The 56,114-nt window shown below is 73.0% G+C and carries 49 protein-coding genes and 1 tRNA gene (1 of these 50 running past the window's edge); 13 read left to right on the top strand and 37 right to left on the bottom strand.

All coding sequences use genetic code 11. The features are described 5' to 3' along the window. Positions 1-46: 46 nt before the first annotated feature. From CR165_RS17050 to CR165_RS17085, 9 genes are all read left to right on the top strand, one after another. Positions 47-123: transfer RNA gene (locus CR165_RS17050), tRNA-Met, on the top strand. Between the two features lie 210 nt (positions 124-333). Next, the gene (locus CR165_RS17055) at positions 334-1,641 is read left to right on the top strand and encodes a coiled-coil domain-containing protein (RefSeq protein ID WP_146201931.1); all 1,308 of its coding nucleotides are present in this window, start codon (positions 334-336) and stop codon (positions 1,639-1,641) included. 522 nt (positions 1,642-2,163) lie between these two features. Further along, positions 2,164-2,310, top strand: coding sequence for a hypothetical protein (locus tag CR165_RS25115; protein ID WP_181378213.1), 147 nt, complete (start codon positions 2,164-2,166; stop codon positions 2,308-2,310). Between the two features lie 167 nt (positions 2,311-2,477). Then, positions 2,478-3,635, top strand: coding sequence for a beta-glucosidase (locus tag CR165_RS17060; protein WP_109518154.1), 1,158 nt, complete (start codon positions 2,478-2,480; stop codon positions 3,633-3,635). After that, a complete protein-coding gene (locus tag CR165_RS17065) occupies positions 3,632-5,452 on the top strand; it encodes an ABC transporter ATP-binding protein (protein WP_109518155.1) in 1,821 nt (606 codons plus the stop codon). Before CR165_RS17060 ends, CR165_RS17065 begins: the two co-directional genes overlap by 4 nt. Before the next feature lie 86 nt (positions 5,453-5,538). Beyond that, positions 5,539-6,759: a glycosyltransferase family 1 protein gene (locus tag CR165_RS17070; RefSeq protein WP_219929777.1), complete on the top strand. Its 1,221-nt coding sequence runs from the start codon at positions 5,539-5,541 to the stop codon at positions 6,757-6,759. Then, a complete protein-coding gene (glf, locus tag CR165_RS17075; protein ID WP_109518156.1) occupies positions 6,752-7,897 on the top strand; it encodes a UDP-galactopyranose mutase in 1,146 nt (381 codons plus the stop codon). Before CR165_RS17070 ends, glf begins: the two co-directional genes overlap by 8 nt. Positions 7,898-7,908: 11 nt before the next feature. Next, positions 7,909-9,990: a sugar nucleotide-binding protein gene (locus CR165_RS17080; protein WP_109518157.1), complete on the top strand. Its 2,082-nt coding sequence runs from the start codon at positions 7,909-7,911 to the stop codon at positions 9,988-9,990. 91 nt (positions 9,991-10,081) lie between these two features. Next, entirely contained in the window at positions 10,082-10,600 is a 519-nt protein-coding gene (locus CR165_RS17085) for a ferritin-like domain-containing protein (RefSeq protein WP_109518158.1), read from the top strand. Between the two features lie 86 nt (positions 10,601-10,686). On the opposite strand, the gene CR165_RS17090 is transcribed toward CR165_RS17085, so the two are convergent. The 14 genes from CR165_RS17090 to CR165_RS17155 all read right to left on the bottom strand — a co-directional run bounded on the left by CR165_RS17090 (position 10,687) and on the right by CR165_RS17155 (position 23,905). Then, positions 10,687-11,013, bottom strand: a complete 327-nt coding sequence (locus tag CR165_RS17090; RefSeq protein ID WP_109518159.1) for a DUF3325 family protein — start codon at positions 11,011-11,013, stop codon at positions 10,687-10,689. After that, on the bottom strand, positions 11,010-12,590 hold the full coding sequence (locus CR165_RS17095; protein WP_181378214.1) for a PepSY-associated TM helix domain-containing protein: 1,581 nt from the start codon (positions 12,588-12,590) through the stop codon (positions 11,010-11,012). Before CR165_RS17095 ends, CR165_RS17090 begins: the two co-directional genes overlap by 4 nt. Continuing rightward, positions 12,587-12,925 carry a DUF3649 domain-containing protein gene (locus tag CR165_RS17100; protein WP_109518161.1) on the bottom strand — a complete coding sequence of 113 codons (339 nt, stop codon included), beginning with the start codon at positions 12,923-12,925 and terminating at the stop codon, positions 12,587-12,589. The genes CR165_RS17095 and CR165_RS17100 overlap by 4 nt, the downstream gene beginning before the upstream one ends. Before the next feature lie 7 nt (positions 12,926-12,932). Next, positions 12,933-15,212, bottom strand: a complete 2,280-nt coding sequence (locus tag CR165_RS17105) for a TonB-dependent siderophore receptor (protein ID WP_245906514.1) — start codon at positions 15,210-15,212, stop codon at positions 12,933-12,935. A gap of 220 nt (positions 15,213-15,432) precedes the next feature. Next, positions 15,433-16,014, bottom strand: a complete 582-nt coding sequence (locus CR165_RS17110) for a cytochrome b (RefSeq protein WP_245906516.1) — start codon at positions 16,012-16,014, stop codon at positions 15,433-15,435. 107 nt (positions 16,015-16,121) lie between these two features. Next, positions 16,122-16,859 carry an SDR family NAD(P)-dependent oxidoreductase gene (locus CR165_RS17115; RefSeq protein ID WP_109518163.1) on the bottom strand — a complete coding sequence of 246 codons (738 nt, stop codon included), beginning with the start codon at positions 16,857-16,859 and terminating at the stop codon, positions 16,122-16,124. An 82-nt stretch (positions 16,860-16,941) separates the two neighbouring features. Continuing rightward, on the bottom strand, positions 16,942-17,265 hold the full coding sequence (locus CR165_RS17120) for a DUF2218 domain-containing protein (protein WP_109518164.1): 324 nt from the start codon (positions 17,263-17,265) through the stop codon (positions 16,942-16,944). A 110-nt stretch (positions 17,266-17,375) separates the two neighbouring features. Then, complete coding sequence (locus CR165_RS17125) at positions 17,376-18,530, bottom strand: ABC transporter substrate-binding protein (RefSeq protein WP_109518165.1); 1,155 nt, start codon at positions 18,528-18,530, stop codon at positions 17,376-17,378. Next, positions 18,527-19,375 carry an alpha/beta hydrolase gene (locus CR165_RS17130; protein WP_109518166.1) on the bottom strand — a complete coding sequence of 283 codons (849 nt, stop codon included), beginning with the start codon at positions 19,373-19,375 and terminating at the stop codon, positions 18,527-18,529. The genes CR165_RS17125 and CR165_RS17130 overlap by 4 nt, the downstream gene beginning before the upstream one ends. After that, the gene (locus tag CR165_RS17135; protein WP_109518232.1) at positions 19,372-20,085 is read right to left on the bottom strand and encodes an ABC transporter ATP-binding protein; all 714 of its coding nucleotides are present in this window, start codon (positions 20,083-20,085) and stop codon (positions 19,372-19,374) included. Before CR165_RS17135 ends, CR165_RS17130 begins: the two co-directional genes overlap by 4 nt. Before the next feature lie 11 nt (positions 20,086-20,096). Then, on the bottom strand, positions 20,097-20,846 hold the full coding sequence (locus CR165_RS17140; RefSeq protein WP_109518167.1) for an ABC transporter ATP-binding protein: 750 nt from the start codon (positions 20,844-20,846) through the stop codon (positions 20,097-20,099). After that, on the bottom strand, positions 20,843-21,778 hold the full coding sequence (locus tag CR165_RS17145) for a branched-chain amino acid ABC transporter permease (RefSeq protein ID WP_109518168.1): 936 nt from the start codon (positions 21,776-21,778) through the stop codon (positions 20,843-20,845). Before CR165_RS17145 ends, CR165_RS17140 begins: the two co-directional genes overlap by 4 nt. After that, positions 21,775-22,644 (bottom strand): branched-chain amino acid ABC transporter permease, encoded by an 870-nt coding sequence (locus tag CR165_RS17150; protein ID WP_109518169.1) that lies wholly within the window; start codon positions 22,642-22,644, stop codon positions 21,775-21,777. The genes CR165_RS17145 and CR165_RS17150 overlap by 4 nt, the downstream gene beginning before the upstream one ends. A 22-nt stretch (positions 22,645-22,666) precedes the next feature. Beyond that, complete coding sequence (locus tag CR165_RS17155) at positions 22,667-23,905, bottom strand: ABC transporter substrate-binding protein (protein WP_245906518.1); 1,239 nt, start codon at positions 23,903-23,905, stop codon at positions 22,667-22,669. 180 nt (positions 23,906-24,085) lie between these two features. Between CR165_RS17155 and CR165_RS17160 the strand changes: the two genes are divergently transcribed. Then, complete coding sequence (locus CR165_RS17160; RefSeq protein ID WP_109518170.1) at positions 24,086-25,186, top strand: YncE family protein; 1,101 nt, start codon at positions 24,086-24,088, stop codon at positions 25,184-25,186. A gap of 80 nt (positions 25,187-25,266) precedes the next feature. Here the strand turns inward: CR165_RS17160 and CR165_RS17165 are convergent, their stop codons facing one another. The 7 genes from CR165_RS17165 to CR165_RS17195 form a co-directional block, all read right to left on the bottom strand. Then, positions 25,267-29,169, bottom strand: coding sequence for a non-ribosomal peptide synthetase (locus CR165_RS17165; RefSeq protein WP_109518171.1), 3,903 nt, complete (start codon positions 29,167-29,169; stop codon positions 25,267-25,269). Next, positions 29,162-29,425 (bottom strand): phosphopantetheine-binding protein, encoded by a 264-nt coding sequence (locus CR165_RS17170; RefSeq protein ID WP_109518172.1) that lies wholly within the window; start codon positions 29,423-29,425, stop codon positions 29,162-29,164. Before CR165_RS17170 ends, CR165_RS17165 begins: the two co-directional genes overlap by 8 nt. An 18-nt stretch (positions 29,426-29,443) precedes the next feature. Next, entirely contained in the window at positions 29,444-31,072 is a 1,629-nt protein-coding gene (locus CR165_RS17175; protein WP_181378215.1) for a (2,3-dihydroxybenzoyl)adenylate synthase, read from the bottom strand. A 110-nt stretch (positions 31,073-31,182) separates the two neighbouring features. Next, entirely contained in the window at positions 31,183-32,100 is a 918-nt protein-coding gene (locus CR165_RS17180; RefSeq protein ID WP_109518174.1) for an alpha/beta hydrolase, read from the bottom strand. Next, on the bottom strand, positions 32,097-33,287 hold the full coding sequence (locus CR165_RS17185; RefSeq protein WP_245906520.1) for an amidohydrolase: 1,191 nt from the start codon (positions 33,285-33,287) through the stop codon (positions 32,097-32,099). Before CR165_RS17185 ends, CR165_RS17180 begins: the two co-directional genes overlap by 4 nt. A 47-nt stretch (positions 33,288-33,334) precedes the next feature. After that, on the bottom strand, positions 33,335-34,561 hold the full coding sequence (locus CR165_RS17190) for an MFS transporter (protein WP_219929778.1): 1,227 nt from the start codon (positions 34,559-34,561) through the stop codon (positions 33,335-33,337). Between the two features lie 155 nt (positions 34,562-34,716). Then, complete coding sequence (locus tag CR165_RS17195; RefSeq protein ID WP_109518175.1) at positions 34,717-35,109, bottom strand: winged helix-turn-helix transcriptional regulator; 393 nt, start codon at positions 35,107-35,109, stop codon at positions 34,717-34,719. Positions 35,110-35,209: 100 nt separating this feature from the next. On the opposite strand from CR165_RS17195, the gene CR165_RS17200 reads away from it, so the two are divergent. Together CR165_RS17200 and CR165_RS17205 are read left to right on the top strand one after the other, a co-directional pair. Then, positions 35,210-36,229, top strand: coding sequence for a zinc-binding alcohol dehydrogenase family protein (locus CR165_RS17200; protein WP_109518176.1), 1,020 nt, complete (start codon positions 35,210-35,212; stop codon positions 36,227-36,229). A 257-nt stretch (positions 36,230-36,486) separates the two neighbouring features. Beyond that, a complete protein-coding gene (locus CR165_RS17205; protein WP_219929779.1) occupies positions 36,487-37,314 on the top strand; it encodes an alpha/beta fold hydrolase in 828 nt (275 codons plus the stop codon). Positions 37,315-37,464: 150 nt separating this feature from the next. Here CR165_RS17205 and CR165_RS17210 read toward each other — a convergent pair whose 3' ends face one another. The 15 genes from CR165_RS17210 to CR165_RS17280 all read right to left on the bottom strand — a co-directional run bounded on the left by CR165_RS17210 (position 37,465) and on the right by CR165_RS17280 (position 52,562). Continuing rightward, positions 37,465-37,872: a cytochrome C oxidase subunit IV family protein gene (locus tag CR165_RS17210; protein WP_109518178.1), complete on the bottom strand. Its 408-nt coding sequence runs from the start codon at positions 37,870-37,872 to the stop codon at positions 37,465-37,467. Further along, positions 37,869-38,498, bottom strand: a complete 630-nt coding sequence (locus tag CR165_RS17215) for a cytochrome c oxidase subunit 3 (protein WP_109518179.1) — start codon at positions 38,496-38,498, stop codon at positions 37,869-37,871. The genes CR165_RS17210 and CR165_RS17215 overlap by 4 nt, the downstream gene beginning before the upstream one ends. After that, a complete protein-coding gene (locus CR165_RS17220) occupies positions 38,495-40,186 on the bottom strand; it encodes a cytochrome c oxidase subunit I (protein ID WP_109518180.1) in 1,692 nt (563 codons plus the stop codon). The genes CR165_RS17215 and CR165_RS17220 overlap by 4 nt, the downstream gene beginning before the upstream one ends. Continuing rightward, positions 40,183-41,157, bottom strand: a complete 975-nt coding sequence (gene coxB, locus CR165_RS17225; protein ID WP_109518181.1) for a cytochrome c oxidase subunit II — start codon at positions 41,155-41,157, stop codon at positions 40,183-40,185. Before coxB ends, CR165_RS17220 begins: the two co-directional genes overlap by 4 nt. Then, complete coding sequence (locus CR165_RS17230) at positions 41,154-41,951, bottom strand: thioredoxin domain-containing protein (protein WP_146201932.1); 798 nt, start codon at positions 41,949-41,951, stop codon at positions 41,154-41,156. The genes coxB and CR165_RS17230 overlap by 4 nt, the downstream gene beginning before the upstream one ends. Next, complete coding sequence (locus CR165_RS17235; protein ID WP_109518183.1) at positions 41,948-42,322, bottom strand: hypothetical protein; 375 nt, start codon at positions 42,320-42,322, stop codon at positions 41,948-41,950. The genes CR165_RS17230 and CR165_RS17235 overlap by 4 nt, the downstream gene beginning before the upstream one ends. Further along, positions 42,319-43,377, bottom strand: a complete 1,059-nt coding sequence (locus CR165_RS17240; RefSeq protein ID WP_219929780.1) for a hypothetical protein — start codon at positions 43,375-43,377, stop codon at positions 42,319-42,321. Before CR165_RS17240 ends, CR165_RS17235 begins: the two co-directional genes overlap by 4 nt. Next, positions 43,374-43,868, bottom strand: coding sequence for a c-type cytochrome (locus tag CR165_RS17245; protein WP_245906522.1), 495 nt, complete (start codon positions 43,866-43,868; stop codon positions 43,374-43,376). The genes CR165_RS17240 and CR165_RS17245 overlap by 4 nt, the downstream gene beginning before the upstream one ends. Further along, positions 43,865-44,383 (bottom strand): DUF3341 domain-containing protein, encoded by a 519-nt coding sequence (locus CR165_RS17250; RefSeq protein WP_109518184.1) that lies wholly within the window; start codon positions 44,381-44,383, stop codon positions 43,865-43,867. Before CR165_RS17250 ends, CR165_RS17245 begins: the two co-directional genes overlap by 4 nt. Continuing rightward, positions 44,380-45,732 (bottom strand): NrfD/PsrC family molybdoenzyme membrane anchor subunit, encoded by a 1,353-nt coding sequence (gene nrfD, locus CR165_RS17255; protein ID WP_109518185.1) that lies wholly within the window; start codon positions 45,730-45,732, stop codon positions 44,380-44,382. Before nrfD ends, CR165_RS17250 begins: the two co-directional genes overlap by 4 nt. Continuing rightward, positions 45,729-48,545, bottom strand: coding sequence for a 4Fe-4S dicluster domain-containing protein (locus CR165_RS17260; protein ID WP_109518186.1), 2,817 nt, complete (start codon positions 48,543-48,545; stop codon positions 45,729-45,731). The genes nrfD and CR165_RS17260 overlap by 4 nt, the downstream gene beginning before the upstream one ends. Beyond that, entirely contained in the window at positions 48,533-49,186 is a 654-nt protein-coding gene (locus CR165_RS17265; RefSeq protein ID WP_109518187.1) for a cytochrome c3 family protein, read from the bottom strand. Before CR165_RS17265 ends, CR165_RS17260 begins: the two co-directional genes overlap by 13 nt. A 279-nt stretch (positions 49,187-49,465) precedes the next feature. Next, positions 49,466-50,425 (bottom strand): aliphatic sulfonate ABC transporter substrate-binding protein, encoded by a 960-nt coding sequence (locus CR165_RS17270; RefSeq protein ID WP_109518188.1) that lies wholly within the window; start codon positions 50,423-50,425, stop codon positions 49,466-49,468. Between the two features lie 136 nt (positions 50,426-50,561). Further along, a complete protein-coding gene (locus tag CR165_RS17275; protein WP_245906524.1) occupies positions 50,562-51,554 on the bottom strand; it encodes a tripartite tricarboxylate transporter substrate binding protein in 993 nt (330 codons plus the stop codon). A gap of 105 nt (positions 51,555-51,659) precedes the next feature. Continuing rightward, positions 51,660-52,562 carry a fumarylacetoacetate hydrolase family protein gene (locus CR165_RS17280; protein ID WP_109518189.1) on the bottom strand — a complete coding sequence of 301 codons (903 nt, stop codon included), beginning with the start codon at positions 52,560-52,562 and terminating at the stop codon, positions 51,660-51,662. 105 nt (positions 52,563-52,667) lie between these two features. Between CR165_RS17280 and CR165_RS17285 the strand changes: the two genes are divergently transcribed. After that, complete coding sequence (locus CR165_RS17285; protein ID WP_109518190.1) at positions 52,668-53,384, top strand: FadR/GntR family transcriptional regulator; 717 nt, start codon at positions 52,668-52,670, stop codon at positions 53,382-53,384. A 175-nt stretch (positions 53,385-53,559) separates the two neighbouring features. On the opposite strand, the gene CR165_RS17290 is transcribed toward CR165_RS17285, so the two are convergent. Further along, on the bottom strand, positions 53,560-56,114 hold the 3' portion of the coding sequence (locus CR165_RS17290) for an efflux RND transporter permease subunit (protein WP_109518191.1). 622 nt of this gene lie beyond the right edge of the window; the window shows 2,555 of its 3,177 coding nt (coding positions 623-3,177); its start codon lies off the right edge, out of view — the gene reads right to left on this strand; the stop codon is at positions 53,560-53,562.

Consider the following 56,114-nt stretch of genomic DNA (forward strand, 5'->3'; position numbering starts at 1 on the left):
GGGCCACCAAGCCGGAACTTAACAAACACACGGATACTCTCACCACCGCGGGGTGGAGCAGCCCGGTAGCTCGTCAGGCTCATAACCTGAAGGTCACAGGTTCAAATCCTGTCCCCGCATCCAAATCCTGATAAAAATCATGAGATTTCTGTTCGCTTCTCCTATCGGAGAAAGCGGGCGCAATCTTGTGCCCTTCCTCTCCCTTGGGAAGCTGTTTACCGTCAAACTTGAACAAGACGGTGAACGGGGCGGACCTGCCCTGCTTCCGGCGCCGCACGCAGGGAGATTGTATTGGGAATGATGGCTTACCGCCTCTCCAGACCCGTGGCGCCCATGCTGGCCCTCACCATGTCCATGACCTTGGCTGGTTGCGGCCTGACGATCGAGCGGGCGGCCGAAATCGAGCAGCGCCAGCAAGCCTTGGCCGCTGCGGAGGCACGGGCCGCAGCGCTGGACCAGCGCGTCGCGGAGATGGAAAAAACCCTCGCCGATCAGCGTCAGGCCCAGCAGGATCTTACCTCACTGACCGAGCAGCTGGCCCAGGCCCGCAGCGCCCGCAGCGCGGCGGAGCAGGCCCGTAGCGCGGCCGCCCGTCGGGCTGCCGCCATTCGCGCCGAGATTACGGCCGGCGAGCAGCGCCTCGGCACATTGTCGCGCGGCAGCGAAGGCGAGAATGAGCGGCTGCAGCGGTTGAGCACGGAGCGGAGCCAGGCTGAGGCAACTCTGGCGTCTCGCCAGCAGGCCTTGCGTGAAGCCGAAGCACAGCTTCAGCAGACGCGGCAGGCTGCCACGTCCGCCGAAGGAGAGCTGACCAGCCGCACGGCTGCGGTGGCCGAAGCCCGTGCGCGCCTTCAGGAAGCCACCCAGGCCACCGAGCAGGCCAATTCCCGGCTGCAGGGGCTGGAGCGCCGCTGGGCTGAACTGACGGGCCGCTCGCAGCAGGAAGAGGCCCGCCTGGCCACCCTGCGGCAGAATCTCACCAATGAAGAGGCTGCCCTGACGCGCCAGCGCGCGGAGGCTCAGCGGCTGCAGGACGAACTTGCCCGGCAGACAGCCGCGCGAGATGCGGCCACGGCTTCTGTCGCCAGCCTGAACAGCCGCCGCACCGAACTCGACAACGCCATCCGCAACGCCGAGACCCAGCTTACCGGCCTGCGCCAGCAGGCTTCCACCGAGCAGCGCCGGCTGGACGAGATTCGCAGCGCGGCCGAAGCAGCGGCTCGCACCAGCGCGGAGCATGATCGCCAGCGTGCCGAGGCGGAGCGCCAGTTGCGCGGTATCCAGAGCGAGCTGGAGACCGCGGAGGCAGCCTTGGCCGCCCGCAATTCCGCCGTGGCTGAAGCTGAAACCCGTCTGGCGCAGGCCCGTAGCGAGACAGACCGCAACAATGCCGCACTGCGCGGCCTGCAGGAGGAAGCCTCCCGCCTGACCGCCGCCAACGAGGCCTTGCGCCGCGAAGGCGGCGAGCTCGAACAGCGTCGCCAACGCCTGGCTGAGCAGGTGCAATCCGCCGAGCAGCGGCTGCGCAGCCTGGAAAGCACCGTCGAAACGGTCCAGCCGCGTCCCGTCTCTCCGCAGATCTCTCCCGCGCCTGCGCCGGAGACGCCCGCTCCGGCCGAGGTTCCTGCGGCACCCCGCTGACACGATATCCTGCCGGCCACACGCAGCCTGCGGCCGGCAGGCCGATGCTTCTCTTCTGTCCGCGCCGCACACAGTTCATGCCAGCTCAAGCTGTGGCGGCATGGCCGGCTGCACGAGATCGTGCGGGATTGTGGCGCCTCCTTCGCTCTCCCGTCTGCGACCATCATCGGAATGCGTGGTTTATCTCACGTCGGATTGGCCTTGCCCTGACCGGCAAGGCTGTCCGGTGCCGGAGGGTCCATGTTCCGCAGTGCGTTCGAGACCGCGACCAGGATTCCTGGAGCCTGCAGTGCCAGGGCCGGATCGGTTGCGGTCGCAGGGGTTCCTGGCAATCTGACCGGGCCCCTCCGGCGCGCCAGAGACCGGGTATGCCGTACCTCTGCCTTATCCGAGGAGAGCATCGGCACTTCGGCCGTCTCCCCGATCGCTTGAAGCAAGCGCGAGGATTTTTCCCGTTCCCCGGATTGTCTCACGTTGGCCTGTCCGGCCTTTCCACGCAGCACACACCAGCCCGGAGGCACCATGACCATGATGAATTCCGCACTCATTCCTCTGGCCGTGATCATTGTCGTCGCCGTTGTCCTTCTCGGCCTTAACCATGCCGAGTTCCGGGCGGTGTTCCGCCGCCGGCGAAATCCGCCGCAGGCGCAGAACGACAAGGCCAAGTAGCGTACAACCTTGCCTCTCAACGCGGAGGCTCATCGCAGAAAGGCTGGAACCTTTCAGCAGGGGCGCGGCTATGCCAACCGGTAGAGCGGCTTGGCGGCATGAGGCCTGGCCGGAGTCTCTTGGCTTGCCGAGCCGCCTGGGAATCCGAGCCGAGGTTGAACCGACGCATGGTCGCCGATGCCACGCCTGCCTTGTTCCGCAGCTTTTTTCTCGGCGGATTTGAATGTTCCACGCACCGCCGGCGCGACGGCCGAAGGCTGGATCTTCTCGCCGGGACCAGACACGACAGGCTGGCTGCCGCCGACTACCAGGCTCTGCGCGAGCACGGCATCGCCGCCGCGCGCGATGGTCTGAGATGGCACCTGATCGAACAGGCACCCGGCGAATACGATTGGTCCAGCGTCCTGCCGATGCTGCGAGCGGCAGAGACAGCCGGCGTGCAGGTGATCTGGGACCTTTGCCACTATGGCTGGCCGGATGATCTCGACATCTGGTCGCCCGCCTTTGTCGAGCGCTTCGCGGCCTTTGCCGCCGCCGCGGCTCGGCTGGTGCGGGAGGAAACGGTAGCGGCGCCCTTTTACTGCCCGATCAACGAAATCTCTTTCTGGTCCTGGGCCGGGGGGGAGATGGGGCGCATCAATCCCGGCGCGCGGAGACAGGGTGGTGCGCTGAAGCGCCAGCTGGTGCGGGCCGCCATCGCCGCCATCCGGGCCATCCGCGCAGAGGACCCCCGGGCCCGCTTCATCACCGCCGAGCCGCTGATCCATGTCGTGGCGGGCACCAAACGCGCGGCGCGCCATGCAGAGACCTACCGCCTCTTCCAGTTCGAGGCGGTTGATCTGCTGAGCGGCAGGGCAGAGCCGGAGCTGGGCGGCGCTGCCGACCTGATCGACATCATCGGCGTCAACTACTACCCCGACAACCAGTGGTACCATGGCGGCCCGACCGTGCCGCTTGGGCACCATGCCTACCGCCCGCTCTCCGACATGCTCGCCGAGGCGCATCGGCGCTATGGCCGGCCGCTGCTGATCGCCGAGACGGGCGCGGAAGGATCGGCGCGGGCAGCGTGGCTGCACTATGTCTGCGCCGAGGTTGAGGCCGCGCGGGCGGCGGGGGTGCCCGTCGGCGGGCTCTGCCTCTACCCGGTGCTGGACTATCCCGGCTGGGACAATGGGCGCATCTGCCAGGCCGGGCTGTTCTCCATGGCTGGTCCCGCGGGGGAGAGGGCCGTGTTCCCGCCCCTGGCGCAGGAGTTGCGGCGCCAGCAGGAGTCCATGGGCCGGAAGTCCGAACATTCGCCGTCGCCCGATCCGGTGTTTTCATGACGGGAGGCCCTGCGGACAAGATTCCCGAGGATGATGCCCGACGGCCGGCATACCTGCGTGCGCCCGGCGCCTTCATCCTGCGCTACCTGCGGGGCCGGCCGCTGCATTTCGCCGGATTGTTCATCATGGTCCTCGGCGCGGCATCCTGCGCCATCGGCCTGCAATACGTGACGAAGCTTCTGGTCGATGCCATGGCCGGCCCGCGCGAGGCCGTCGCCATCTGGACAACGGTGGCATTCTTCCTGGCGCTGATCGCCCTGGAGAGCATCCTGTGGCGGCTCAGCGGCTGGCTTGGCTGCCGCACCACCGTGGGCATCGGCGTCGATGTCCGCCTCGATCTGTTCGACTACCTGAACGGCCAGCCCATGCGCTACTTCGCCGAGAACCGGGCGGGTGCGCTGGGCCAACGCATCACAGCCACTGCCGGGAACTTCGGTGCGCTGGTCAACACCGTCGTCTGGCGGGTGCTGCCGCCCTGCGTGGATTTCGCCGGAGCGCTGCTGGTGTTCAGCCTGGTGGACTGGCGGATGGCGGTGGTGCTCGGCGGCTTCGTGGTTCTCATCACGGCCGGGCTGATCCTGTTCGGCGAGCGCGGGCGGCCCCTGCACCGCCGCTATGCCCAGAAGGGCGGCGAGGTGGCGGGCGAGCTGGTCGACGTCATCGGCAACATGTGGGCGGTGAAGGCGTTCTCGGCCCGGGCGCGGGAGCGTGCCCGGCTGGCCGCCGGCTTCACCGTCGAGGCGGAGGCGCAGCGTGCCTCCTGGATGTACACGGAATGGGCCCGGCTGCTGCACGACGTGGCGTTGCTGGCCATGGCGGGATCGATGCTGTCCTGGGCGGTGACGCTGTGGAGCGACGGCCGCATCACGCCGGGCGACGTGGTGCTGATCAGCACGCTGACCTTCCGCATCCTGCACGGCTCGCGCGAGATGGCGCTGTCGCTGGTCGACATGGCGCAGCAATTCGGCTTCATCGAGGACACCCTGCACGTCATCGCCCAGCCACAGACGGTGCGCGATGCTCCGCAGGCGCAGCCTTTGCGTGCGGGAGAGGGAAGGGTGGAGTTCCGCGATGTGCATTTCTCCTACGGAGATGCGCGCGAGGCGGTCGATGGCCTGACCCTCTCCATTCCCGCAGGCCAGAAGCTCGGCATCGTGGGCCCGTCGGGCGCCGGCAAATCCACCCTGATCCATCTGCTGCAACGTCTCTACGACGTGCAGCAGGGCGAGATCCTGATCGACGGGCAGGCCATCCGCGCGGTGACGCAGGACAGCCTGCGGGCAGCTCTGGCGGTGGTGCCGCAGGAGATCCTGCTTTTCCACCGCTCGGTGCGGGACAACATCCGCTTCGCGCGGCCTGACGCCAGCGAGGCCGAATTGCGGGCCGCCGCGCAAGCCGCCTGCTGCGATGGCTTCATCCGCCATCTTCCGCAGGGCTACGACACGCTTGTGGGGGAGCGGGGCGCGAAGCTGTCTGGCGGGCAGCGGCAGCGCATCGGCCTGGCGCGGGCCTTTCTGAAGCAGGCTCCCATCATCATCCTGGACGAGGCGACGTCGGCGCTCGACACGGAATCCGAGATCGAGGTCCAGCGCGCGCTGGTGCGGATGGGGCGGGCGCGGACCGTCATCTCCGTGGCGCACCGCCTTTCCACGCTGAGCAGCTTCGACCGCGTCATCGTCATCCAGGGCGGCCGCATCGTCGAGGACGGGGCACCGGTGCTGCTGCGCGCGCAGGGGGGGCTGTTCCAGCGCATGTGGCGGCTGCAGGCAGAGGGGCTGTCGCTGGAGGAGGTGGACTGCTTGTCGATAATTCCTTGAAAGAAATGAGGCCGGGGCAGGAACCGGGGCCATAGGAGCGGGTTGCGGAGTGGTTCCGTTCCGCCCTTGCCAAGAGAGCCCCCCGCATGACCGCTGAGAATTCCGCTCCCGCCAAGAATCCATGGTCTGGTGGCAAGGCTCGTCCCCTGCTGGTCTGCTTCTCGCATCTGCGCTGGAATTTCGTGCAGCAGCGGCCGCAGCATTTGCTCAACCGCGCGGTTGCCGACCATCTCGTCATCTACTTCGAGGAACCTGTCTGGGAAGAAGGGCTGGAGACGGCACGGCTGGATATCCACGCGCAGCCGAGTGGCGTGCGGGTGGCGGTGCCGGTGCTGCCGGCCGGCCTCGGCGGCGACCAGGCCATCGAAGCGCAGCGCGGAATGCTCGACGAAGTTCTGGACGCGCATGCGGGCCAGGAGACGATCTTCTGGTACTATACCCCGATGGCGCTGCAGTTTGCCGGGCACCGCGAGCCGGACCTTTGCGTCTATGACTGCATGGATGAGCTCTCCGCCTTCCGTGGCGCGCCTCCGGAACTCGTCGCGCTCGAAGCCCGGCTGTTCGATCTGGCCGATCTGGTGTTCGCCGGCGGGCAGAGCCTTTACGAGGCGAAGCGCTCCCGCCATCCGAGCGTGCAGGTGTTCCCCAGCAGCATCGACAAGGCGCATTTCATCCGGGCGCGGCAGCCGGGCCGGCAGGATCCTGCCGACCAGCGCGACATCCCGCATCCGCGGATCGGCTTCTTCGGCGTCATAGATGAAAGGATGGATACGGCACTGGTCGCGCGCGTGGCCGCGCTGCGGCCGGAGTGGCACTTCGTGATGCTGGGCCCCGTGGTGAAGATCGACCCGGCGAGCCTGCCGCGCCTGCCGAACCTGCACTGGCTGGGCAGCAAATCCTATCAGGAGCTGCCCGCCTACCTGGCCGGATGGGATGCGGGGCTGATGCCCTTCGCGCTGAACGAGACCACCCGCTACATCAGCCCCACCAAGACGCCGGAATTCCTGGCCGCCGGCATCCCTCTCGTCTCGACCGCGGTGCGCGACGTGCAGCGCCCCTATGGTGCGCTGGGCCTGGTCGGGATCGCTGCGGGCGAGGCCGCGACGGTGCAGGCGCTGGAAGCCGCCATGTCCAGGCCCCGTGGGCCCTGGCTGGCCTCTGTCGATCGCTATCTCGCGGATCTGTCCTGGGATGCGACCTGGGGTGCGATGCACCAGCTGATGCGGCAGCGCGCCGAGCGCTCCCTTCCCATGGCCGTCACCGCCTCCGACCCGGCGGCCGGCACGGGGAGGCGGGTCCATGTTTGACTGGCTCATCGTCGGCGCCGGCTTCGCCGGCAGCGTGCTGGCCGAGCGCCTTGCCTCGCAGCGTGGCGACAAGGTGCTGGTGATCGACAAGCGCAGCCACATTGCCGGCAACGCCTATGACCGCCATGACGCGGCCGGCATCCTGATGCACCAGTACGGCCCGCATATCTTCCATACCAACTCGCAGGCCGTCTTCGACCATCTCTCGGCCTTCACCGAGTGGCGCCCCTACGAGCACCGCGTGCTGGCGCATGTGGACGGGCAGCTCCTGCCGATCCCGATCAACCGCACCACCATCAACAGCCTCTACGGCAAATCCTTCACCACCGAGGCGGAGACCGAGGCCTTCCTGCAAACCCTCGCCGAGCCGGTGGACGAGATCCGCACCTCCGAGGATGTGGTCGTCAGCCGTGTCGGGCGCGAGCTCTACGAGAGATTCTTCCGTGGCTACACCCGCAAGCAGTGGGGGGTCGATCCGTCGGAGCTGGACAAATCCGTCACGGCGCGGGTGCCGACGCGGGTCAATGACGATGACCGCTATTTCGGCGATCGCTACCAGTTCATGCCGGCCGCCGGCTATACCCGCATGTTCGAGCGGATGCTGGACCACCCTCGCATCACCGTCATGCTGAGCACGAACTTCGCCGATGTGCGCAAGCACATTCCGCACCGTCGTCTGATCTTCACCGGCCCGGTCGATGAGTACTACGACTTCCGGTACGGCCGGCTGCCCTACCGCTCGCTGCGCTTCGAGCATGTGACGCTGGACAAGCCATGGCACCAACCCGTGGGCGTGGTGAACTACCCGCAGACCGAGGATTACACCCGTGTCACCGAATACAAGCACCTGACTGGCCAGGAGCATCCGAAAACCAGCCTGACCTACGAGCGCTCCGCCGCAGAGGGCGAGCCCTATTACCCCGTGCCGCGCCCTGAGAATGCGCTGCTGTACAAGCGGTACGAGGCGCTCGCCGATGCGGAGCGGGATGTCTGGTTCGTCGGCCGGCTCGCGACCTACCGCTACTACAACATGGACCAGGTTGTGGGTCAGGCGCTGTCCACCTTCCGCCGGATCGAGGAGGCGTTGCCTGTTCCGCCGGCGGGCCGTCAGGTCGGGATGGCGGCTGCGGCTCCCTGAGGACGCCCGGCATGCCCCTGGACGCCACGCCGGCCCGGCCTGTCGAGGTCTGGGGCGGCGTCGAGGCCAGCATCGTCCGCATCGGCGAGCGCTGGCGCGACCAGGCGGTGGAGACCGGCCACCGGGCGCGGCCGGAGGATCTGGAGCGCATCGCGGCGCTGGGTATCGGCACGCTCCGCTACCCGGTGCTGTGGGAGAGCGTGGCGCCACGCCATCCGGGGGAGCGGGACTGGTCCTGGCACGATGAGCGCCTCGGCCGCCTGCGGCGGCTGGGAATATCGGTCATCGCCGGGCTGCTCCACCACGGCAGCGGCCCGCGCTACACCAGCCTGCTCGATCCGCTCTTCCCCGAGAAGCTGGCCGCCCATGCGGAAGCCGTGGCCCTGCGCTACCCTTGGGTCCGGCACTTCACCCCGGTCAACGAGCCGCTGACCACCGCGCGCTTCAGCGGGCTCTACGGCCACTGGTACCCGCATCGTAGCGACGCGCCGGCCTTCCTCCGCGCCCTGGTCAATCAGTGCCGCGGCGTGGTGCTGGCCATGCAGGCCATCCGGCGCGTGACGCCGGAGGCCTCCCTGGTGCAGACGGAGGATCTCGGCCGCACCTTCGCCACGCCGCTGCTGCAGTACCAGGCGGCGTTCGAGAACGAGCGGCGCTGGCTTTCCTTCGACCTGCTCTGTGGCCGCGTCGGTCCACTGCACCGGCTGTACGCCTTCATGCGGGCGAACGGCATCGCCGCCGCCGAGCTGGACTGGCTGCGCGCGAATGCGCGGCCGCCCGACATTCTCGGCATGAACCACTACCTGACCAGCGACCGCTACCTCGATGAGCGCCCCGAGGCCTATCCGGCCTCGGCGCAGGGCGGCAATGGCCGGCACCGCTATGCCGATGTCGAGGCGGTGCGCGTCGACCTGCCGGCCAGCGCCCTGGAGCCGGCAGCGAGGCTGCGGGAGTTGTGGGACCGCTACCGCCGGCCTGTCGCCCTCACGGAGGTGCACCATGGCTGCACGCGCGAGGAGCAGCTTCGCTGGCTGGCGGAAGGCTGGGATGCCGCCGTGGCGCTGAAGCGGCAGGGGGCGGATGTGCGGGCGCTCACGGTCTGGGCGCTGCTGGGGGTGAGGGACTGGAACTCCCTGCTTCTGCGGCAGGATGGCTTCTACGAGCCGGGCGCCTTCGACATCCGCAGCACGCCGCCGCGCCCCACCGCGCTGGCGGCGGCCACCGCCGCGCTGGCCAGCGGCCGGCGCTTCCATCACCCGGTGCTGGACACGCCCGGATGGTGGCGGCGGCCCGGCCGGCACTACGTCACCCCCGCAGGCGGCGTTCCGGACACGCTGCGCGCGGCCCCCCCGGTGCTGATCACCGGTGGGGCGGGGCGAATGGCGCGGGTACTGGCGCGGCACTGCGCCATGCGCGGCCTGCCGGCCGTGGCGTTGCCGCGCGCCGCGCTGGATATCACCGATCCGGCCGCCGTGGAGGCCGCGCTGGCACGGCACCGGCCCTGGGCGGTGATCAACGCCGCCGGCCATGGCCCCGAGGCCCGCGCGGCGCGCCCTGGCGAGGCCATGGGGGCAGGCGTCGTCGCGGCCGCCTGTGCCGCGTCGCGCCTGCCTTTCCTGCTGATCTCTGCGGCGCAGGTCTTCGGCGGCAGTGGCCCGCGCGCCTTCACCGAGGAGGATACGCCCCTGCCATGCTGCCGCTTCGGCCACGACAAGGCGGCCGCCGAGGCGCTGGTCCTGGCGGCGCACCCCACCGCCCTCGTCATCCGTGCCGGCCGCCTCGTCGAGATCGGCGCCGCCGGCGGCGCGCCCGATACGCCGGCAGCGGCCGTCAGCCACATGCCCGATCTGGCACAGGCCATGCTCGACCTGCTGGTGGATGGCGAAAGCGGCATCTGGCACCTGACCCACCCTTCGCCGGAGCCATGCGCGGAGCCCGGGCCGGCACCGCCGGAGGGTGGCACCGTCTGCCTGGCCTCCTGCCGTGGTCATCTCATGCCGCCGCTTGGCGCTGCGCTGCGGGAAGCGCTCTGGCCCGCCGCCCGGCCGCCCGTCGGCGCGGGCGAGGTCTTCCTGAACGGCAGCTCAGCGTGAGGGCGGGCCCCGCGCCGGTTGGAACCGTCCTCCTCTGCCCAGGTTGAGTCGTCTCGGCCCGGCATCGCCGGGTGGAACAGGGAGACAGGATGTGAGCGACACGCAGCAGAAGGCGCAGGAAGTCTACATCGCTGGCCTGCGCAACCAGCACGGGGTGGAGAAGCAGGCGATCCAGCTGCTGGAACGGCAGGTGGGGCGGCTGGAGAACTACCCGGAGATGGAAGCGCGCATGCGCGCCCACATCGCGGAATCAGAGCAGCAGGCGCTGCGCATCGAGGAGATGCTCGCGAGCTTCAACACCAGCCATTCCACCGTGAAGGACACCGTGCTCCAGTTCATGGGGAACATGGCGGCGCTGGCGCATGCCCCCGCCTCCGACGAGGTGGTCAAGAACAGCTTCGCCAACTATGCGTTCGAGCACTACGAGATCGCTTCCTACAAGTCGCTGCTGACGCTGGCCGAGCTGGTGGGCCATCAGGCCGGGCTCAGCGCGCTGCGGCAGTCGCTGCAGGAGGAGGAAGCCATGGCGCAATGGATCGACGAGCATCTCGGCCCGACCACCTTGACCTATGTGCAGCGCGCCGCGCAGGGCTACACGGCGGGCGTCTGAGGCGCGGCGCCGCGGGCCGCCCTTGCCGGCGCAGGATTGCCCGCGCCGGCATGGCGCAGCCCGCGCCTGCCATCACGCGCCGGCCATCAAGCGCCGGCCAGGGTGGAGACGAGTCCCAGCACCAGGAAGCCCGCCGAGATGGCGGGCGCCGCGCGCGGCATGTAGCAGACCGACAGGACCAGCAGGTTGGCGGCCGTTGTCAGCAGGCCCAGCCAGAGCAGGGTTCCCATTCCCCATCCCTCCGCCAGGACCAGGGAAGCCAGGGCGGCTGCGAGCAGAAGGAAGCCGAGGCCGGACAGCAGCCTCCGCCGCCGGGGCGTGACGGCGCGCCGGCCCAGGATCTGCTCGTGATGCCGGGCCATCGCCAGGCACAGCGCGGTGAAGCCGGAATAGGCGAGGGCAAAGGCCATCATTGCGGAAGATCCGCCACGGGCCGCGCCGGGGCCTGACCGGCCGTCCGGCCGGACGGAGCCGGCGCCGGCCGGTGCCGCGCCACCTTCCAGCACAAGCCTGCCAGCATCACGCCGCATGCGAGCAGGCCCAGATCGAACCCCGCGCGCACCATGTCTCCGTCCTCCAGGGTCGCGAGGAGATGGCGCCCGGTCGAGACGGCGCTCAGCGCGGGCAGCAGCAGGAACCCGGCCGCCCCGGCGGCGAGCTGCTCTGCCCAGGCGCGGCGGCCCGGGCGGAACAGGGGGTGCAGCAGGCACAGGCCCCAGGCGATGAAGAAGACATGCACCTCCCACGCCGCGCGCTCCGCCATGCCGGACGGCAGCAGCCGGTTGGCCCAGAAGAAGGCGGCCATGGCGAATGGCAGGCCCGCTATGGCGGCGATGTTGAGGTGCTCGACCAGGCGCGTGCCGAACCCGATCCTGCCCTGCCGCGCCGCCTGCTGGCGTTGCTTCACGGCCCAGAGGATGCACCCGGTGGCCACCATCACGGTGCCGGCAAGGCCGGAGAGCAGAAAGAGCGCGCGCAGCAGGGGGCCGGCGAAGCGGCCGATATGCAGCCCGTACATCACGCCGCGCAGCTCGGCCGCGGGACGATCGGTGCCGCTGGCGTGAAGGAGAGCGCCGGTGGCACCGTCGAAGGTCAGGCTCTGCGCGTTGTTGGAGATCCGCGCGGAATCGGCGCGGACCAGCTGGATGGTGGCGCTGGAATCGCCCGGATTGGCCACGACGATGCGCCCGATCGCGCTGCCCGGCCAATGCCGCTGCGCCTCCTGCACGAGGGGGGCGATGGGCACGAGCGGCGCAGCGCTGCCGGTGCGCTGGCGCTGCGGCGGGTTGCCGAAGGCCTCCGCGTTGAAGGCCGCGCGCTGGTCACCCGGATAGGCGGTCCCGACGCCCCAGGGCATCACCATCATCATGAAGAGCACCAGCCCGGTGTAGGTGATCATGAGGTGGTAGGGCAGCGCCAGGACGGCGCAGACATTGTGCCCATCCAGCCAGGAGCGCTGGCCCTTGCCGGGGCGGAAGGTGAAGAAGTCGGCGAAGATGCGGCGGTGCGTGATGACGCCGCTGACGATGGCCACCAGCATGAACATGGTGCAGATGGAGACGATCCAGCGCCCCCACAGCACGCTCACGTAGTGAAGCTGGAAGTGGAAGCGGTAGAAGAACTCCCCGCCCAGCGTATCCCGCGCCGCCACGGGCCGGCCGGTGTCGGGGTCGAGGACCTCGCTGCGGAAGCCGCGCCCGCGTGCGGCCGGGTCGCGCCAGAAGACGCGGGTGGTGGTCTCCCGCGCATCCGGCAGGGTGATGAACCAGGCCGGCGAGGCGGGGGCGATTTCCTGCATGGCGGCCACCGCCACGGCGGCATTGTGCGGGCCGGGCCTGGACAGCGCCAGCTCCGGCCGCATCCAGTAGGAGATCTCCGGCCGCAGATACGCCGCCGTGCCGGTGAGGAAGACGGCGAAGAGCACCCAGCCGACCAGCAGGCCGGTCCAGGTGTGCAGCCAGGCCATGGACTGGCGGAAGCCATCCTTCACGGTAGGTGACCCTGCAGGAGGAAAAGGACCAGGGCGAGGGCCGCCGCCACGGCCGCGAGGCCCGCCCAGGCGCGCAGGACGCCCGGGGCGGCGAAGGCCCAGACGATGGCGGCGGCATAGACGGCGAAGCTGGCCATGGTCGCGGTCAGCACCGCCTCCGCCCGCGGCATGGGCAGGCCGAGGGAGAGCGCGGCGGTGAACAGCGCCGCGACGGCATAGCCGCCCCCCGCACCCGCCAGCACGCGCAGGGCGATGCCCATTGCCCGGCGCAGCGCCGCGCCCGGCGGAAGCCGGGTGCGGAACGCCCGGCCGGTCCCTGCGGGAAATCCCGGCATGGACCGGTCAGAACCGGTAGCGGACGGAGCCGGTGACGGTGCGGCCATAGCCATACCAGCAGCTGCTGTAGGCGAAGCAGCTGTTCACGTAGCGCGTGTCGGCCAGGTTGCTGACATTGACCGCCGCCTGCATCCCTTCGAGGTTCCGGCCGAGCTTGCCCAGGTCGTAGCGCAGCGCGGCGTCGAACAGCGTGGCGGCGTCGACCTTGAAGGTGTTGGCGTCGTTGCCCCAGGAGGAGCCGAGATACCGGACGCCACCACCGAGGCCGAGGCCCTCCAGCCGGCTTCCCTCCGGCAGGGTGTAGTCGAGCCAGGCGGAGGCCGTGTGGCGCGGCACGCCCCAGGGCGTCTTGCCTTCCAGCGCCACGGTGGAGCTGGCACGGGCGGGGACGAAGCCGTCATCCCCGCGCGCCGTGTTGTCGCTGCGGCTGAATTCCACATCCTGGTAGGCGTAGGCCGCCGTCAGGCTCAGCCCGGTCATCAGGCTCGCCTTGGCCTCCAGCTCGATGCCGCGGGAGGTCGTCTCGCCGGACTGGACGCTGAACTGCGGATTGGCCGGGTCGGTGGACAGCACGTTCTGCCGCACCAGGTCGAAGGCCGCCACACTCAGCAGGAGATTGGTGCCCGGCGGCTGGTAGCGCAGGCCAACCTCGTACTGCCGGCCGCGCGTGGGGTCGAAGGGGTTGAGGAAGCGGTCGGTGCCGCTCTGCGGCTCGAAGCTCTCGCTGTAGCTCACATAGGGCGCGAAGCCGCTGTCGAAGAGATACACGGCGCCGACACGGCCGGTGAAGGCATGGTCGGTCTGGCGCGAGCTGCTGGTGCGCAGGCCGGTCGCGACGGCGCTGTTCTCGGTGGTGGAGTCCGACCAGTCGAGGCGGCCGCCGAACAGCAGCACCAGCCGCCCCAGCTTCACCTGGTCCTGCAGATACGCGCCGAGCTGGTTCTGCCGCTGGCTGCTGTAGGTGCTGAAGCCGGGCCAGAAGGTGGCCTGGTTGGCATAGGCCGGGCTGAACAGGCTCTGCCGGGGCAGCCTCTGCCCCAGCGGCGTGGTGGAGAGGGCGGAGCCCGTATAGGTGTCGCTCAGCACGCGGTAGTAGTCGAGGCCGGCCAGCAGGGTGTGCTGCAGCGGGCCGGTGCCGAAGCTGAACTGCGCCTGGTTGTCGATCGTGAAGACGTCGAAATCGGCATCCGTGCCGTAGACCGAGCGGACCAGGCTCAGATAGTCCTGCGTGATGCCGGCGCCATAGACGCTCCGGTACTCGCCCTTGGTGTGCAGGTAGCGGAAGTTCTGGCGCAGCGTCAGCCAGTCGCTGGCACGATGCTCGGCCAGGTAGCCGGCCATGTAGTGCTCGCGGTTGGAGCGTTCCAGGTTCGGGTCGCCATCGTAGAAGCGGGTGCCGATGCGGCCGCGGGGGTTGTGGAGAACCGAGCCCCAGGCCGGCACGCTGCCGTAGGAGCCGGATTCCGGATCGCGCTGGTAATGCGCGAACAGGGTGATGCTGGTGTCCTTGCTCGGGCGCCAGGTGAGCGAGGGAGAGAAGAAGTAGCGGCGCTCCCGCGTTTCATCCAGCTCGCCATCGCCCTCGGCATAGGAGGCGATGAAGCGCCCGAGCCATTGCCCGTCCTCGTCCAGCTTCCCGCTGAAATCACCCGCCGCCCGGTAGCGGTCGCGCGTCCCCGCCTCCAGCAGCACCTCGCGGATGCGCTCCTCCGTCGGGCGCTTGGTGATGGCGTTGACGAGGCCGCCGGGCGGCGAGGCGCCGTAGAGCACCGAGGCCGGGCCGCGCAGCACCTCCAGGCGCTCCAGCCGGTAGGCATCGATGCTGGGATTGGCGTCGCGGCCGCCCGCCAGGCGCATCCCATCGAGGTAGGTCGCCGGCGAGTAGCCGCGCAGGGTCAGCTGGTCGAGCCGCACGGCGGTGGAGCCGCGCGTGTCGGTCACCGCGCCTGCGGTGTAGCGCAAGGCCTGGTTCAGGTTGCGCGCATTGCGCGCCTCGATGTCGTCCGCGGTGACGACGGAGATCGATTGCGGCGTCTCGATGATCGGCGTGTCGGCCTTGGTGCCCGAGGCGCTCACGCCCGCGACGAACCCCTGCACGGGGCTGTGCCCCCGCTCGATGCCTGCCTGCACATTCACCTCGGGCAGGACAATGCTGCCGGAGAAGGTGTCGGCCGCTGTTCCTTCCTGCGCCAGGGCCAGGGCGGCGGGCATGGCGATGGCTGCCGCGGTCAGGGCCATCAACGCGCCGGCGCGCCGCGCCGGGCCCGGCTGTTCACCTTCTGTCATGGAAAATCGCCCTTGCCGCCAACGTGCTAATGATAATCGTTCGCATAATCTTTCCGGGCTGTAACAGGCAAGGGTTCGGGTTACAATATTTCCGGTCCTGGGAGGCTGGCGCCTGCCGTGTGGCCGCCGCGCCACAGGGCCCGCGGGGCGATACTTCCTGAACCGGTCGGCAGGCAGCCCGCACCGGCGGGGGAGGAAAGGGCGCGGCGGCCCGCCCCGGTCAGCGCCGGCCGGCTTCCGTGCCGGCGGCCGGGAGAGAGGCCGCGCCGCCGCCCATGCGCGCCCAGGTGCCATCCCGCCAGACGCGGTGGTGCACCAGCACCATGACGACATGCCCGGCCACGGCCGCCAGCAGCATCCAGGCCAGCAGGCCGTGCGCGAGATCTGCCGGCGCCATCAGGGCATCGATCCTCTCCCGCCCGCCCGGCAGGAGCGGCAGGCCGAACGGCGCGAAGGCCCGGCCGGACCCGTAGTGGCGCAGCAGCGCCAAAGCCGGCACGGCCAGCATCAGCCCGTAGAGCGCCAGATGGCCAAGCCGGGCCGCCTGCCCGGCCAGGCCCGCCGCATGGCGCGGCCGCCGCCGCAGGTTGAGCAGGCTCCAGGCGCCACGGGCGAGCACCAGCACGAACAGCAGGCTGCCGACGCTGACATGGCTGCCGACCATGAAGGCCGTCACCGGGGAGCGGCCGACCGTGAGCCGCACCGCCATTCCGGCGAACTGCCAGAGGAAGAGCAGGGCCATGCCCCAGTGCAGCAGGCGGCTGACCAGGCCGTACCGCATCGGATCGTCACGCCATCGCACGGGCAGCAGGCTCCTGTTCCGCCATGAGGACGGGGGCTGCGAGCCGGCCGCCGCCCGTCCTGCCACGGGGCCGGCGGGCTGGTGGCAGGGCAGGGTGGCGGTGCGGCCTAGGTCTGGGTGCCGCCATTGACCTGCAGCATCTGCCCGTTGATGAAGGCTCCCGCCTCCGAGGCGAGGGTACGGGCGAGGGCCGCCACCTCGGCCGGGGTGCCGAGCCGGCCCGCCGGGATGCGCGCCAGCACCGCCGGCGGCCCTTTCGCCGTGTCCTCCCCATCCTTTGCGGTGGGGCCGGGCGAGATGGCGTTCACCGTGATCCCGTGCGGGCCGAACTCCTTGGCCAGCGCCTTGGTCAACCCCCACACCCCGTGCTTGGCGACGGAGACGGCGGCGTGCCCGTCATAGCCCTGGATGGCGTTCATGCCGGTGAAGCTGATGATGCGGCCCCAGCCGCGCGCCAGCATGCCGGGCAGGCATTCCCGCGCCAGCCAGCGCGCCGCCTCCATGTCGACGGAGAGGACCTGGCGCCAGGTCTCCTCCGTGGTGTCGAGGAAGGGGACGGCGGGGCGGATCGCCGCGTTGTTCACCAGCACATCGACCGGCCCGAGGCCCGCCGTGGCCTCCGCCACGATCCGCGCGCAATCCTCCGCGCGGCCGACATCGCCCATGACCACCAGCGCGGCCACGCCCAGCGCCCGGGCCTCCTGCGCCACGGCCTCGCAGGCTGCGCGGTCCGACGAGCCGTTGATGACAACGTCGAAGCCGTCCTGCGCCAGGCCCAGCGCCACGGCACGGCCGATGTTGCGGCCTGAGCCGGTGATGAGCGCGACCTTGCGTGTCTGGGCCATGGAACCGTTTCTCCCTCCGCGATGATGCGGCGGCGCGCAGTCTATGGGCCCCGCCCCGCCAGGGCCAGCCGCGGAGGGCCGGTCAGGCGGCATCCTGCCAGGCGAAGGCGAGCGGCGCCTCGCGGAAGGCGAAGCGGTCCAGATGCCGCTCCACGACGCCTTTCAGGCCCGCAAGCTGGCCCTCGGCGCTGGCGGCCAGGTGGCATTCCAGCCCGTCGGCGCGGGCGTGCAGCCGCAGCGTGGCGGCATCGGGCCAGTCCGCCCCCCGCGCATCGCGCGGGAACACGATCTTGCCCTCGTCGGCGGTGAACTCCACCGCGAGGTTGTGGCTCCAGTGCTTGCAGAGCTGCTGCAGGTAGCGGCTCGCATGGGCGGTGGGCACGGTGGCCCGGCTCTCGAAGCGCATCGGCTTTCTCCCAAGGATGGAGAGGGCTGCGGCCGCCCGGCGCCGTGGCGGGGCCGGGCTGGCGGGCATGGGGGGCTGGATCCCCGGTCGTTCCCCGGCCATGCGGGGCCTCAGGGCGAAGCCGGCGCCGCGCCGCGCAGGTCGGTCCAGTAGGTGCCCTGCATGGGGATGGCGAGGAACTCTGCGTTGAGCGCGGCCACCGTCGCCGCCGGGTCGAGATCGGCGCAGCGGGCGGGGTGGAACCAGCGGGCCAGCGCCTCCAGCATGACGATGTGGGCGGGCGTGTCGTTGAAGCCGTGCCAGATGGCATGCGCCCGGCCCGCCTGCACGGCGGGCAGGACGTCCAGCCTCTCGCGCTGAAGCACGGCGGCCAGCTCCCGCCGCGCCGGCGCCGCCTCCACCCCCGTGCCGAGCGGGATGCCGCCACGGCCGCCATACGGCCCGCCGGTCGCGACATACACCGCCGGGTCCTGGCTCAGAATGTATTCGAGGGAGAGCTGGCCGACATTCCCCGGCAGCGTGTCGGCGCCGATATTGTGCCCGCCGGCGAAGCGCACGATGGAATCGAACGCCCCCCGCCCTGGCGAGGCGCAGCAGGCCGTGCCCCCGGCATGGGCATGGACGAAGACGCGCGGCCGGTCCTCCCCGAGGCCGGCGAGGCGGGCCGAGATGCGCTCCATGCGCGCCATGTAGAAGCGGTCGAACGCCGCGGCGCGCTCCTCCAGCCCCAGCACCTGGCCCAGTATGGCCATGCTGCGCCGCGTGTCGCGCATCGGGTTGCTGAAGAAGTCGATGACGATGGCCGGGATGCCGGCGGCGGCGAGCCGGTCCAGCACGCTGTCCGACTCCGCGCGCAGCGCGCCGCCGCTGACGATCACCGCATCCGGCTGCGCGGCCAGGATGGCCTCCAGCGAGAGACTGGCATTCTGGCCCGCCCGCGCGACGACGGGGATGGCATCGGCGCGCGGGAAGCGGGCGCGCAGCACCGCGTAGTCCGGCGGGTTCATGGTGCGCAGGTCGTCGCCCCAGCCGACGAGGAGGGAGACCGGGTCGGGGTGGAGCAGCCCCACCGCCAGCACGTGCCGTGCCTGCGCCAGCACCAGCCGCCGCGCCGGGCGGGGCAGGGTGACGGTGCGGCCGCGCAGGTCCGTCACGCGGATGGGCGACTGGGCGCGCGCCCGGGCAGGCAACAGGGCGGGCAACAGGGCGGGCGCGGCCAGCAGGGGCAGGGCCAGGGCATTGCCGAGAAGGGTGCGGCGGTTCATGCGGGGTCTCCTTCCCGGGGGAGGGCGAAGCGGGGGGCGCGGATCAGGGCGTGCAGCCGGGCGGAGCCATGGTCCTCGCCCGGGAACTCGGCGAATTCCACGGCCAGCCCGGCGCCGCGCAGCAGCGCGGCCAGCTCGCGGGCATTGCCGATCATGCGGCGGGCGGCGCGGATGGCGCCGCGCGGGCCTTCGTCGCTTTCCTCCTGCCCGCCCACCGTCACCAGCAGGCGGGTGCCGGCCGCCGCGGCGGGCGGCCGCGCGGCGAAGCGCCGGGCGGCGTCCAGCATCGCCCCCTCGCCCCACCACAGGGAGGGGCTGGCGATGACGAGGCTGCGGAACAGACCGGGGCGCGCCAGCAGGGCGTGCAGCGCGAACAGCCCGCCCAGCGAATGGCCGAACAGCGAGATCTGCCCCATGTCCACCGGCTGGCGGCGGGCCAGGGCGGGCAGCAGCGCCGTCTCGATGAAGCCGAGGAACGCCGCCGCGCCGGAGGCGGCGGGGTCGGTGCCCGGCAGCGCCGGCGTGTAGTCGCGCTGGCGGGCGGCAGGCTCGTAGGCCGCGCCCCCGGGGTGGCCGAGGCCCAGGATCAGCGCCGGGGCGGGCCGGCCGGGTGTGTTGCGCCAGGTGAGGGCGCGGTAGGAATCCACCGCCGCGCCGAAGCCGGCATTGGCGTCCAGCACCAGCAGCACGGGGTAGCCGGCGGGTGGCGGCGGCGCCTCCGGCCAGGCGAGATAGGCACGGTGCCGCCGTGCCGGATCGGTCCCCGCCGGCATGTCCCACCAGGCGGTGCGCGGCAGCGTGACGGGCGCGTCCTCGGCCTCCGGGAGCGGCAAGGGCTGGCTCATAGGCCGAGATGCTCCTGGACGAAGGGGCGGTCGGCGAGCAGGGCGCCGGACGGGCCGTCGAAGACGATGCCGCGCCCGGCCAGCACCACGGCGCGCGGGCAGAGCCGCAGGGCGAGGGGGAGGTTCTGCTCGGCCAGCAGCACCGTCAGCCCCTCCGCCCGCAGCCGCCCGACATGGTGCAGGATGATCTCCTCGGCCATCAGCGGCGCCAGGCCCTCGCTCGGCTCGTCCAGCACCAGCAGCCTGGGCTGGGTGAGCAGGGCGCGGCCGATGGCCAGCATCTGCCGCTCGCCGCCGCTGAGGGCGCTGCTGGAGGTGGCGCGGCGTTCCGCCAGGCGTGGGAACAGGGCGAGGACGCGCTCCAGCGTCCAGGCGCCGCGCGCGCCGCGCAGCGTGGCGAGGCGGAGATTCTCCGCGACGGTCAAATTGGGGAACAGGCCGCGCCCCTGCGGCACCAGCGCCAGGCCGAGCCGGGCGATGCGGTGGGTGGGCCAGCCCGTCACGTCCTGCCCCATCACCCGCACCGTGCCGCCGAGGCGGGGGCCGAGGTTGAACAGCGCCTGGGCCAGGGTGCTCTTGCCGGCGCCGTTGCGGCCGAGCAGGGCCACCGCCTCGCCGGCGCGCAGCTCCAGCGAGAGGCCGCGCAGCACCTCCACCGCGCCGTGATGCGCGGACAGGCCGGAGAGGGCAAGCAGCGGGGGGCCGGGCATCGCGCCGTGCATCAATCCGCGAGGCTCCCGAGATAGGCGGCGCGCACCGCCGCATCCGCCCGCACCGCCTGTGGCGTGCCGGTGCGCAGCAGCCGGCCGAGATGCATGACCGCGATGCGGTCGCAATGGCCGAAGACGATGTCGATGTCATGCGCGATGAGCACGAGGGCGGTGCGGGAATCATGCCGCCGGACGATGCGCAGCAGCCGCTCCGCCTCGGCCTGGGAGAGCCCGGCGGTGGGCTCGTCGAGCAGCAGCAGGCGCGGCTCCAGGGCGAGCGCCATCAGCAGGTCGGCGATGCGCTGCTCGCCGTAGGAGAGGTCGGCCATGCGCTCGCCGCCGCCGCGCGGCAGGCCGCTCTCGGCCAGCAGGCGCTCCACCTTTGCATCCGCCTCCGCGTGGCAGGTCCGCGCGCCCAGCCAGCGCAGCCCATGCCCGGCGCGCTGCCGCGCCGCCATGGCGAGGTTCTCGCGCAGGCTGAGGGCGGGGAAGACCATCGCCTTCTGGAAGGTGCGGACCAGCCCGAGCGCGGCGCGCTTCTCCGGCGGCAGGCGGTCGACCGGCGCGCCGGCGAAGCGCACCGCGCCGCTGTCCGGCCGCAGGAAGCCGGTGACGACGTTGAACAGCGTGGTCTTGCCGGCGCCGTTGGGGCCGATCAGCCCGAGTGTCTCGCCCTCCTCCACCGCCAGGCTGATGTCGGACAGGGCGCGGAAGGCGCCGAAGCTCTTGCCGATGCCGGCGATCTCGAGCAGCGGGCTCATCCCCGCCTCCACCGCGCCGCGGCACCCGCGAGGCCGTGCGGCAGCAGCAGCACGATCAGCACGAAGATCACCCCGACGAAAAGCTGCCAGCGGTCGGTGTAGGCGCTGACATAGGTCTGCAGCGCCAGATAGACGGCGCTGCCCAGGAAGGCGCCCCAGAGCGAGCCGACGCCGCCGATCACCAGCATGATGATCATCGTGGCCGAGAGCGACCAGTGCACGCTCTGCGGCCCGACATAGAGGTTGAGGAACGGGTAGAGCGACCCCGCCGCGCCGGCGATGCCGCCCGCCGCCAGCATGGCGCGGAGGCGGATGCGCGCGGTGCTGTAGCCGAGCGCGCTCATCCGCAGCGGCTGCTCGCGCGCCCCCACCAGCGCGCGGCCGATCGGGGCGGCCACGAAGGAGCGGGCCAGGGCGTGTGCGGCCAAAGCGAGGCCGCCGGCCAGCAGGAACAGGGCGCGCGGCCCGTCCAGCCGCCAGGGGCCGAGGGAGAGCGGCGGCAGGCCGCGCAGCCCGTCCGCGCCGCCCGTCACCGCGCGCCAGTGGAAGGCCACCTCCCAGGCGATCTGGCCGAGCAGCAGGGTGAGGATCAGCAGGAAGAGGTGGCTGCTGCGCATGATCGCCACGCCCATCAGCGCGGCCAGGAGCAGCGCCGCGCCGGTGCCGGCGCCGAGCACCAGGAGGAGGTTGCCGCCGAGATGCAGCGCCGCGACCGCCGCCGCATAGGCCGCCGTGCCGAACAGCGCCGCGTGGCCGAGCGAGACCAGCCCGCCGGAGCCCACCAGCAGGTCCAGGCTCATCACCGCCGTGCCGAGCAGCAGGATCTCGGCGAGGAAGCGGAGATGGAACGGGCCGGCCAGGGCGGCGGGCAGCGCCAGCGCCAGCAGGGCGGCCGCCATCGGCGCCGCCCGGGAGAGGAGCGCGCGCCTCATACCTGGCGCAGCGGCGGCGCGACGAAGCCGTGCGGGCGCAGCAGCAGGAAGCCGGCCATGGCGGAGAAGGCCACCACATTGGCGAATTCCGGGAACCACACCTTGCTGAAGGTGAGCGCGAAGCCCACCACCAGCGCGCCGGCCACCGTGCCGCCGAAGCTGCCGAGCCCGCCCACCACCACGGTGATGAGGGCGAGGATCAGCACCTCCTCGTCGAGCCCCGGATAGGCCGCCAGCATGCCCGCCCCCAGCGCGCCGCTCAGCCCGCCCAAGCCGGCCGAGAGCACCAGCACGGCGGCGAAGAGGCGGCGCGTGTCGATGCCCAGCGTCTCGACGATGCCGCGGTCGGTGACCGCCGCGCGCAGCGCGGCGCCCCACAGGGTGCGGTCCAGCAGCAGCCAGAGCAGCAGGCCGAGCACCGCGCCCACGCCGATCAGGAACAGGCGGTAGAGGGGGAAGGGCATGTCGAACAGGAAGACGACGCCGCGCAGCGCCGCCGGCAATTCGGGCGTCAGGATCTGCGCGCCGAAGCCCCAGCGCATGAGGTCGGCCAGGATGACGGAGATGCCGTAGGTCAGCAGCACCTGCATCAGGTGCGGCCGGGCGTAGAAGCGGCGGAACGGGAAGCGCTCCAGCAGCGCGCCGGCCAGGGCGGCGGCCAGGAAGGCGGCGGGGAAGGCCAGCCACCAGGGCGCCCCCGAGGCGAGCCAGAGCACCGCCACGTAGCTGCCCAGCAGGTAGAAGGCGCCATGCGCGAGGTTGACGAAGTTCATCAGGCTCAGCACGACCGAGAGGCCGAGCCCCGTCAGCAGCAGCAGGGCCGAGAAGGACAGGGCGTTCAGGACCTGGACGATGGCGTAGCCCATCGGGGTGCTTCCTCCGCGGGCCTCAGGCGTCCGGGCCCGGGTCGCGCAGCTGCGGGTAGGTGTGCACGACGGTGTTGACCATCCGCCCATCCTCGCCCCGCCGCACCGCGTTGACATGGATGTCGAGGATCGCCTGGCCGTTGCGCGGGTCGAAGGGCATGGTGCCGAAGGCGGTCTCGACCGGCGCGCCGAACAGCGCGGCCCGCGCCGCTTCCCAGTCCGCGAGGGTGCCGCCCGTGCGCTCCAGCAGCGCCCGGATCACCTGGCCGCAGACATAGCCCGTGGTGCTGAACTCGCCGGGCAGGGGCTTGCCCGTCGCCATGTAGGCCCGGTTGAAGGCGGCGCTGGCCGGCGCGGTGGGCGACTGGTGGAAGGTGCTGAAGGCGCCGAGCGCGGCATCCCCCACGGCGGGCAGCACGTCCTCCTGGTCGAAGAAGGCACCGGGGCCGATCAGCGGCACCCGGCCGGCGAGGCGGTATTCCTGCCACTGGCGCAGGAAGCGCACGGCATCGCTGCCGGCGAAGAAGCCATACACCGCCTCCGGCCGCTCGGCGGCGATGGTGGTCAGCAGCGGGCCGAAATCGGCGCTGCCGAGCGGCGTCCAGAGCGTCCGGCCAGGGCGGCCGCCGAGCTGCCGGTAGGTCTCCACGAAGTCGCCGACATATTCGCGCCCGGCGGCGTAGTCGGAGGCGACGGTCAGCACCCGCGCGCCGCCCAGCTTCTCCCGCGCCCAGCGCGCGGCGGTACTGCCCAGCATCCAGTTCGTCTTGGTCGGGCGCACGATGTAGGGGCTGGCGGCCTTGCGGGCGAGGTCGTTGGCCGAGCCGAGCAGGAAGGTCGGCGTGCGCGCCTCCGTCACCACGTCGCGCAGCGCCAGCGCCACGCCGGAGCTGATGACGCCGCAGAGCAGGTCCACCCGGTCCTGGCCGATGAGCTTGCGGGCGCGGCGGGCGCCTTCCTCCGGCCGGGCCTGGTCGTCCTCCACCAGGAACTCCACCGGACGCCCGGCGAGGCGGTTGCCGGACTGCGCCAGGAGAAGCTGCATCCCGGCGCGCATGCTCTCGCCGAGCGCGGTGAAGGGGCCGGAGAGGGAGGTGATCATGCCGATCCGCAGCGGCTGCGCCTGGGCCAGTGCCGGCGCGGCGAGCGGCAGGCCCGCGAGCGCGGCGGCCAGCCCCCCCAGCACCTGGCGGCGGCCGGCGGCGGGGCGGGGCGCCAGGGTGGCAGGATGAAGCGCGTCCCGCGGATGCAGCATGCCCATGGTGGCCGGTCGTCTCCGGATGAAAATGCGAACAGTTCTCAACTGTTTCTCGCAGAGCCGTGCCCCTTTTACAAGGCCCGCCGGCGATCGGCCCTTCGCCGCGGCGATTGTCGCCTCTCCGGGTTGGTGTTAATGATAACCATTCGCAATTTGGCGCGATAGCCTCAGGAAAGGCCTGCAATGCCTCCCACCCATGCCAGCGCTCTCTCCGCCCCGCCGGTGCTCCGGCGCCGCCACGCGCTTGCCCTGCTCGGCGCGGCCACCTTCGCCCTGCGCGCCGCGCCGGCACGCGCCGCCGCCACGGTGGAGAAGACCGTGAAGCTGGCGCCCGGCCTGTACGAGCTGGCCGTCAGCACCACCACCGACCTTGTGCATGTGGCGAGCACCGGCCCGCGCGGCGCCGACAGTGCCCGCATCCTCGGCCTCGACCTGCGCACGCTGGAGGTGCGCTCCACCATCGAGCTGGGCGCCGACACGGTGTTCGGCCTCGGCGTGAACGACGCCACGGGCACGCTGTTCGGCACCGGCACGCGCAGCGGCCGGCTGGTCGCCATCGACCTGCGCAGCGGCCAGGTGAAGGCGCGGATCGGCGAGGGCGAGGGGGCGCATCTGCGCCACGTGGTGGTGGACGAGGCGCGCAACCGCGCCTTCGTCTCCATCTTCGGCTACCGCGACAAGCCGAGCGCCATCTGGGTGGTGGACACGGCGGCCAACACCGTCGCCCATGTCATCACCGAGGGGCTGGAGGGCGGCATCTCCGGTCTGGCCTACGATCCGGCGGGGGACCGCCTCTTCGCCGGCGCGCTGGGGCCGAACGAGGTGGTGGAGGTGAGCCTCGCCCGCCGCGCCGGGGTGCGCCGCTTCGCCTCGGGCGGCGAGGGGCTGATCAACGTGGAATACCACGCCGCCAGCGGCCGCCTGTTCTGCGCCAACCAGAAGAGCGGGCAGCTCACCGTGCTGGACGCCGCCTCGGAGACGCTGGTGAAGGCGCTGGAGACGGGCGCGGGCGCGCTCGGCATCACCCTCTCGCCCGATGGCGCGCTGGCCTATGTGGCCAATCGCGGCGCCGGCACGGTGAGCCTGGTGGAGACGAGCAGCCTGACCGTAAGGGCCAGCCTGGAGACCGGCACGCACCCGAACACCGTGGCGGTGGACCCTCGTTCGGGCCTCGCCTATGTCAGCAACAAGGCGAAGGCCGGGCCGCGCCCGGCGCCGGGACAGGCGCCCGTACCGCCGCCCGAGGACCCGCGCGGCGACACGGTCAGCCTGATCCGCGCCTGAGGGACTCTCGAGAGGGGCTCTGCCCCTCTCGAACTCTCCCCGCCAAAGGCCTGAGGCCTTTGGAAACCCGTTCGTCCGTTCTACGGGCCGAGGCGGCGGCGCAGCACGGGGGCGATCTGCGCCACGGCCGCGGCGCCGATCATCTCGCCATGCAGGGCGGGCACCTCCACCACCTCCACCGATGCGGCGTGCGGCGCCCACATCGCAGGGGAGAGGGCGCGGCCGGCATGGTCGCGCGCGGCGCGGAAATGCAGCAGCGTGCCGTCGAACCGGCCATGGCGGTGGCCGCGGACGAGGCGGTTGTTGCCCTCCATCACCCGCATCACGCCATCCAGCACCGCCTCGGGCAGGCGGCCGAGCGGCGTGCCGCCCTGGCGCAGGAAGGCCAGCACCGGCCCCCGCCGCATCGGCAACTCCGGGTGCCGCGCCGGGTCGTGCCCGGCGATGGCCAGCAGGGCGCGGAACAGGGCGCCGGGCTCCGGCTCCGGCTCGGCGCGCCAGGCCTCGGCGGGGTAGGAATCGAGCAGCGCCAGCGTGCCGACGGCACGGCCCAGCGCCCGCAGCCGCACCGCCATCGCCTGCGCGATGATGCCGCCGACCGACCAGCCCGCCAGATGCACCGGCCCGCCCGGATGGGTGGCGAGCAGCCGCGCCACGTAATCCTCCGCCAGCGCCTCCAGGCTGGCGGGCGGCGGGCTGGCGCTGTCCAGCGCCGGGGCCTGCAGGCCCAGCACCGGGATCTCCGGCCCCAGCGCACGGGCGAGGCGGCCATAGCACCAGGCGATGCCGCCCGCCGGATGCACCACGTGGAGCGGCGGCCGCTCCGCCTCGCCGCGCCCGAGGCGGATCAGCGGGCGCAGCCCGTCATCGCCGGGCGGCAGGGCATCGGCCTCCAGCAGCACGGCGAGGCGGGCGACCGTCGGGTGCTCGAACAGCGCGCCGAGGCCCGGGTCGCGGCCGAACTCCTCCTGCACCCGCAGCATCAGCTCCACCGCGAGCAGAGAATTGCCGCCGGCGGCGAAGAAATCCTCCTCTGCGCCGATCTCCGGCAGGCCCAGCGCCGCGGCGAAGAGGGCGGCGAGGCGGCGCTCGGTCTGGCCCTCCGGCGGGCGGCCCGGGGTGGCGGGCAGTTCGGGGGCGGGGAGGGCGGTGCGGTCCAGCTTGCCGCTGCTGTTCACCGGCAGGGCGGGCAGCGGCACCAGGGCGGCGGGCAGCATGTGGTCCGGCAGCCGGGCGGCCAGATGCGCGCGCAGCGCCGCCGGGTCGTAACCCTCGCCCGGCACGAGGTAGGCGACGAGGCGCCGGTCCCCCGCCCGGTCCTCCCGCGCGATGACGCGGGCCTGCGCCACCATCGGCGAGGTGCCGAGCGCCGCCTCGATCTCGCCCAGCTCGATGCGGAAGCCGCGCAGCTTCACCTGTCCGTCCGAGCGGCCGAGATAGAGGATGGCGCCATCATCCCGGAAACGGGCGAGGTCGCCCGTGCGGTACATCCGCGCGCCGGGGTGGAAGGGGTCGGGGATGAAGGCGCGCTCGGTCAGGTCCGGCCGGCCGAGATACTCCCGCGCCAACTGCACGCCGCCGATGAACAGGTGCCCGGTGACGCCGGCCGGCAGGGGCCGCAGCGCCTCGTCCAGCACGTACATCCGGGTGTTCCAGACGGGGTGGCCGATCGGCAGCGGGTTGCTCGTGTCGCCCGCCGAGGCGTCCCAGTAGGTCACGTCCACGGCCGCCTCGGTGGGGCCGTAGAGGTTGTGCAGCTCCGCGGTCAGCGTGGCGTGGAAGCGGTCGCGCAGCTCCGCCGTCAGCGCCTCGCCCGAGCAGAAGACGCGGTGCATTGCGAGGCCCCGCGCGGCGGGGTGGGCCAGGAAGGCGGCCAGCATCGAGGGCACGAAATGCGCGGCGGTGATGCCCTCGTCGCGAATCAGCGCGGCGATCGCCGCCGGGTCGCGCTGCGCGCCGGGGGGCGCCAGCACCAGCGTGCCGCCGCAGATCAGGGGGAGGAAGAACTCCCAGACCGAGACGTCGAAGGTGGCGGCGGTCTTCTGCAGAACGCGGTCGGCGGCGGTGAAGCCGTAGTGCTGCCGCATCCACTCCAGCCGGTTGACGATGGCGCGGTGCTCGATGACCACGCCCTTCGGCTCGCCGGTGGAGCCGGAGGTGTAGAGGGCATAGGCCGCATCCCCCGGCGCAGGGCCGGGCGGAGCCTCGCCCGATGCCGGCCAGGCGGCGGGGGGCAGCGTCTCCACCCCCTCCGCCAACGGCGTGGCGGCCAGGATCAGGGGCGGCCGGGCGGAGGCCAGGATGCGCGCCAGACGTTCGGGCGGATGCGCCGGGTCCAGCGGCAGGTAGGCGGCGCCGGCGCGCAGCGTACCCAGCAGGGCCACCACCAATTCCGGCGAGCGCTCCAGCGCCACGGCCACGCGGTCCCCCGCGCCGATGCCGCGCGCGGCGAGTTCGGCGGCCAGCGCCGCGCTGCGCCGGTCCAGCTCCCGATAGGAGAGGGAAGCGCCCTCGAAACGCAGCGCCGTCGCCTCCGGCGTGGCCGCCATGGCGCGGGCGATCAGCGCGACGAGGGTGGTGTCCGGCACCGGGTGGTCGGTGGCGTTCGCTGCGATGGTGAAGCGCCGTGCCTCCTCGGGCGTGGCGGTGGGCACGGCGTCCAGGCGCCCGGCCTCCAGCGCGGCGGCGATGAAATGCGCGGCACGGGTGGCGTGCGCGGCGGCCTCCGCGGCGGTGTAGAGGTCGGGGTTGGCCTCCACGTCCAGGCGCAGCGTGGCGGCGCCGGGGTCGGTGCGCAGGTCGAAGGTGATGTCGTCCACCGGGCCGGTGCCCAGCAGGCGCAGTTCGGCCGTGCACCCGGGAAAGGCGGGGATGCCGTGGAAGGGCTGGATGTTGATGATGGCGCCATGCAGCCGCCGCCCGGCGCCGATGCGGCCGAGATCGCGCCGCAGCTGCTCGCCACGGTAGCGGCCATGCCGGCGCAGCCGCGCGAGCTGGGCCAGGACCGGCTCCACCGCCTCGGCCAGCGGCGCCGCCTCGTCCAGCCGGATGCGCAGCGGCAGCACGTTCATCTGCGTGGAGGGCGCGCGGGCGGCCGCGCTGCCGAAGCGGTTCATGAAGGTGGCGCCGACCACCGTCTCCTCCTCCCCCGCGATGCGGCGGCAATAGGCGCCGAGCAGGGCGGTGAGCAGGTCGGGCCAGGCGGCCTCCTGCGCGGCGGCGAGGCGGCGCAGCGCCGCGCCCGTGGCGGCATCGATCGCGGCCTCGGCGCGGTGAGCGGAACGGGCGGTGCGCGCCGCGCCGGGGGTGAAGCCCACCGCCTCCGGCGCCCCCGCCATGGCCTGCCGCCAGTGGGCGGCGTCGGCGGCACGGCGAGGCGAGGCGCGGTAGGCGGCATCCGCCTCCACCGCGGCGGCGAAGGGGGCCAGCGGCGCGCCCGGATCGGTGCCGGCCACGCGCGCGGCGTAGAGCGCGGCGACGCGGTGCACCAGCAGCTCCGTGCCATAGCCATCCAGCACCAGGTGATGGGCGCGCTGGTACCAGAGGTGGTGCGTGGGCGAGAGGCAGTAGAGCCGCTCGGCCGCGAGGCCGCCGCGCGCCGGGTCCACGGGCATGTCCATGTCGCGCCGCATGGCGCCGCGCGCGGCGGCGAGCGGATCCGGCGCGGCGGAGAGGTCCACCACCTCCAGCCAGGGGCGCAGCGCCGGGTCGGGCTGCTGCACCACGCCGGTTGGCGTCTCGCGGATGCGCAAGGCCAGGCACCCGGCCTCCGCCACCATGCCGTCCACCGCCGCGCGGAAGGCGGCGCGGTCCAGCGGGCCGTGGAATTCCAGGTACTGCCCGGTGTTGAAGACCGGATTTCCGGGGTCGATCCGCTGCGCGAACCACAGCCCTTCCTGCGCCTCAGTCAGCGGCAGGGGGGGGCCGTCCGCCGCCGGGGGAAGGGTCAGCGGCGGCTCGGCGCAGCGGAGATCCTCAGCCATGGGCGGGCCGCGCCATCGTCCGCTCGGCCACCGCCCACCAGGCCTCCACCGTGAGCTTCTCGGCCAGCGCGCCGAAATCGAGCGACAGCCCGGCCTGTCCCCAGCGCGTCACCAGGTCGATGGCGCGGAGTGAGTCCAGGCCCAGGTCGGAGAGGTCCTCGTCATCGCCGAACTCATCGGGCGCCATGCGCAGGGCGCGGGCGATGTCGGCGCGCATCTGCGCCCGCGTCAGGGGCGGGGTGGCGGCTTCGGCCATGTCGTGCGGTCCTCTTCCTCAGTCGGCATTCTCTTGGGCCAGCAGCCGGGCGCGCAGGCGGGCCCGCAGCTCGCGGCGGCTGATCTTGCCGGCGGCCGTGGTCTCGAAGGCCTCCACCAGCACGATCTGGTCCGGCACCTTGAACTCGGCGATGCCGCGGCCGCGCATCCAGGCCTTCAGCGCCGGGGCGCGCGGCCGCTCCCCCTGCGGGATGACGAAGGCGCAGCTGCGCTCGCCGAGGAATTCGTCCGGCACGGAGACGACGGCGGCGTCGAACACGTTCGGATGGGCGAGGAGGTGGTCCTCGATCTCCTCGGCGGAGATCTTCTCGCCGGCGCGGTTGATGTGGTCGCCCGCGCGGCCCTGCACCACCAGGTAGCCGCCGGGCAGGCGGCGCACCACGTCGCCCGTGCGGTAGAAGCCGTCTGGCGTGAAGGAGCGGGCATTGGCCGCGTCGTCATTGTGGTAGGCGCGGATGGTGTAGGGGCCGCGCGCCAGCAGGTAGCCCGGCTCGCCCTCCGGCACCTCCTCGCCCAGGTCATCGACGATGCGCACCTCGTCATCCGGGCTGATCGGGCGGCCCTGCGTCTCCAGCACGATGGGGTCCGGGTCGTCGAGGCGGGTGTAGTTCACCAGCCCCTCGGCCATGCCGAAGACCTGCTGCAGCCGGGCGGGCAGGGCGTCCTGAACGCGGCGCGCCGCCTCGGGCGTCAGCTTGGCACCGCCCACCAGCAGCACCTCCAGGCTGGAGAGGTCGTGCCGCCCGCCGGCCGCGGCCTGCGCCCAGAGCAGCGCCAGCGGCGGCACAAGGCCGGTGATGGTCACGCGCTCCTGCGCGATGAGGGGGAAGGCGGTCTCGGGGCTCGGCGTCGGGCTCAGCACCACGCGGGCGCCGGCGTAGAGGGCGCCCATGTGGCCGGGCGAGCTCATCGGGAAGTTGTGCGCCGCCGGCAGGGCGACGAGGAACACGCTTTCCGCCGTGACGCCGCAGATCTCGTTGCTGGCGCGGAAGCTGTAGATGTAGTCGTCATGCGTGCGCGGGATGAGCTTGGACAGGCCCGTGGTGCCGCCCGAGATCTGCAGGAAGGCGACGCTCGCCGGGTCCGGGTCCGGCGGCAGCGCGGCGCGGTCGCCATCGAGGCTCTCGAAGGCGGTGAACTCCTCCGCCTCGCCGACGATGACGACATGCCGCAGCCCCGGCGCGGCTTCGCGCAGGGCACGGGCGAGGGGGCGGTGGTCGAAGCCGTCCGTGCCGCGCGCGGCGGCGATGTAGGCGCTGGCCTCGGATTTCGCGGCGAAATGCGCCAGTTCGGCGATGCGGTGCGCCGGCAGCGCATAGACCGGCACCAGCCCGGCCAGGAACAGGCCGAACACGGCCGGGAAGAACTCCGGGATGTTGCCGAGCTGGACCACCACCCGCTCGCCCGGCCGCAGCCCGAGGGCGAGGAAGCCGGCGGCGGCCGCCTCGGCGCGGGCGTGCAACTCCGCATAGGTCCAGCGCTGCCCGCCGCCGATCACCGCCAGCGCCTCCGGCCGCTCGGCGGCGCGCTGGCGCAGGAAGCCGGGGAAGGTCTCGCCCCGCCAGTGGCCGGCCGCGCGGTAGCGCGCCGCGAATTCGGGGGGCCATTCCTGTCGCAGTGGGATCAAGGCGGGGGTCCGTTCTCGGCGGCGCCGGCGGGCGGGGGCCGCCCGGCCAGCATTGATACTCATTCTCAATAGGCGCCCGAAGTGGCCGGGGCAAGCCGGCGCGGGGCCGTTCAGGGCGGGGCGCTGCCCTCCGGCATGCGGCCGGTGGCCAGCACCAGCGCATCGGCCACCGCCCCGGGCACCATGCTGCCATGCGTCTCGCCCTCCATGCGGCGGAAGCCGACGCGCAGCCCCGGGATGGCGGCCAGGGCGCGCGCCGTCTCCAGCCCGCCCGGCCCGTTGCCGATGGCGGCGCGGTAGGGCCCCGGCCGCGACACCCCGGCCACCGAGATCAGCACGTCCATCGGCCGCGCCAGCCGCCCGCCGGCGGCGCGCAGGCCGGCCAGGAAGGCTGTCTGCTCATCCAGCACGGAGCGGCGGTTCCACCAGATGGAGGGGTCCGCCAGCGCATAGGCGTTGAACAGCTGCGGCCGTGTGAACAGCGCGTGCAGCCCGAGCAGCCCGCCCAGCGAGTGGCCGAACAGCGTCTGCCGCGCCGGGTCCAGCGGCAGGCGGGCGGCCACCGCCGGGCGCAGCGCCGTCTCCAGGAAATCGAGGAACCGCTCCCGCCCGCCGGAGGGCGGCGGGTTGTCGCGGCGCGGACCGAAGGCCTCGGCGGGGGTGGGCGGCGTCAGGTCGAGGAAGCGCCGTTCGGGGTCGTGCCGCGGCCCGGTGGGGTGGTCGATGGCCAGCAGCGCCACGCCGGCGGCGCCCGCCGCCTCGCGCGCCTGCCAGGCCAGCGGGAAGGTGCCGTTGCCGTCCAGCAGCGTCAGCAGCGGGTAGCCCGCGGCGGGCGGCGGCGTGGCCGGGCGCGCGAGCTGGATGGACCAGGGCGGCCCTTCGCCCAGGCCCAGCGCGAACCGCTCCACCAGCGGGTGCCCCTCCGTTCCGGCCGGTTCCGGCGTCCGCTGCGCCCGCGCGGCGCGTGCCGGCAGCAGGGTGGGGAGGGCGAGGGCGGCGCCCAGCAGCACCCGGCGCGCGGGGTTCATGCGCCTTCCCCCAGCGCGTGCTGCACGAGGCTGACCCAGTAGGCGGCGCCGACCGGCAGCAGCGCGTCGTTGAAGTCGTAGCGGGGGGTGTGGACGTGGTGGAAGCTGCCATCCGCCGCCACGCCATTGCCCACCAGGATGAAGGCGCCGGGGCGGGCCTGGAGCATGTAGGCGAAATCCTCGCCGGCCGTGATCGGCGGATAGTCGGTGTCCACCTGCGCCGCGCCCGCCAGCGCGGCGGCGGCGCGGGCGGCCAGCGCCACCTCCGCCGCCGTGTTCACCAGCGCCGGGTAGTCGTGCCGGTAATCCACCTCGGCCGCGCAGCCATGCGCGGCGGCCAGCGCCTCGGCCAGTTCGCGCAGGCGGCGGCCCATGGTCTCGCGGATCTCGGGGCGGAAGGAGCGGCCGGTGCCGGAGAGGCGCGCCTCGGCGGGGATGACGTTCGGCGCCCGCGCGTCGCCGGCGGCGATGTGGCCGACGCTCAGCACCCCCGTCTCCCGCGCCGGCAGGTTGCGGCCGATGACGCCCTGCAAAGCGCCGATGAAGGCGGCCAGCGGCTGGGTCGGGTCGGTCGCGCGGTGCGGCACGGCGCCATGCCCGCCGCTGCCGCGGAAGGTGACGGACCAGCTGTCCACATTCGCCAGCATCGGCCCGGCGCGCAGGCCGAAGCGGCCCAGCGCCAGCCCCGGCTCGTTGTGCAGGCCGAACACGGCATCGGCGGGGAAGCGCTCGAACAGCCCTTCCTCCACCATGCGCCGCCCGCCGCCGAGGCCCTCCTCGGCGGGTTGGAAGATGAAGTGGACGGTGCCGGCGAAATCCGGGTTCCGCGCCAGCTCCTCCGCCGCGCCGAGCAGCATGGTGGTGTGCCCGTCATGCCCGCAGGCATGCATCACCCCGGGCGTGGCCGAGGCATAGGGCAGGCCGGTGGCTTCCTGGATCGGCAGGGCGTCCATGTCGGCGCGCAGCGCGATGCTGCGCGGCCCCGGCCGGCGCCCGCGCAGGGTGCCGACGACCCCGGTGCCCGCCAGCCCCTCCTCCACCGCGATGCCGCAGGCGCGCAGCCGGGCGGCGACGCGCGCCGCCGTGCGCCGTTCCTCGAAGCCCATCTCGGGGTGGCGGTGCAGGTCGTGGCGGAAGGCGGCGAGATCCTGCTGCCGGGCCGCGAGACGTTCGCTCAGGTGCTGCAAGGCGTGTGGCTCCGCTGGGCTGGGGGAGAGGGCCGGTGGATGGCGCGTCAGCGCGGGCCGGGCGCGGCCATGGTTGCGGCCGGCCGCGCCCACATGGAGAGCGAGACGGCCAGCAGCATCAGCGCCACCAGCAGGTAGGGCAGGCTGTGGCCGAGCATGTAGAGCAGGCTTCCGGCCACCGGCCCCAGCACCATGCCGAGGCCCTGCGCCGCGCCGGCCGCGCCGGCCGCGCCGCCCTGCTCCTGCGGCCCCACGGCGTTGGCGACCATCGCCGAGAAGGCGGGGAACACCCAGCCCATGCCGGCTGCCGCCACGAAGTAGCAGGCCCCCAGCATCCAGCCCTGGGTGACGAGCGCGACGCTGCCGAAGCCGGCCGCCGCGACCAGCGTGCCGAGGCCGATCATCCGCGCCGGGGCGATGCGGAGCCGCGTGGCCAGGGCCTGCGAAAGCACCAGGGCGAGGCCCACCAGCATCAGCGCCGTGCCCGCCGCCTCCGCCGCCGCGTCGGGCGCCAGGCCGAGGCGGTCCAGCGCGTAGAAGCCGATGGTGACCTGCGCGATGGCCACGCTGAACATGGCGGTGAAGCCGGTGAGGAGCGGGTGGCGCAGCCGCGCGTCCCACAGCGGCAGCGCCTTGCGCGGCGGGCGTGGCTGCGCGGGCTGCGCCGGCACCAGCCGCCACAGCACCAGCAGCGCCAGGGGCGGCAGGGCCGCCGTGAAGAGCAGCGGCACGCTCAGCCCGTACTGGGCCAGCAGCGCCGCCAGCGCCGGCCCGACCACCAGCCCCGCGCCGCTGCCGGTGCCGAGCAGGGCCATCGCCGCCGCCCGGCGCTCGGGCGGCACCCGGTCGGCGATCAGCGCGCCGCTGGCGGCGGGAATGGCCGCGTAGGTGCCGCCGACCAAGGCGCGGCCCAGGGCCAGCCCGAGGAAGGCCAGGCCCGCCGGCAGCTCCCAGCGCAGCGTCGCGTCGATCATCAGGCACAGCGCCCAGTAGGAGAGGGTGAAGCCCAGGGCGCCGGCCAGCAGCACCGGCCGGCGGCCGTGCCGGTCGCTGGCCAGGCCCCAAGGGCGCGCGCCCAGCATCCACATGACGCCCGAGGCGGAGACGGCCATGCCGGCCTGCCACGGCGCCAGCCCCGCCACCCGCGCGATGGGGCCGATGAGGGCGACGAAGGCCATCATCGCCATGCTGCCGGAGAAGGTGGTGGCCATCAGCGCCAGCAGGACCCTGTCCTTCTGCGGGGGCGGTGCACCGGCGGCATGGTCACGGGTCATGGTCAGTCCTTGGCGCGGTGCCGGGGCGGGGCCTGGGGAAGGCGGGCGGCCAGGCGTGGGCCTGCCGTGCCCCGCGCAGGCCCACGCCTGGCCGCAGATGTGATAATGCGACCAATTCGCGATTGGCAAGGGCTGCCCCGCCTGCCCGCCGCGGCTCAGGAGTGCCCCGCACTGGCGGCCCTCTCCGGCGCAGGCTTGGGTGCGCTGCCGCCGAACAGGCCGATATGCGCGTCGCCCCATCGCTTCAGGGCGCCGAGGACCGGCTCCAGCGTGCGGCCGAGTGGCGAGAGGTTGTATTCCACCTTGGGCGGCACCTGGGCATAGACGGTGCGGGTGACCAGCCCGTCCTGCTCCAGCTCGCGCAGCTGGTTGGTCAGCGTGCGCTGCGTGACGCCGGGCAGCCGCCGGCGCATCTCGTTGAAGCGCATCGTGCCTTCGAGCAGGTGGAACAGGATGACGCATTTCCACTTGCCGTCGATCAGGCTGACGGCCGCCTCCACCGGGCAGCCGGGGTTGCAGTCCAGCCGGGAATGGCGGGGCTTGGCCATGGGCGGTATCCATCTCGACACTAGGGGCAGTGCTTGTGCGTATCGACGTGAAGCGCCGGAACCTTACCTTCCGGCCGGAAGCATTGCGAGGAGCAGCCCCATGAAGGCCATCGCCTACCGGACCGCCGGCGCCATCGACCGCCCGGAGTCGTTGCAGGATATCGAGCTGCCGCGCCCCGAGCCGACGGGGCGGGACCTGCTGGTGCAGGTGCGGGCCGTGTCGGTGAACCCGGTGGACACCAAGGTCCGCCGCAGCGCCTCCGCCGAGCCCGGCCAGTGGAAGGTGCTGGGCTGGGACGCCGTCGGCACGGTGGTCGCCGCGGGTCCGGAGGCCAGCCTGTTCCGGCCTGGGGACGCCGTGGCCTATGCCGGCTCGATCATCCGCCCCGGCACCAACAGCGAGTTTCACCTGGTGGATGAGCGGATCGTCGGCCGCAAGCCCGCCAGCTTGTCCGACGCCGAGGCGGCGGCCCTGCCGCTGACCGCCCTCACCGCCTGGGAGGCGCTGTTCCACCGGCTGGAGGTGGCGCGCCCGGTGCCCGGCGCCGGCCACGCCATCCTGATCATCGGTGGGGCGGGCGGCGTCGGCTCCATCGCCGTGCAGCTGGCCCGCCGGCTGACGGACCTCACCGTCATCGCCACGGCCTCCCGCCCCGAGACCCAGGCCTGGGTGCGGGAGATGGGCGCGCACCATGTGCTGGACCACCGCCAGCCCCTGGCGGCGCAGGTGGCGGCGCTCGGCATCGGCGCGCCCGCCTTCGTCTTCTCGACCACGGAAACGCACCAGCACCTGGCCGAGATCGCCGAGCTGATCGCGCCGCAGGGCCGCTTCGCCCTGATCGACGACCCGGAGACGCTGGACGTGAACCGCTTCAAGCGGAAATCCGTCTCCATCCATTGGGAGCTGATGTTCACCCGCTCCCTGTTCCAGACCGCCGACATGGACGAGCAGGGCAAGCTGCTCAACGAGGTGGCGCGGCTGGTGGACGAGGGCACGCTGCGCACTACCCTGGCCGAGCATATGGGCCCCATCAACGCCGCCAACCTGAAGCGCGCGCACGCGCTGATCGAGAGCGGCAAGGCGCGCGGCAAGATCGTGCTGGAGGGCTTCGGCGGCTGAGGGGCGCCGCGCCGGAGCCGGGCCGCCTTCCACGGAAGGCGGCCCGGCGATGGGTCGGCAAGGGGGAGGCGGCGCGGGAGAGGTGGCATTGGCCAGCGGCCCAGGGAAGCGGCGGAATGCACAAGAATTTCCGTCCCGCATGCTCGATAGATGGCGCGCATGACGGCCACGCCACGGGACGCACCATCGCCGCAGCCTGCGGACTGTCACGGTGGCCAGCCGGGCACAGCGATCCGATCCACGCAGGAGCCAGAACGATGACCACCTTCACCACCGCGGACGGCACCGAGATCTTCTACAAGGACTGGGGGACCGGGCAGCCGGTCGTCTTCCACCATGGCTGGCCGCTGAGCAGCGACGACTGGGACGCGCAGATGCTGTTCTTCCTGGCGCAGGGCTACCGCGTCGTCGCGCATGACCGCCGGGGCCATGGCCGCTCCACCCAGACCGACAGCGGCAACGAGATGGACACCTACGCGGCCGATGTCGCCGCGCTGGCGGCGCATCTGGACCTGCGCGACGCCATCCATGTCGGGCACTCCACCGGCGGCGGCGAGGTGGCGCGCTACGTGGCGCGGCATGGCGGCGGCGGACGCGTGGCCAAGGCGGTGCTGATCGGCGCCGTGCCGCCGGTGATGGTCAGGAGCGAGAAGAACCCGGGCGGCCTGCCGCTCGAGGTGTTCGACGGCTTCCGCGCCGCCCTCGTCGCGAACCGGGCGCAGTTCTTCCGCGACATCCCGGCGGGCCCCTTCTACGGTTTCAACCGGCCTGACGCGAAGGTCTCGCCGGGCGTGGTCGACAATTGGTGGCGCCAGGGCATGATGGGCGGCGCCAAGGCGCATTACGACTGCATCAAGGCCTTCTCGGAAACCGACTTCACCGAGGACCTCCAGGCGATCGACGTGCCCGTGCTGGTCATGCATGGCGAGGACGACCAGATCGTGCCGATCGCGGATTCCGCCCTGCTTGCCATCCGGCTGCTGAAGCACGGCGCGCTCAAGACCTATCCCGGCCTGTCGCACGGCATGTGCACCACCCATGCCGATGTCATCAACGCCGACCTGCTGGCCTTCATGCGGGGCTGAACCGCACCCGGCCCCCGCCCCGGCGGAGGGCGGGGCGGGGGGCCGGCCAGGGCCTTTCCCGTTCGCACCGGCGCGCGGAAAAGGCTCTGGCTCATTGTTTTCACGAGCATTCTCACGCGATCAGGCGAAGCAGCCTGCTCGCGATCTGCTCTAGAAGCCGGAGCGGCCGCCCGCAGTCTCCGGCGGCTCCATCGTCCTGTCTTCCATGTGCTCCGGCTGGGTCAGCGGCGCGCGCGTGGCCTGGTCGGCGAAGACCAGCGCGGCCAGGAAGCCCACCCAGAGCAGCCAGGCCCCGCCCGCCAGCCGCAGCAGCGGATCGGGGCGGCGCAGATGCATGAAGAACAGGCCGATCAGCAGCATCTTGGCGGCGGCGATGCCGAGGCTCACGGCCATGTTCCACCGGCCCATCGGCAGGTAGGCCAGGGCGCAGCTGGCCAGGGCCAGCCCCACCAGAACGAGCCACACCGGCAGGCTGCGCGCCAGGATGGCCCCGGCGCTGCGCGGTGTGGCTTCCCCCAGGGAGCGCTTGCTCGACCGCCTGCTCGAGCGCCCGCTCATGCCGCGCGCCCGTCGAGATAGAGCAGCGGGTAGAGAAACATCCACACCACGTCGATCAGGTGCCAATACAGCGCCGCCGCCTCGAAGGCCGGGCTGCGCCAGGGGCGGCGGCCCAGCACCGCCTGGCCGGCCAGCCAGGCGATGGCGGAGAGGCCGCCCAGCAGGTGCAGCCCGTGCAGCCCGGTCAGCAGCCAGTAGAAGGCGAAGGCGATCCGCGCCGCCGGCTGCTCCAGCGCGAAGCCGGGGCCGGGCCAGAGCCCCTTCGCCAGGTCGGCGCGCCATTCCAGCCCCTTCAGGCACAGGAAGGCCAGGCCCAGCGCCAGGGTCAGCCCGAGCGCCCGGCCCGCCAGCCGCGGCAGCTCGGCCCGCGCCGCCTGGGCGCCGACCGCCATCGTCAGGCTGCTGGTCAGCAGCAGCAGCGTGTTGGCCGTGCCATAGACGATGTCGGCCTCGCGCCCGGCCGCGGCGAAGGCCGCCGGATGGAACCAGCGCGTGGCGATGAAGGCCAGGATCAGCCCGCCGAACAGCAGGGCCTCGCTGGCCAGGAACAGCCACATGCCGAAGCTGGCCGCCTCGCGCTGGCGGCGCAGGCTGTGCCACGGCTCGCGCAGCGCCCCGCCGCTCACAGGTTGCCGCCCTGGTTCTGGTGCGGCTCCCGCTCGGAATGGTGCGGGCCCTCCGCCTCGGGGTGGTAGAGATAGGGGCCCTCCGCCACCACCGGCAGCACGCCGAAATTCCCGCGCGGCGGCGGCGAGGCGGTGCGCCATTCGAGGCCCGTGGCATCCCACGGGTCGTCGGTCGCCCGCGCGCCGCGGAACAGCGAGAAGGTGAGATAGGCCATCGGCAGCAGGTAGGCCGCCGCCAGCAGCACCGCGCCGCAGGAGGACATGACGTGCCAGATCTGGAACTCGGGCGGATAGGCGGCGTAGCGCCGCGGCATGCCGGCGAAGCCCATGACGAACATGGGGAAGAAGGTGAAGGCGAAGCCGAAGAACATCAGGATGGCGGCGAAGCGCGCCCAGCCCTCCGGGTAGAGCCGCCCGGTGATCTTGGGCCACCAGAAGGAGAGGCCGCCATACAGCGCCGTCACCGCGCCGCCCACCATGATGAAGTGGAAATGCGCCACCACGAAGTAGGTGTCCGTCACGTGCACGTCGATCGGGATGGCGGCCAGGAACAGCCCGGTCAGCCCGCCCAGCGTGAACAGCCCGATGAAGCCGAGGGCGTAGAGCATCGGCGCCTCGAAGGTGATCTGGCCGCGGTAGAGGGTGAAGGTCCAGTTGAAGACCTTGATGGCCGAGGGCACGGCGATGACGAAGGACAGGAAGGAGAAGACCAGGCTGGTGAAGAGCGACTGGCCGGAGACGAACATGTGGTGCCCCCAGACCAGGAAGCCCACCACCGCGATCCAGAGGATGGCGTAGACCATGAAGGTGTAGCCGAAGATGCGGCGCCGCGCGAAGCAGGTGACGATCTCGCTGATCACGCCGAAGGAGGGCAGGATCATGATGTACACGGCCGGGTGGCTGTAGAACCAGAACAGGTGCTGGAACAGCAGCGGATCGCCGCCCTGGGCCGGGTCGAACACCGGCAGGCCGAAGGCGCGCTCGGCCACGATCAGCAGCAGCGAGGCGGCCAGCACCGGCGTCGCCAGCACCATCACCACCGAGGTGCCGTAGAGCGCCCAGACCAGCAGCGGCAGCCGGAACCAGTGCATCCCCGGCGCCCGCAGCAGGTGCACCGTGGCGATGAAGTTCAGCCCCGTGGCGATGGAGGAGAACCCCGCCAGGATGACCGCCAGCGCCGCCAGCAGCACGTAGCCGTTGGAGAACATGGTGGAGAAGGGCGTGTAGAAGGTCCAGCCCGTGTCCACCCCGCCCGCCACCAGCGCCACCACCAGCAGCAGGCCCGCGCCCACGAACAGGTACCAGCTCAGCAGGTTCACGCGCGGGAAGGCCAGGTCGCGCGCGCCGATCATCAGCGGCAGCAGGAAGTTGCCCAGCGTGTTCGGGATGGAGGGGACCAGGAAGAACCACACCATCACCGTGCCGTGCAGGGTGAACATGCGGTTGTAGGCGTCGGCCGTCATCAGATCCTGCTCGGGCGTGAACAGCTCCAGCCGGATCATCACCGCGCCGAAGCCGCCGATGACGAAGAAGGCCAGCAGCGTGGCCATGTAGAGCAGCGCGATGCGCTTGTGGTCGGTCGTCAGCAGCCAGGAGCCGAGGCCCTGCTCCGCCGTCAGGTAGTTGTCGGGCCAGGGCTCGGCCGGCCCCTCCGCCGGGCGGACACGGCCCGCCGCCAGCTCGCTCACGGCTCGCTGCTCATGTTTCGTGGCTCCCCGGGGGACGCGCCCCGCGCCGGCATGGACATCAGGTAGGCCAGGATGGCCTGCAGCTCCCCCTCGCCGAGGATGCCGGCGAAGGGCGGCATGACCGGCTCGTAGCCGGCCGCGATGTCGCGGCGCGGCTGGAGGATGGAATCGCGCAGATAGGCCTCGTCCGCGCGGCGGACGCTGCCATCGGCCAGGGCGACCTGCCGGCCGTAGAGGCCGCGCAGCTCCGGCGCGTGGACGCGCGAGGCGGGCGCGTGGCAGCCGGAGCAGCCGACGCTCTCGAACAGCGCCCGGCCTTCCCGCGCCAGGTCGTCGGCCTGGGGCTGGGCGGCCCGCCAGCGCGCATAATCCTCCGGCTCCATGACGACCACCTTGCCCAGCATGCGCGAATGCAAGGTGCCGCAATACTCGGCGCAGAACAGCGGGAACTCGCCGGTCTGCGTCGGCTTCAAGGAAAGCTGCGTCATCCGCCCCGGCAGCACGTCCTGCTTCAGGCGGAAGGAGGGCACGTAGAAGGAATGGATCACGTCTTCCGAGCGCATCACCAGGCGCACCGGCTCGCCCCGCGGCAGGTGCAGCGCGTCGATCTCCCGCGCCCCGTCCGGGTGGCGGGCCTTCCACATCCATTGCCGGGCCAGGATGTGGATCTCCAGCGCGTCCGGGTCGCCGCGCTGCCCGCCGAGCACGGCGATGCTGGCCCAGGCGAACAGGAACATCGCCAGGAAGGCGGTTGCGGCGGTCCAGCCGACCTCGACCTCCTTCTGGATCAGCTCCGGCAGCTCGCCGCGCCGCGCCGCCGAGCCGCGCCGGTAGCGGATGGCAAAGCCCAGCAGCAGCGCCGCCACCAGCAGCACGATGGCGCCGCTGATCGCCAGCATGGCGATGACGATGGCGTCCACCCCCGCCGCCACCTCCGACGCCGCCGGGGGCCAGAAGGCGATGCCGCTCATGCCCGCCGCTCCCGCCGCAGCGCCCAGAGCATGAAGCCGCCGAGCGCCAGGCTCGTCGCCACGCTGCCCAGCATCAGCACGCGCCGGACCCGGGCGGTCCAGATCCCCCGCGCCGCGTCGAAGCCGTAGCAGAACAGGCGCAGCCGCTCGCCGAGGCTGCCCAGCCGCCCCTCCGCCGCCTCCACCAGCGCCAGGCGCAGGGCGGGCGGGTCCAGCTCCAGCCCGCCCAGCACGCGGGAGAGCCGCCCGTCCGGCGCCAGCACCAGAACTCCCAGGGGGTGCGCGTAGCTGTCGGTCTCCGCGTCGTAGCGGGCCTCGTAGCCGAAGGCGGAGCGCGCGGCCTGCAGCGCCGCCGCGTCGCCGCCCAGGAAGCGCACGGCGCCGGCAGGGGCGGCGGGGAAGTGCAGCGCCTTCATGGCGGCGGCCGCGCCGGGGCCGTCCTTCGGGTCGAGCCCGAGCGCCAGCACCGTGTAATCCGCGCCGGCGCGCAGCCCGGTCTCCGCCAGGGCGGCGGCGGCAAGCCCCAGCGCCGTGCCGCAGAGCACGGTGCAGGTGTAGTCGGCGAAGACCAGCACGGCCGGGCGGTCCTGCTGCGCCGCGCCCGCCCGCACCGGCCGCCCGGCCTCGTCGCGCAGGGCCAGGCCTGGCGGCAGCGCGGCCCCGGGTGGCGGGTGCAAGACCACCCCGGCCAGTTGCGCCTCCGTCAGCGCGGCCCGGGCGGCGCCCGGCAGCAGCGCCGCCAGCAGCGCCGCCATCAGGACTGCCAGCAAAGCCGCCCCGGCCAGCTGCCTCATGGCGCGGCCTCCCGCCGGATGGGCGGCGGCGGCGCGGCGGGCTGCTCCAGCGGGTCGTAGGCCGCCGCGCCCCGGGCGGCGATGAGCGCCATCGCCTCGGCCACCGCGCGGCGCGGCGGATCGTCGCCGGCCTCGAGCTGGGCGGCTTGCGCGGCCCGGAAGTCGCGCAGCGCGGCGGCGGGGTCGGTCTCCAGCCGCGGCGGCGCGAAGCGCTCGGGCGGGCTGTAGCGCTCCGGCGCCTGCGCCCAGCGGTAGAGGAGGAACAGCCCGGCCATCACCAGCGCCAGGAAGGCCGCCGTGCCCAGCCCGACGCCCAGGATGGCCCAGGACCGCAGCGCCAGCGTCTCGCGCCGCTCCAGGGGGTTGCTCATGCCGCCCGTTCCTGCGCGGCGGGGGCCAGCCATGCCGCCAACGGCCGGTAGGCCAGGCCGATCCACAGCCCGCCCACCGACAGCGTGGCAAGGGCGGCGGCCGGCAGGCTCCACGGCCCCGCCGCCGGCGCCACCAGCCAGGCGTGGTGCAGCGACAGCCCCGCCAGCAGCCAGGGCGCCAGCCGCGCCTGCGCCGCCGGGCTGCGGCGCAGGCCGCCCGGCAGCAGCACCAGCAGCGGCAGCAGGCCGGAGAGCAGCAGCGACAGGGCTTCGAGCCAGAGCCAGGGGGATGCCCCGCGCGCCAGATACCACGCGGCCTTGTGCGGCAGGTTGCCGTACCAGATGACCAGATACTGGCTGAAGCCAAGATAGAGCGCGCCCAGCACCGCCGCCAGCAGCAGGCCACCGAGATCGGCCGCCGCATCCTCCCCCGCGCCGCGGCACAGCGCCGCCCAGGCCAGCGCGGCCAGCAGCTGCGAGACCAGCAGCGACAGGCCGAAGGCGGTGGAATGGAAGTGCGGCGCCAGGGACAGCACCCAATCGAAGCCGAGCAGCGTCACCGCCACGCCGTGCAGGACGAGGCCGAGCGCGGCAACGCCCTGCCGCGCCGGGCCCTGCTCCAGCCGGAGCAGCAGCCAGGCCAGGGCCGACCACAACAGCAGGGCCAGCCCCGTGCGGAGGATGAAGCCGGCAGCGTTGAGATAAAGCCGCGCTACATCCGGATGGCCGGCGAGCTCCGGCTCCGCCACCCAGGGGTAGAGCACGCCGAGGCTGAGCAGCAGGGGCAGGGCCAGCGGCAGGAACAGGGGCAGGCTGCCCGCGGCCGGTGCCAGCACGGGCCGCAGCGCCGTGCCCCAGCGCCCGCCGGTCAGGGCATGGATGGCCAGCAGCGCCAGCGCCCCCAGCGCGATGCCCAGCCAGAACAGCAGCGCCGCCAGCCAGCCCGCCGCCAGGGCGGGCCGTGCCGCGGGCCACAGGAGGAGAGCCAGCCCCAGCACCGCCGTGCCGCAAAGCCCGAGGGGCAGCGCCGGCCCCTGCCAGGGGGGCGGCCTCACGGGGCGGCCTCCGCCGCCCGCGGCAGGCGGGAGAGCTGCAGGGCGCGGATATAGGCCACCACCGCCCAGCGGTCGGGCGGCGCCAGCCGGTCGCCATAGCCGTACATGACGCCGTAGCCATCGCCGATCACGTCGTAGAAGTGCCGGGCGGGCGCGGCGCGGAGGCGGGTCGTGTGGTAGCTGGGCGGGGCGGGGAAGCCGTGGCGGACGATCATGCCGTCGCCCGCGCCGGCGGCGCCGTGGCAGGGGGTGCAGAAGATGGCGTACTGCGCCTCCCCCCGCGCCAGCAGGGCGGGGGTCGCGGGCGGCGGCGCGGCGGCGGCGGCCTCCCGCGCCAGGTCGCCCTGCGCCACCACGCCCTCCGGCGGCGGGCGGGCGGTGGTGCCGTCCTGCCACAGGCCGCTGCGCTCATAGGTGTCGAGCCGCCGCTGCTGCGCCATGTCCAGCTTGCAGCCGGCGAGCAGCAGCAGGGCGCAGGCGGCGGCCCTCACGGCTCCACCGCCCGCACGGAGAGGGGGCCGAGCCCGTCCAGCAGCGCCGCCAGCCGCGCCGGCTCCAGGCCCGGCTCGTCCACCGCCAGGAAGAAGCCGTCCTGGCTGGCGCGCGCGAAGCCGCGTGCGGCGAAGACCGGGTGGTGCAGGCGCGGCAGGCCGGTGCCGAGGAAGAAGCCGAGGAAGCCGGTGACGCTGGCCGCCAGCACCCCGCTCTCGAAGCTCAGCACCAGGAAGGTGGGCCAGCTGTTCAGCGGCCGGCCGCCGAGGTTCAGCGGATAGCCGATCACAGCGCTGTACCAGCACAGGGCATAGACCAGCGCGGCCGCCGCCAAGCCCGCCCCCAGCATCACGGGGCGCAGGCGGGGGCGGGGCAGGGCCAGCGCCTCGGCCAGCTCGGGCACGGAGAAGGGGGTGTGCGCGTCCAGCCCGCGCAGCCCGGCCTGCCGCGCCCGCCGCGCCGCCGCCACCAGCGTCTCCGGGTCGCGGAACTCGGCCAGCAGCAGCCCGCTCATGCGCCGCTCCGCTGCCGCCGCAGCAGCTTGCCCATGTCGTGCATGGCGACGGCCGGCAGCAACCGCGCGAAGCCCAGCATCAGGAAGGCGAAGAAGCCGAGCGAGCCGGCCAGGATCAGCCAGTCCCACAGGGTGGGCGAGAACACGCCATGCATCGAGGGCAGGTACCCGTGCGACAGGGTGTTCCAGATGATCAGCACGCGCTCCAGCCACATGCCGATGTTCAGCACCACCGCGACGCCTACCACGGCGGGGATGCTGCCGCGCAGGCGGCCTGACCACAGCAGCTGCGGCACGAGCAGGTTGCAGCCGAGCATGGCGAAGTAGAGAGGCGCGTAGGGGCCGGTGAAGAGCGCGCGCAGATGCTCGCGCTCCGCCCGATCCTCCGCCTGCCAGGCGGAGAGCCATTCGGTGCCGTAGCACAGCGCCATGCCGAGCGAGCCGGCGAGCAGCACCTTGCCCATCACCGCGAAGTGCCGCGGCGTGATGATCGCCTGCAGGCCCAGGCCCCAGCGGATCAGCGCCGCCAGCACCACCACCATGCCGAAGCCGGAGAACAGCGCGCCGACCACGAAGTAGGGCGGGAAGATCGTCTCCTGCCAGCCGGGCATCAGGCTGGCGGAGAAATCCATCGCCGCCACGCTGTGCACCGAGACGACGAGCGGCAGCGCCATCGCCGCCAGGGTGCGGTAGAGCGTGTCGTGCAGGTGCCAATGGCGGGCCGAGCCGCGCCAGCCCAGCGCCAGCACGCCGTAGATCACCTGGCCGGCGCGGCTCTGCGCGCGGTCGCGCAGCGTCGCCAGGTCCGGGATCAGGCCGAGATAGAAGAACATCAGCGAGAACGTCAGGTAGCTGACGATGGCCGCGAAATCCCACACCAGCGCGCTGCGCCACTGCGGCCAGAGGCCCTGGGTGTTGGGGTAGGGGGTCAGCCACAGCGCGTAGTGCGGCCGCCCCAGATGCAGGATGGGGAACAGCCCGGCGATGCCCACCGCGAACAGCGTCATCGCCTCCGCGAAGCGGTTGATGGCCGCCCGCCAGGGCTGCCGCGTCAGCAGCAGCGCCGCCGAGATGAAGGTGCCGGCATTGCCGATGCCGATCCACCAGACGTAGTTGGCGATCGGGAAGCCCCAGACCACGGCGGTGTTGTTGCCGAGGATGCCGATGCCGCGCAGGAACAGCCAGGCGGTGCAGCCCGCGAGCAGCAGCGTCAGCATGCCCGAGACGGCGAAGGCGATGCGCCAGGGGCGCCCGGCGCGGCGCCGCATCAGCGGGTCCGCCACCAGCCCGACCAGCGCGCCATAGCTGGTGCCGCGAGGCAGCAGCGCCTCCTCCGGCCCGGCGCTCATGCCCCGGGGTCCTCCAGCGCCGGGTTGGGGTTGCGGATCTGCGCCAGGTAGGTCGTGCGCGGCCGCGTGCCGAGATGGCCGAGCAGCGCGTAGTGCTGCGGCTCCCGCCGCAGCGCGGCGACGGCGGCGCCCTCCTGGCGCAGGTCGCCGAAGATGATGGCCGTGGTCGGGCAGGCGGACTGGCAGGCGGTGCGCACCTCGCCCTCGCGCAGGGCGCGGCCCTCGCGTTCCGCGGCGCGCCGGGCGGCGCTGATGCGCTGGGTGCAGTAGGTGCATTTCTCCATCACCCCGCGCGCGCGCACCGAGACCTCCGGGTTGCGCTGCGCCGCCACCACGGGCGCGCCCTGGTTGGCGTATTCCTGCCCGTCGGCATAGCCGTGGAAGTTGAAGCGCCGCACCTTGTAGGGGCAGTTGCCCTGGCAGAAGCGGGTGCCGACGCAGCGGTTGTAGACCTGCACGTTCAGCCCCTCCGCATCGTGCACCGAGGCGGCGACGGGGCAGACCGGCTCGCAGGGCGCGGCCTCGCAATGCATGCAGGGCACGGGCTGGAAGCCGGGGCGCGGCCTGTCCTCCGGCCCGTGGCTGTAGGTGTCGATGCGCAGCCAGTGCATGTCGCGGCCGCGCGCCACCTCCTCCGGCCCGACCACGGGGATGTTGTTCTCCGCCTGGCAGGCGGTGACGCAGGCGTTGCAGCCGATGCAGAGGGTGGTGTCGATCACCATGGCCCAGGCCGGCGTGCCGGCGGGCAGCGCGGGCGGGTAGAGGCTGGGCGGCGGCGGCTCCTCCACGGGCGGGGCGGCGGCGCGGGCGCGGAACTGCTCCAGCATCATCGCCGGCAGCAGCGTCTCCGCCTCTCCCTCCAGCCGGTGCATGTCCTGCAGCCGCAGCACCGCCTCGCGGCGCCCGGCGCGCTCGAGCGTGACCTCGGGCGCCGACCAGGCGGCGCCCTGCCGCAGCGCATAGGCATCCGCCCCCACCGCGTCGCCGATGGCACCGGCGCGGCGGCGGCCATGGCCGAGATGCAGCAGCACCACCCCCGGCGCCATGCCCGGCTGCGGCAGCACCGGCACCTCCAGCGAGCGGCCGCCGAGCCGCAGCCGTGCCACGTCGCCCTCGGCCAGGCCGTGCCGCGCCGCCTCGGCGGGCGCCATCAGCGCGGCATTGCCCCAGACCTGGCGGGTGAGCGGCTTCGGGCATTCCTGCAGCCAGGGATTGTTGGCGAAGCGCCCGTCCCACAGCATGGGGTCCGGCCGCAGCAGCAGGGTCAACGCCCCGTCCGGGGCGGGCGGTAGCGCCGGGGCACGGGGCACCGGGCGCGGCAGGGGGGGCGCGGCGCTGCCCGCCACCACGCCGTCATGCAGCGCCTGCCGCCAATGGGCCTCGAAGCTGCCGGCGGGCCATCGCGCCGCCCAGGTCTCGCGCAGGGCCGTGTGGCCGTCGAGGTCGAGCCGCCCCGCCATCGCCCCCAGCAGCCAGGCCGCCGGGCGGGTGCCGTAGAGCGGCCGGATCAGCGGCTGGGCGATGCTGGCCGTGCCGTCCGGCGCCCGCGCGTCGGACCAGTCCTCCAGCGGATGATGCCCGGGCAGGTGCCAGCGGCAGAGCGCGGCCGTCTCGTCCCGCCACGGGCCGAGATGCAGGGTGAAGGCCGCGCTCTCCCGCAGCAGGCCGGCGAAGCCGAGATCGGCCGGCGCGTCATAGGCCGGGTTGGCGCCGAGGATGACCAGCATCCCGGCCTCGCCCTGCCGCAGCGCCGCGGCCAGGGCGGGCAGGTCCTCGGGCTGTTCGGGCGGGGGCGCCAGCCAGTCGATCGGCGCGTCCAGCCTGTCGTTGATCCAGTGGACGAGGGCCTGCCATTCGGGCGGCGTCCAGGGGCCGGCCAGCACCAGCGCCGCGCCCGGCGCGGCGGCGAGGTCATCCGCCAGGGCGTCGAGGAAGCGCGCCGCCTCGGGCGGCAGCGCCGGGGCGGGCAGGCCGGCCCCGAGCCGCGCCGCCAGCGCCACCAGCACGTCCCGCACCCCGGCGGGGGGCAGCGCCAGCCGGTGGTCCGCCTTGGCGCCCGTGACGGAGAGGCCGGATTCCAGCGCGTAGAGCCGGGCGAAGGGCTCGTCCCGTCCGCGCCGCGCGGTGCGGCGGGCGGCGAAGGCGCGGGCGTGGCGGATCTGGTCCGGGCCCGGTCCCAGCGGGTCGGCCTCCAGCGAGAGGATCACCCGCGCCGCCTCCGGCCGTGGCCGCGCCACCAGCGGGGCGCCGAAGGCCAGGGCGGCGCCGGCGAGAGCGTGTTCCTCGCCCACCGGCTCGTGCGCGTGCCAGTGCAGGGCGGGGAAACGCTGCCGCAGGGCGCCGATCAGCCGCAGCAGGGTGGGCGAGGTGAGATGGCCCGTCAGCAGCCGCAGCCCGGCGCCGCCCGAGGCCTCCAGCGCCCGCAGCCGCGGCAGCAGGGCCTGCAGGGCGGCGTCCCAGCTGCTCACCCGCCCGCCCTGCCGCACGGCGCGGGAGCGGTCGGGGTCGTAGAGGGAGAGGATGGCGGACTCGGTGAAGGCATCCGTGGCGCCCAGGCTGGCCGGGTGCAGCGGGTTGCCCTCCAGCTTCACCGGCCGGCCCTCGAAGACGGTGGCCACCACGCCGCGCGCATAGCCGTTCAGGGTCAGGCTGGTGGCGAAGTGCCGCGGCACCCCCGGCGTCACGCCCTCCGGCTTCAGCACGTAGGGCAGGATCTCCTGCTCCGGCTCGCCGCACCCCGTCAGCGCCAGGGCCGAGGCGAGCAGCCCGAGGGCGGCCTGGCGGCGGCCGAGCTGCGGCGTCAGCGGTGGCATCGCGAGCAATCCGTCAGGTGCTCGGCGCGGATGCCGTAATGCGCCAGGAGGCGGCGGCCGCGCTCGGCCTGGTCCGGCGGCGGCGTCCACTGCATGTCGAAGACCCGGTCCTCCTCGCGCAGCCAGCGCGCCGGGTTCCGGTGGCAGTCGAGGCACCATGCCATCGTCAGGGGTGCGGCCTGCGAGACCTGCTGCATGGTCTGCACCGCGCCATGGCAGGTGCTGCAGCCGACGCCATTGGCCACATGCAGGCTGTGGTCGAAGAACACGTAGTCCGGCAGGGCGTGGACGCGCTTCCAGGCCAGCGGCCGGTTCTCCGCCAGGCTCCGGCGCACGGGCGCCAGCATCTCCGCCTGCGTCCAGACCTGGGAATGGCAGGTCATGCAGGTGTGGGTCGGCGGCAGCCCGGCGAAGCGGGAGCGCTGAACCGTGTCATGGCAGTAGCGGCAATCCAGCCCCAGCCCGCCGACATGGTGGGCATGGCTGAACTGGACGGGCTGCGCCACGACCCTGCCCTGGCTCGTCGCATGGGTGGTGAAGGGCCAGGCGAGGAGCAGCACGACGGCAAGGCCGAACGCCAGGACGATGGCCGCCAGAGCGAAACGCAGCAGGGTATCGGCGCTCTGGCTGAAATGCTGCATCCAGGCTCATCCAAGTTCCGCGCCCGCATCCGGAAAGGCGCCGTTCCTGCGCCAGCGGGGGAGGCACATGGCATGAAGGCGCGAGCCGGCGTTCCGGCGTCACCGGTCGGGCATTAAATCTCTGTCACGGGTTGGGAGGCGGCTGGCCTTGCCATCCTCGCAGCGGCCGACCCGGCAGCGCCGGGCTGCGGGCCGGCCCGCCCCCGCGGTTCCAGAGCCGCCCTGCCGCATACCCCGCATCGTCCGGCACTCCGCCGCACCCCCTCGGCAGGGCCGCCGTCAGCCCTCCAGCCTCACCACGGCGGGGGCGATGTCCGGCCGGCGCCGCACGATGCGGTTGGCCACGTACCAGTCGGCGATGCGCTCGATCTGCGCCACATCGGCCTCGGTCGGCGCCCGCATCGGCACGGCGTTGTTGGCGCCGATGGCGGGGGCCAGCGCCTCCGGCAGGCCCATCGCCTCGGTCCAGATCCGCCCGGCCTCGGCCGGTTTGGCCTGGGCCCAGTCATTGTCCGCGCGGCAGGCGGCGAAGACGGCCTGCAGCAGCGCCCGCCGGTGCGCCGCCATGTCGCTGTGCGCCATCAGCGTCACCGCGTTGTCCGAGCCGATCGCGGCGCCGTCGGCCAGCACCCGCGCGCCGTGGCTGCGCTGCGCGATGGTGACGAAGGGGTCCCAGCTGGCCCAGGCGTCGACATGGCCCTGGACGAAGGCCGCGCCGCTGTCGCTCGGGCTGAGATAGGCGCGGCGCACGCTGGCGGGGTCGATGCCCGCGCGCTCCAGCGCGCGCACCAGCAGGTATTCGCCCGTGCCGCCGCGGTTGACCGCGACGCTGCGCCCGCGCAGATCCGCCAGGCTGCGGACCGGCGAATCCTGCCGCACCAGGATGCCCTCCGCCGCCGGCGCGATCTTCTGGCAGGCGAAGATCACCATCGGGATGCCGGCCGAGAGCGCGGTGACGCAGGCGGGGGAGCTGCCGGCGGTGATGTCGATGCTGCCGGCGTTCAGCGCCTCCAGCGCCGGGGCGGCGGCGGCGAAGGGGCCGGCCCATTCCACGCGTGCGCCCTGCGCCGCGGCGGCCCGTTCCAGCGTGCCGCGGGCACGGCCGGTGGTGATGTCGTTCGGCGCCCGCAGCCAGCCGATGCGCAGCACCGCCGGACCGGCGGCGCGCGCGCCGGCGCCGCGCAGGAAGGGCAGGGAGAGGGCGCCGGCGCTCAGCCGGGCCAGGGTGCGGCGATGCATGGCGGTGTCCTCGCGGCGGCGTCCGGGCAGCGGCGCCCGGAGGGTGAAAAGGTTCTGGCCGCGCGGTGTCTAGCAGATGGCAGGCCACGGGGCGCCCCCCCTGACCGCCTCCCTAGCGCCCCCCATGCCGCGCGCCCTACTCCACCTTGCCGATGCGCTGCACGGCGCGGATCAGCCGCGCATTGTCGGCGGCGAAGAAGCGGGCGAACGCCTCCCCCTCCTGGTAGGCGACGGGGCTGCCGGCGGCTTCCAGGGCGCGGCGCAGCTGCGGGCCCTCGCAGGCGGCGCGCAGCGCCCCGCGCAGCCGCGCCTGGACCGGCTCCGGCGTCGCGGCGGGCACGAACAGCCCGGTCCAGATGTAGAACTCCACCTCCGGGAAGCCGCGCTCGATGAAGGTCGGCACCGTCTCGAAGCCGGGGATGCGCTGCGCCCCCCAGCAGGCCAGGGCGCGCAGCCGGCCCTCGCGCAGATGCGGCAGCACCGGGCCGGGGCCGGAGGCCAGCGCATCCAGCGTGCCGGACAGCAGCGCGGTCAGCGCCGGCCCGCCGCCCTGGAAGGGCACGTGCAGCAGGTCGAGCCCCGCCGCGCCGGTCAGCATCGCCATGGCGACGTGCAGGGTGGAGTAGTTGCCGGCCGAGCCATAGGTGATGGCGCCGGGCCGCCCCCTGGCATCGGCCACGAACTCTTCCAGGCTCTGCCAGGGCGCGCCGGCGGGCACCACCAGCAGCGTGGGGTCGGCGGTGATGCGGGCGATTGGCGCAAATTGGTCCACGGTGTAGGCCGGGGTGCGGCCCTGGATGCGCTCCGCCTCCGGCAGCACGCTGAGCGAGGAGAGGGCGAGCAGCGCCGTGTGGCCGTCCGCCGGCGCCCGCGCCACGCTGGCGGTGCCGACGATGCCCCCCGCGCCGGCGCGGTTGACCACCGGCACGGGCTGGCGGAAGGCGCTCTCCAGGGCAGCGGCCACGGGCCGCGCCGTGACATCGGCCTGCCCGCCCGGCGGGAAGGCCACCACCATCTGGATGGCGCGGGACGGATAGGCTTCCGCCGCGGCGCCGGTGTTCTGGGCAAGGGCGGAGCGGGCGGCGGACAGGGCCGCGCCTCCGGCCAGGAGATGTCGTCGCAGCATCATCGTTTCCTCCCCGGGTTCTCTCCCCGGCTGGGCCGGTGGCTTCTTCTTGGCCCTTGGCCGGGCCTTGGCGTCCGGCGGCCTGGGCCGCCGGGGCAGGCGCTTGGTTCAGGCCACGCGGCGCAGCGTGTTGCGGATACGGCCGATGCCGCTGATCGCGCACTCCACCACGTCGCCCTCGCGCAGGAAGCGCGGCGGCCTGAAGCCGATGCCGACGCCCTCCGGCGTGCCCGTGGCGATGACGTCGCCCGGCAGCAGCGCCATGCTGCGCGAGATGGTCTCGATCAGCGTCGGGATGTCGAAGATCAGGTCGGCGGTGCTGGCATCCTGGCGCGGCTCGCCATTGACGGTGCAGGTGACGCGCATCGCGCCGGCCTCCACCGCGTCGGCGGTGACGATCCAGGGGCCCATCGGGCAGAAGCCGTCGATGCCCTTGCCCAGCAGCCACTGCTTGTGGGTCTGCTGCAGGTCCCGCGCCGTGACGTCGTTGACCACCGTGTAGCCGAAGACATGCGCCATGGCCTGCGCCTTCGGGATGGCGCGGCCGCCCCGGCCGATGATGACGGCCAGCTCCGCCTCGTAATCCACCCCGCCATCGAGGCCGGGCAGCAGCGGGATGTCGGCGGCGGGGCCCGAGATGCTGGTCCAGGGCTTGGAGAAGATGATGGGCGCGGCGGGAATGGCGTCGGCCGCCCCGGCGGCGCTGGAATCATAGCCGCTGCTGGCGAATTCCCGCGCATGGGCGTGATAGTTCTTGCCGACGCAGAAGATGTTGCGCGGCGGGCGGGGCAGGGGGGCGGTCAGCAGGGCCGGGTCGAGCGGCTGGCCGGGGCCGGAGGGCGCCGGGCGCGCGCCGCTCTCGGCCAGGTGCGCGATGGCGGCCGTCATGTCCCGCGCGGCGGCCTCGGGCAGGCCCGGCAGGGCCTCGGCCAGGGGATGGAAGCGGTCGCCTTCCGCGCTGACCAGCGCAACGAGAGGACGACGCTGGACAAGCAGCGTGGCGAGGCGCATCAGGAACCCTTCTCTGGAATTGAACCAATATCAGGCTTATATTGATCCAATTATGATCCATATTGATCAGCCATTCCGGACCCGTCAAGCCGCCGGGGCCGGCGCGTGAGCGACGCCCTCTCCCCCCCGCGCGGGCGTGGCGACGCCGAGCGGCTGCGCCACAGCCTCGCCCAGGCGCTGCAGGCCGGCCGCTGGCAGCCGGGCGAGAAGCTGCCCACCGAGCGGGCGCTCGGCACGCAGTACGGCATGGCGCGGAACACGGTGCGCCGCGCGCTGGACGCGCTGGAGGCGGAGGGGCTGATCCACCGCCATGTCGGCCGCGGCACCTTCCGCACCGGGGCGGCGGCGGAGACGGCGCCGGCCTGCCCGCCGCTGCCGCTGGAGCAGGCGGAGGCCTTCGGCCCGGCCGAGGTGGTGGAATGCCGCCTGGCCTTCGAGCCGGAGCTGGTGGCGATGGCGGTGGCCCGCGCCAGCCCGGCCGACCTCGCGCGGATGGAGGCGTGCTGGCAGCAGGCCGAGGCCGCCGCCGACCTCGCCGCCTTCGAGCACTGGGACGGCGCGCTGCACGACGCCATCGCCGTGGCCACGCACAACCGCGCGGCGATGGCCCTTTCCCGCTCTCTGGCGCGGGTGCGGCTGCAGGCCGAATGGGGGGCGCTGAAGGCGCGCGGCGCGACCCCCGCCCGCCGCGCCGCGCTGCAACGGCAGCACCGCGCCATCATCGACGCGCTGCGCCAGCGCGACCGCGCCGCCGCCCGCGGCGCCATGCGCGCGCACATCCTCTACGTGCAGCGCTACATGTTCGAGGAGGAGGAGGGCTGAGCGCAGTGCCGCTCAGTCGTCATCCCCGCCGCCGCCACGGGTCTCCGGTATCGCGAACAGCACCAGCAGGAAGGCCGGCAGCCCCGTGGCGCCCAGCCCCGCGAAGGCGATTCCGCCGCCGAGTCAGGAGGCCCCCGGGGCGGCCCGTCACGGGCCGTCCCGGGGCGTGGCAAGGCTAGCCGGCCGCCCCCGCCGGCGCCGCGGCGCGGCGCTGCCGCGAGGCCATGGCGCGCGCCACCACGTAGAAGAGCGGCGTGAACACCAGGCCGAAGACCGTCACCCCCAGCATGCCGGCGAAGACGGCGGTGCCCAGGCTCTGGCGCATCTCGGCGCCCGCGCCGGTGGCCACCGCCAGCGGCAGCACGCCCAGGATGAAGGCGAGCGAGGTCATCAGGATCGGCCGCAGGCGGGTGCGGGCGGCGGCCTCGGCGGCCTGCCAGCGGGTCATGCCCTCCGCCTCCGACGCGCGGGCGAACTCGACGATCAGGATGGCGTTCTTGGCGGCGAGGCCCACCAGCACCACCAGCCCCACCTGCACCAGCACGTTGTTGTCGAGCCCGCGCCAGACCACGCCGGCCAGCGCCGCCAGCACCGACATGGGCGCGATCAGCACCACCGCCAGCGGCAGCAGCCAGCTCTCATACATCGCCGCCAGCAGCAGGAAGACGAACACCACGGCCAGGCCGAAGGCGATCGGCGCCGTGTCGCCCTGCGTGGTCTCCTGCAGCGCGATCTCGGTCCATTCGAAGCCGAAGCCCTCGGGCAGCTCGCTGGCCAGCACCGCCTCCATGGCGGCGATGGCCTGGCCGGTGGAGATGCCGGGCTTCGCCGCGCCCTGGATCTCGGCCGCCGGGTAGAGGTTGTAGCGCGGCACGCGGTAGGGCGCCGTGTCGTCGGCGAAGCTGGCGAGCGCGCCGATCGGTACCATCTGGCCGTCATCGTTGCGGGTGCGCAGCAGCGCCACGTCGCGTGGCGTCAGGCGCTGCGCCTCCTCCGCCTGGGCGGTGACGCGGTAGGTGCGGCCGAGGATGTTGAAGTCGTTGACGAAGGAGGAGCCGAGATAAACCGAGAGCGTCTCCGCCACGCGGGAGACCGGCACACCCAGCATCTCCGCCTTGCTGCGGTCCACCTCGGTGCGCAGCGTCGGCGTCGCGGTGTTGAACAGGGTGAAGGCCATGGCGATCTCGGGCCGCTGGAAGGCGGCGCCGACGATGCGGTTGGTGGCCTGCTCCAGCGCGCGCGGCCCCTGCCCGGTGCGGTCCTGCACATAGAGCTTGAAGCCGCCGCCGGTGCCGATGCCGGGCACCGAGGGGGGCGGGATGACCAGGGCCATCGCCTCGCGCTCCTGCCCGAGGCGCGCCTGCACCTCGCCCAGGATGGCGCCGTAGGAGAGGCCCTGCGCGATGCGCTCCTCGAAGGGCTCAAGCGTGATGAAGATGACGCCGCTGTTCGGCGCGTTGGTGAAGGTGGCGCCGTCGAAGCCGACGAAGGCGACCGCGCCCTCGACGCCCGGGATCTTCAGCACGGTGTCCGAGGCGCGGCGCACCACGGCATCCGTGCGCGCAAGGGCGGCGCCGGGGGGAAGCTGGAAGGCGGCGATGAGGTAGCCGCGGTCCAGCGGCGGGATCAGGCCCGTGGGGGTGGTGCGCACGGTCTGCCCGGTGGCCAGCAGCAGCCCGGCATAGAGCACCAGCAGCAGCGCCGAGAAGCGCAGCAGCCGGCGGGTGAGGTTGCCGTAGCCGAGCGAGAGCGCGTCGAACATCCGGTTGAAGCCGCGGAAGAACAGCCCGACGGGCGCCGCCGCCCAGCGGCGCCAGCCCGTCGGGGCGGCGCCATGCGCGTGTGGCCGCAGCAGCAGCGCCGCCAGGGCGGGCGAGAGGGTGAGCGAGACCAGCGCCGAGATCAGCGTGGCCACCGCGATGGTGACGGCGAATTGCTGGTAGAAGGCGCCGGCGATGCCGGAGATGAAGGCCGTGGGCACGAACACCGCGCAGAGCACCAGCGCGATGGCGAGCAGCGCGAAGCCTACCTCGTCCATGGTGCGCTCGGCGGCCGCGCGCGGCTGCATGCCGTCCGTCAGGTGGCGCTCGACATTCTCGACCACGACGATGGCGTCGTCGACGACGATGCCGATGGCCAGGATCAGGCCAAACATCGACAGCGTGTTGAGCGAGAGCCCCAGCGCTGACATCGCCGCGAAGGTGCCGATGATGGAGACCGGAATGGCCAGCAGCGGGATGACCGCCGCGCGCCAGGATTGCAGGAACAGGATGACGACGACCACGACCAGCAGCACCGCCTCGGCGAAGGTGTGCAGCACCGCCTCCATCGACTGCGCGATGAAGCGGGTGGTGTCGTAGACGATGCTGTAGGTCAGGCCGGGGGGGAAGGAGCGGGAGAGCTCCTCCATCGTGGCGCGCACCGCCTCGGCCGTGGCCAGGGCGTTGGAGCCGGGGCGCTGGAACAGCGGGATGGCGGTGGCCGTCTGGTTGTTCAGGTAGGCGTTGACCGTGTAGTCCTGGCTGCCCAGCTCGACGCGGGCGATGTCGCGCAGCCGCACGGGCGCGCCGCCCTGGCCGGTGGCCACCACCGTGCCGGCGAACTCCTCGGGGGAGGTGAGGCGGCCCAGCGCCTGCACGTTCACCTGGAAGGCCTGGCCCTGCGCTGCGCCCGTGGGCGGCTGGTTCAGCCCGCCGGCGGCCACCTGCATGTTGGCGCGGCGCAGGGCCT

It is taken from the genome of Teichococcus aestuarii (genome assembly GCF_003116135.1).
Lineage (GTDB): Bacteria > Pseudomonadota > Alphaproteobacteria > Acetobacterales > Acetobacteraceae > Pseudoroseomonas > Pseudoroseomonas aestuarii.

Bases quoted from the DNA above. Each gene is read 5' to 3' on its own strand.
- CR165_RS17055 (WP_146201931.1), top strand. From the start codon at position 334: ATGCTGGCCCTCACCATGTCCATGACCTTGGCTGGTTGCGGCCTGACG.
- CR165_RS25115 (WP_181378213.1), top strand. From the start codon at position 2,164: ATGACCATGATGAATTCCGCACTCATTCCTCTGGCCGTGATCATTGTC.
- CR165_RS17060 (WP_109518154.1), top strand. From the start codon at position 2,478: ATGGTCGCCGATGCCACGCCTGCCTTGTTCCGCAGCTTTTTTCTCGGC.
- CR165_RS17065 (WP_109518155.1), top strand. From the start codon at position 3,632: ATGACGGGAGGCCCTGCGGACAAGATTCCCGAGGATGATGCCCGACGG.
- CR165_RS17070 (WP_219929777.1), top strand. From the start codon at position 5,539: ATGACCGCTGAGAATTCCGCTCCCGCCAAGAATCCATGGTCTGGTGGC.
- glf (WP_109518156.1), top strand. From the start codon at position 6,752: ATGTTTGACTGGCTCATCGTCGGCGCCGGCTTCGCCGGCAGCGTGCTG.
- CR165_RS17080 (WP_109518157.1), top strand. From the start codon at position 7,909: ATGCCCCTGGACGCCACGCCGGCCCGGCCTGTCGAGGTCTGGGGCGGC.
- CR165_RS17090 (WP_109518159.1), bottom strand. From the start codon at position 11,013: ATGATGGCCTTTGCCCTCGCCTATTCCGGCTTCACCGCGCTGTGCCTG.
- CR165_RS17100 (WP_109518161.1), bottom strand. From the start codon at position 12,925: ATGCCGGGATTTCCCGCAGGGACCGGCCGGGCGTTCCGCACCCGGCTT.
- CR165_RS17105 (WP_245906514.1), bottom strand. From the start codon at position 15,212: ATGACAGAAGGTGAACAGCCGGGCCCGGCGCGGCGCGCCGGCGCGTTG.
- CR165_RS17115 (WP_109518163.1), bottom strand. From the start codon at position 16,859: ATGGCCCAGACACGCAAGGTCGCGCTCATCACCGGCTCAGGCCGCAAC.
- CR165_RS17120 (WP_109518164.1), bottom strand. From the start codon at position 17,265: ATGCGCTTCGAGAGCCGGGCCACCGTGCCCACCGCCCATGCGAGCCGC.
- CR165_RS17125 (WP_109518165.1), bottom strand. From the start codon at position 18,530: ATGAACCGCCGCACCCTTCTCGGCAATGCCCTGGCCCTGCCCCTGCTG.
- CR165_RS17130 (WP_109518166.1), bottom strand. From the start codon at position 19,375: ATGAGCCAGCCCTTGCCGCTCCCGGAGGCCGAGGACGCGCCCGTCACG.
- CR165_RS17135 (WP_109518232.1), bottom strand. From the start codon at position 20,085: ATGCCCGGCCCCCCGCTGCTTGCCCTCTCCGGCCTGTCCGCGCATCAC.
- CR165_RS17140 (WP_109518167.1), bottom strand. From the start codon at position 20,846: ATGAGCCCGCTGCTCGAGATCGCCGGCATCGGCAAGAGCTTCGGCGCC.
- CR165_RS17145 (WP_109518168.1), bottom strand. From the start codon at position 21,778: ATGAGGCGCGCGCTCCTCTCCCGGGCGGCGCCGATGGCGGCCGCCCTG.
- CR165_RS17150 (WP_109518169.1), bottom strand. From the start codon at position 22,644: ATGGGCTACGCCATCGTCCAGGTCCTGAACGCCCTGTCCTTCTCGGCC.
- CR165_RS17155 (WP_245906518.1), bottom strand. From the start codon at position 23,905: ATGGGCATGCTGCATCCGCGGGACGCGCTTCATCCTGCCACCCTGGCG.
- CR165_RS17160 (WP_109518170.1), top strand. From the start codon at position 24,086: ATGCCTCCCACCCATGCCAGCGCTCTCTCCGCCCCGCCGGTGCTCCGG.
- CR165_RS17165 (WP_109518171.1), bottom strand. From the start codon at position 29,169: ATGGCTGAGGATCTCCGCTGCGCCGAGCCGCCGCTGACCCTTCCCCCG.
- CR165_RS17170 (WP_109518172.1), bottom strand. From the start codon at position 29,425: ATGGCCGAAGCCGCCACCCCGCCCCTGACGCGGGCGCAGATGCGCGCC.
- CR165_RS17180 (WP_109518174.1), bottom strand. From the start codon at position 32,100: ATGAACCCCGCGCGCCGGGTGCTGCTGGGCGCCGCCCTCGCCCTCCCC.
- CR165_RS17190 (WP_219929778.1), bottom strand. From the start codon at position 34,561: ATGACCCGTGACCATGCCGCCGGTGCACCGCCCCCGCAGAAGGACAGG.
- CR165_RS17195 (WP_109518175.1), bottom strand. From the start codon at position 35,109: ATGGCCAAGCCCCGCCATTCCCGGCTGGACTGCAACCCCGGCTGCCCG.
- CR165_RS17200 (WP_109518176.1), top strand. From the start codon at position 35,210: ATGAAGGCCATCGCCTACCGGACCGCCGGCGCCATCGACCGCCCGGAG.
- CR165_RS17205 (WP_219929779.1), top strand. From the start codon at position 36,487: ATGACCACCTTCACCACCGCGGACGGCACCGAGATCTTCTACAAGGAC.
- CR165_RS17210 (WP_109518178.1), bottom strand. From the start codon at position 37,872: ATGAGCGGGCGCTCGAGCAGGCGGTCGAGCAAGCGCTCCCTGGGGGAA.
- coxB (WP_109518181.1), bottom strand. From the start codon at position 41,157: ATGAGCGGCATCGCCTTCTGGCCCCCGGCGGCGTCGGAGGTGGCGGCG.
- CR165_RS17230 (WP_146201932.1), bottom strand. From the start codon at position 41,951: ATGAGGCAGCTGGCCGGGGCGGCTTTGCTGGCAGTCCTGATGGCGGCG.
- CR165_RS17235 (WP_109518183.1), bottom strand. From the start codon at position 42,322: ATGAGCAACCCCCTGGAGCGGCGCGAGACGCTGGCGCTGCGGTCCTGG.
- CR165_RS17250 (WP_109518184.1), bottom strand. From the start codon at position 44,383: ATGAGCGGGCTGCTGCTGGCCGAGTTCCGCGACCCGGAGACGCTGGTG.
- nrfD (WP_109518185.1), bottom strand. From the start codon at position 45,732: ATGAGCGCCGGGCCGGAGGAGGCGCTGCTGCCTCGCGGCACCAGCTAT.
- CR165_RS17260 (WP_109518186.1), bottom strand. From the start codon at position 48,545: ATGCCACCGCTGACGCCGCAGCTCGGCCGCCGCCAGGCCGCCCTCGGG.
- CR165_RS17265 (WP_109518187.1), bottom strand. From the start codon at position 49,186: ATGCAGCATTTCAGCCAGAGCGCCGATACCCTGCTGCGTTTCGCTCTG.
- CR165_RS17270 (WP_109518188.1), bottom strand. From the start codon at position 50,425: ATGCATCGCCGCACCCTGGCCCGGCTGAGCGCCGGCGCCCTCTCCCTG.
- CR165_RS17275 (WP_245906524.1), bottom strand. From the start codon at position 51,554: ATGATGCTGCGACGACATCTCCTGGCCGGAGGCGCGGCCCTGTCCGCC.
- CR165_RS17280 (WP_109518189.1), bottom strand. From the start codon at position 52,562: ATGCGCCTCGCCACGCTGCTTGTCCAGCGTCGTCCTCTCGTTGCGCTG.